Below are 55,141 nucleotides of genomic sequence, written 5' to 3' on the forward strand. Positions count from 1 at the left end.
AGACGGTGTTCCATTCTCCAAACAGCTCCGGCAGATCGCGCCAAGGCGAGCCGGTGCGCACGATCCACAGCACCGCCTCGATGAACATACGATTGTCCCGGCCCGAAGAGCCGCGCGTCCGCTCGTCGCCGATGATGTGCGGCGCTATCCGCGCCCACTGCTCATCCCCAAGCACCAGTCGATCAAGAACACCCATCGCTGCCTCATCAAAGGCAGCTTTGAATCACAGATCATTCAGCCCGGGAACCCCAAGAGTCCACACTACCTAGAGCAGCCCACCGATTGTCCTGCGGCACCTCCTGCGGCGAGGTCCATATCGCGCGCCGGCGACGCTTGGCCTTGCATTTTCGAGGCCGGTACGAATGCTGCGAGCGCTTGACCGGCGGGCATGTCATGCCCGTCCCGATTTCCCTGGAGGCTTCCTGATGCAGCGCGCTGTGGTGCGGATCGCGGTTCTGCTGGCCCTATTTCTCGCGCTCGTCGCCGGGCCGGCTGGCTACGCGGCGCCGGCCACCGACCCTGCGGTGCTGACCGCGCGCGAGAGAATGGAGGCCAACCGCTCGGCGCTGGACAGCCTTGACGGAGCCCTCGGGGTGGAGGGCCTCAGGGCACCGGACCTCGACGCTCTCAGGGTCCGGCTCGACCCGGTGCGCCGCGAGATCCAGACCCGCTCCGAACAGCTCGCCCCCCGCGCCTCGGAGCTGAAGGTGCGCCTGGATGAGCTTGGCGCCGCCCCCGCCGCCGGCGCCGCGCCCGAGGACGCCAACGTGACCGCCGACCGCGAGCGCCTGCAATTGCTCGCCACCGACGTGGAGGGGCTGGTCAAGCAGAACCGCGCGCTCGCGGTCCGGGCCGACCAGCTCTCGGACCGCATCAGCACCCGCCGGCGCGAACTGTTCACCGGCCAGCTGTTCGAGCGCTCCATCAGCATCGTCGACCCGAGCCTCTGGGCCACCGGCTTCGCCGCGCTGCAGACCGGCTTCCGCAGCATGACGCTGCTGGTCGGCGATTCCTTCGGCTATGCGCGCCAGCGCCAGGACGTGCTGACGCTGATCGCCCTCGCCTTCGGCGTCGTCGTCATCGCCAGCGCCATTGTCTTCCTCGGCCGCATGCTGCGGCGGCGCCTCTCCTGCGACCCGCCCGCCGATGGCGAGGCACTGCCACGGCTGCGAACCGTGCGCGAGGCCATCAAGATCGCAGTGTTCGACAGCCTCGTCGGCCCGCTGGCAGCGGTGGCGGCGGTCAATTTCATGACCGGCTTCGACATCGTGCCGCCGCGCGCGGAAGAAATCCTGCACGGCATGGTGGTGGCCATCTTCATCAATGCGGTCGGCCGTGCCATTGCCCGCGCCCTGCTGGCGCCGAACCAGCCCTGGCGGCGCATCCCGCCCTTCTCGGACGCCACCGCGGCGGTAATCTTCCGGTATTTTTCGTGGTCGGTGACGGTGCTGGCCGTCGGATCGTTCGTCAACGCGCTCAATCGCGCGCTGTTCACTCCGGTCGCGCTCACCGTGCTCGCGTCCGGCATCATGGTGCTGTTCATCTGCGTCTTCACCGGCCTGATGGTGGTGGGCATCGCCCGCATCGCCGAGGAAGACGAGGCGCGCGCCACCGCTCTGGCCGAAAGCGGCTCGGACGCCGGCGTCTCCTACATGGAAAGCACCGGCGTGCCCTGGCTGCGCACCGTGCTGTGGCTGCTCATCGCGGTGCTCGTCGGCGCGCTGATCGCCGGCTATGTCAGCTTCGCCGCCTTCCTCGGCGCACGCATGCTGGTGGCCGCCGCCGTACTGGGCGCGCTGTTCATCCTCTACAGCCTGATCGACGCCTTCTTCAACGAGGGCATGTCGGCCGAGACCCACCGCGCCCGCCTGCTCTCCAAGACGCTCGGGCTGCGGCCCAAGAGCCTGGAGGTGATCGCCACCCTGGTCTCCGGCCTGCTGAAGCTGTTCCTGTTCGTCATCGCCGTGCTGCTGATGGCGGGGAGTTGGGGCACTTCGTCGGCGGACATCATGGAGACGCTGGATCGCGTCACCTTCGGCGTCCATATCGGCAGCACCACCATCACCCTGTGGAACGTGCTCTATGCGGTGACGCTCCTGATCGTCGGCATCCTGCTGGCGCGCGGACTACAGAAATGGGTGGCCAGCAAGCTCCTGCCCGGCACCGGGCTGGAGGTGAGCCTGCAATCGTCCATCTCCACCATCGTCGGTTATGTCGGCATCATCATCGCCATCATGATCGCCATGGGGCAGATCGGCCTCAACCTCGAGAACATCGCCTTGGTGGCCGGTGCGCTCTCGGTCGGTATCGGTTTCGGCCTCCAGGCCATCATCTCCAACTTCGTCTCCGGCCTGATCCTGCTCACCGAGCGCCCCATCCGGGTCGGCGACACCATCAATGTGAAGGGCGAGGAAGGCTACGTGCGGCGCATCAGCGTGCGCTCCACGGAGATCGAGACCTTCGAGCGGGCGACGGTCATCGTCCCCAATTCCGACCTCATCACCGGCATGGTGAAGAACTGGACGCACTCCAACACCACGGGACGCGTCATCGTGGCGATCAACATCGCCTATGACGCCGATGTGGAGGAGGTGCGCGACATCCTGGTGGCCTGCGCCTGCGATCACCCGCAGGTGCTCCAGTCGCCGCCGCCGCGCGTGTTCATCACCAAGTTCGCCGACACCGGCATCGTATTCGAGCTGCGCTGCGTGGTGGCGAACGTGGACTATTCACTCACGGTGAAGAGCGACCTGCACTTCTCCATCCTGCGGCGGTTCCGCAAGGGTGGCATCGCCATGGCCAGCCAGCCGTGGGCGGCGCTCGGCCGCGCGCCGGCCGACCTCGTGCCGCCGCCGCCCGCCGTTCCGGACCCCGCCCCCCTCCCGCCGGAGGCGGAAGCGACCCCGCCGCGCAAGGGCGACGGCTCCATCAGCGCGTCCACCGGATGATCCAGACGGAATGCCAACGGTGTCCAAGCACCGCTTGCCGCTAACCCTTCCTCAACCATCCTGGGCGCAGAACAGCCGCATGAGCGATCTCGGTTCTTCCTTCTCCGCGAGCGGCAACGCTCTCGTCCCGGCGCGCGGGGGCCTCGCCCGCCGCGCTTTGCCCCTTGCAATGCTGGCGGCCCTGGCGCTCGCCGGCTGCGGCACCACCGAGATCGAAACACCCAAGCAGCCGCCCTTCTACGAAAACCTCGCCAAGAGCGGACAGCCGGTGAATGCGGAGGCAGCCGCCTCCATCATCTCCGACTATCGCATGACCAAGGGCCTCAACGCCGTCACCATCGATCCCGCGCTGAACAAGGTGGCGCAGGATCAGGCCGACGCTATGGCACGGGCGGACACGCTCTCGCACGAGGTGGGCGGACGCACCTTCGTCCAGCGCATGAACGCCTCCGGCTACGGCCCGAAGGTGGCGGTGGAGAATGTGGGCGCCGGCTACCACACGCTGGCGGAAGCCTTCTCCGGCTGGCGTGACAGCCCGCCGCACAACAAGAACATGCTGGCGAGCGGCGTGACCCGCATGGGCATCGCCACGGCCTTCAATCCCAAGTCCAAGTACAAGGTCTATTGGGCCCTGGTGTTGGCGACACCGGACGACAAGGGCCGCTGACCCGCACCGGGTTACGGAGCGGGTCGATACCGCACTGCGGCATTTTTTTCGCATCTGCACTGGCGCTCCCGATGCTCAAGGTTTAAGCAGAGGGGATGCTCGCAAACCTTGGCGAATTCGACCGGGCGCGCGCCGCGTTCCAGTGGCGCATTCCCGCCCGCTACAACATGGCGACCCACGCGTGCGACGTCTGGGCCGCGCGCGATCCGTCCCGCCCCGCCCTCTATGTGCCCGAGGGCTCCGGCTTTACGCCGGTGAGCTACGGCCATCTTTCGGACGCCTCGAACCGTTTCGCCCACGCCTTGGCGGCCCATGGCATCGGCCGTGGTGACCGGGTGGCGATCCTGCTGCCGCAGGGCGTCGAGGTCCTCGTCACTCATCTCGCGGTCTACAAGCTCGGCGCCATCGCCGTGCCGCTCGCCTCCGCCTTCGGCGTCGAGGCGCTGAGCTATCGCCTGGAGGATTCCGGCGCCAAGGCCCTGGTGGCGGACGCCGCCGGCATCGCCAAGCTCGCGACCCGGCCCGAAAGCCTCGGCCTGATCGTCTCCTGCGACGGCGCCGACACCGGCATCGCGGATTTTTCCGACATGGTGGCGCGCGGCAGTTCAGCCTCCGCGACGGTGGAGAGCGGCCCGGACGATCCGGCGCTGATGATCTACACCTCCGGCACCACCGGGCCCGCCAAGGGTGCGCTGCATGGCCACCGGGTGCTGCTCGGCCACGTGGCCGGGCTTGAATTCACCCATGACGCCATGCCCAGGCCCGGCGACCGCATGTGGACCCCGTCCGACTGGGCCTGGGCCGGCGGCCTTCTTAACACCCTTCTGTCCTCGCTGGCGCTCGGCGTGCCGGTGGTGGTGCAGCCGCCCGGCCGGTTCGACCCCGAGGCCGCCTTCCGCCTGCTGGCGACGGCGGGCGTGCGCAATGTCTTCATTCCCCCCACCGCGCTGAAGATGATGCGCGGCATCGCCGATCCGCGCGGCCGCTTCGGCTTCGATTTGCGCACCGTCGGCACGGCGGGCGAGGCGCTGGGGGCGGAGACGTTCGAATGGGGCCGGCAGGCGCTGGGCGTCGCGGTCAACGAATTCTACGGCCAGACGGAATGCAATTACGTCATCGGCTCCAATGCAGGCCTGGGCGTCGCCCGCGCCGGCGCCACCGGCAAGCCGCTGCCCGGCCATGAGGTCCGCATCATCCGCGAGGACGGCACGGCCTGCGGCATCGGCGAAATGGGCCAGATCGCCATCCGCGCGCCCGACCCGGTCATGTTTCTGCGCTACTGGAACCGCCCGGAGGACACCGCCCGCAAGTTCCTGGGCGACCTGATGCTCACCGGCGACCTCGCCCGGCTGGATGCGGACGGCTACGTGCATTTCCAGGGCCGCGACGACGACGTCATCACCTCGTCGGGCTATCGCATCGGCCCGAGCGAGATCGAGGACTGCCTGCTGCGCCATCCCGCCGTGCAGATCGCCGCCGTGGTGGGCAAGCCGGACCCGGTGCGCACGGAAATCGTCAAGGCGGTGCTGGTGCTGCGCAACGGCGTGAAGGCGGGGCCGGAACTGGTGGCGGACATCCAGGCCTTCGTGCGCACGCGCCTCGCGGCCTACGAATATCCCCGCGAGATCGTGTTCGTTGACGAGCTCCCGCTGACCACCACCGGCAAGGTGATCCGCCGGCTGCTGCGGGATTGAGCCTGAAGCTGCCCGGCGCGCCTCAGGCGCGCAGCGGCGCCGGCTGCCAGACCGGCATGCGGGCGATGATCACCTTGTAGGGGCCGAGGAAGACCAGGATCATCGCCAGCTTCACGCCGTAATCGCACAGCGCCCACGAGGTCCAGGGCAGGCCCGTGCCGGCGAAGGCGAGCGAGAAGAAGACCACCGTATCGAGCGCGCTGGAGATGAGGCCCGCCATGGCCGGCGGCATCCACCAGGCGCGGCGGCGCAGGCGGTTGAACACCGCGGCGTCGAGCAACTGGGCGGTCAGGAAGGCGGCGCCGGAGGCCAGGGCGATGCGCGGCGTGGCGAACAGCACCGAGAGCAGCACGGCGAGCGCGAAACCCACATAGATCACCCGCCGCGTCCGGACGAGGCCGAGGCGCCGGTTGGTCAGGTCGTTGACCAGGAAGGTCACCGGATAGGTGAAGGCGCCATAGGTGAGGTAATCCTCCAGGCCGAAGGGCGTGAAGGGGAACTGCACCAGGACATTGGCGGTGAGCACCGCCGCGCACATGGCAAAAACCGCGAGCGCGAACGCCCGCGGTTCAGAAGTCATCGCGCTTTGCAACAGACGCACAGCCTCAGGCGGCCGCAGCGGCCTCGGCCTTCGCCTTGGTGATCTGGCGCTTCAGCTCCAGCACGCGGGGCGCCAGCTCTTCGTCGCGGGCCTTCGCCAGGAAGGCGTCGAGGCCACCGCGATGATCCACCGACTTCAGCGCATGGGCGCTGACGCGCACGCGGATCGAGCGCTGGAGAATGTCGCTCTGAAGCGTGACATTGCAGAGGTTCGGCAGGAACCGGCGCTTGGTCTTGCGGTTCGAGTGGCTCACGAGGTTGCCGCTCAGAACCGCCTTGCCGGTCAGGTCGCACCGCCGGGACATGGCAGAAGTCCTTTTATTAGGTTCGTTGACGCGGCGTCGGCCCGGTCGCTAAGTGCGACCTGTCAGCTTCACCCCGCAGGATCAGGAAGGCGCTCGTATAAGCGCAGGCCGCAGCGCCGTCAAGGCACGCTAGCTCCCGCGCGCGGTTCCGAGAAAGCCCAGCACCACCTGCCGCCGGTGCGGCCGGTCGCGGTGCTCGACCAAATAGAGGCCCTGCCAGGTGCCCAGGCGCGCCCCGCCGTCGGCCACCGGGATCGCGAGGGCGGTGTCGCTGAGCAGCGTGCGGACGTGGGCCGGCATGTCGTCCGGCCCCTCGGTGTCGTGCACCCAGCCGCGATCGCGTGGTGCAAGGTCGTCCAGCGCGGTCAGCAGGTCGCGCTGCACGTCGGGGTCGGCATTCTCCTGGATGGTGAGCGAGGCGGACGTGTGCCGGCAGAACACCGTCAGCAGCCCCTGCTCCGCGCCGATCTCCGCGAGAAAGGCCGCCGCCTCGCGGGTGAGGTCGGTGAAGCCCTGGCCGCGGGTCTCCACCTCCAGCAGGCTCTGCGCCTGGATCTCCAGCGGGACGCGGACGGCGGGGCTGCGTTTCACTGGCTTCCTCCTTTTTGCGATGGGGCGGGCAGAGGTCTGCCGCTGCGGGAACTTGCATGCGGAGGCCGGGCGGCCCACCTTCCGGCGCGCCGACCCCTCGCCGCGCGCCGGCCTCAAGGGAGCCCGATGTCCGTCCTCTCCATCGACCCGCATCTGTTCACGGACGCCGCCGTGGCGCCGGACACGAAACTGGTGAACGCCGCCATCGTCAAGGCGTTGTCGAGGGCTCCCGACCTCGGCCTCGTGCCCTGGGCGGTGGTGCGCCAGGCGCGCCTCTCAGGCAAGGGCACCTTCCCGCTGCCGCCGGAAAGCCCGCGCGCGCGGGCCGAGAGCATCGAGGGGCCACGCGGCCCCGTCCCCGTGCGCATCTATCTGCCCGACACCGTGCCCACGGGGGTCTATCTGCATTTCCACGGCGGCGGCTGGACCATCGGCTCGGCGCGGGAGGAGGACGGGCTGAACGACGCCATCGCCCGCGCCGGCCTCGCGGTGGTCTCGGTGGACTATGCCCTCGCCCCGGAAACGCCTTATCCGGCCGCGCCGGACGATTGCGAGGCGGCGGCGCTCTGGCTGGTGCGCGAGGGGCCGTCGCTGTTCGGCACCGAGCGCTTCCTCATCGGCGGCGAATCCGCCGGCGCCCATCTCGCCGTCACCACGCTGCTGCGGCTGCGCGACAGGCATGGGCTGCGGCCGTTCGCGGCCGCCAGTCTCCACGCCGGCTGCTACGACCTACGCCTCACGCCCAGCGCGCGCAACTGGGGCGAGGAGCGGCTGGTGCTGAACACAGCGGACATCGAACGTTTCGTGCGCAACTATCTGCGGCTCGACGGCGAGCGCGAGCACCCCGACATCTCGCCGCTTCTGGCCGACCTGCGCGGCCTGCCGAAAGCGCAGTTCCTGGTGGGCACGCGCGATCCGCTGGTAGACGACACCCTGTTCATGGCCAATCGCTGGCTGGCGAGCGGCAACGCCGCCACCCTGGAGGCGTTCCCCGGCGGCTGCCATGTCTTCACCGGCTTCATCGGCACGCTGGCCGACGCCGGCCGGGCGCGGATCCTGGAGTTCCTGCGCGCCGCATGAGGCCGCAAGGTCAGGGCGCCGTGCCGTCCACGAAGGCGCGCAGGCGCTGGTAGAGGCGCGTGGCGTAGGAATAGGCCGCATCGAGATCGGACTGGGACGGCAGCGGGACGCTCAGCGTGTTGCCATAGGCCTTGGCCGGGCCGCGCCCGTCGAGCTGGGCCTGGAGACGGGCGATCTCCGCCTCATAGGCATCCCGGCTGTCCGGCACGGCGACGCAGGCAAAGCCGCCGGAGCCCTTGCTGCAGAAGGACACCATGCCGGTCTGGGTATCGAGCTTGAGCGCCCCACCGTCCACCGGCGCGAAGCTGAAGCGCCCGCGTGCCTCGGAGGACGGAGCCGCATCGACGGGAGGGGCGGCAGGCGCGGGCGCGGCCGGAGGTTGCTGCGCCGAAGCGAGCGCCGGGACCATCATCAGCCCGAGAACTAGACCTATCCGCCGCATCTGCGCTTCCTCGTCATCGCACGGGAGGCGCCCGGCGGGTGCCGCCGAGCATTCTGATCCCAGGCATCCTCATCCAACGTCAAGCTGGCAGGCGAAGGGGGCGGAACCGGGGCGCGGCCGCCCCCGCGCCGTCAGGGCCGGAACGGCGGGCGGCCGGAGGCGAGTGCGTCATCCAGCAGGTCCAGCCGATCCTGGCCCCAGAACACCTCACCGTCGAGCACATAGGACGGCGCGCCGAACACGTCGCTGCTGATGGCCAGTTCGCGATTGGCCTGGTAGGCGGCGCGGATTTCGTCCGTCTCGGCGCGCGCCAGCAGCGCGGCGCCCGGCAGGCCCGCGTCATCGGCCAGGACGGCAAGCACCGCCGGCTCGGCGAGATTCTCCTGGCGCTGCCACACGCCCGAGAACAGGCGCCGCACCAGAACATCGACATCGGCTCCGTCGGCCAAAGCGGCAAGCACGACACGGTCGGCGAGGCTGCCGTTGAACGGCCAGTGCTGCGGCTGGATGTGGAAATCAAGGCCGAGCTTCAACCGCCAGCGCTGGAGCTCGACGAGGCGCATCCGCTGGCGCTGCGGGGCGCGCTTGGCGAGCGGCAGCCCGCCGGTTTCCGCGAACACGGGGCCGAGCTCGACAGGATGGAAATCGACCTGCGCGCCATGACGCTGGGCCAGATCCATGAGACGGGCGTGGCCGAGAAAGCTCCAGGGACTGACGATGGAGAAGAAGTAGGCGATGCGGCGGCTCATCGGGTGGGTCCTCCCAGGGGCCTCCCCTTTAGCAGAGTCGCACGGGCCGGACAGCGGCTCAGGCACGGTTGCACGCACCGGAACTGTATAATATAATTTCCATTGACTTTATATTATTGAATGCGATTGTGTTCGACATGGATGACGGTTCGTTCGATTTGCCGAACGTACCCTCCTGTAGGTCCTCCCTGAAGGTCGACTTGGCGCGGGTCTGCATGACCCGCGCCTTTTTCTTTTCGTCCTTGCGCGCGAGCGCCGGCCTCGGCACGGTGCGCTCATGCTCCCGCTTGCGTTCCCTCAAGGCGCCGGGGCGCGCAGACATATGAAATGGCACGGTTTTATCCCGAGCTCTGCCGGAGGGCGCGATCCCCGAGGGAGCGACAGGAGAGACCCTAGGCTATTTGGAGGTCCGGTGACATGGCCGCACACACCCGCAAGGAACTCCAGGCCCTCCAGGCCGAATTGACCGCCACGGCGGCGCCGGCCGATGCGGACGGCAAGCCCCGTGCCCCTCGCCGGCGAACGGCCAAGGCCACGGCGCCCCATGAGGCCGCCGCGGAAGCCGTCCCTCCACCGCCGGATGCCGAGCCTGGTCCCGAAGCGGCGGATCCGGAGCCCAGCCTGTCGCAATTGCAGGCGCTCGTGCGGGATCTGCAGGAGGCGGTGCATCAGGCCACCGAGAGTGCCGAGGACGCCGTCACCGCCCATCCCGCCGCCGCCCTCGCCTCGGCCTTCATGCTGGGGGTCCTGGTGGGCCGGGCCTGGCGCTGATCGCACCAACCATCATCCGGGGACACCGCCATGACGTTCGACTCCATCGCCCGGAACCTGCGGGTCCTGTGGCGCGCCAATTCCATCATCGCCGACATCCGCCTGCGGGCGCTCACCGCCCGCGCCGGCCTCTACGGGCTCGCTGCGCTGGTCGCCGGCTTCGGCCTGCTCATGCTGGACGCCGCGCTCTATCTGGCGCTGGCGGACGTCTGGGGCCCGGTGCGTGCCGCCGCCGCCACCGGCGGGCTGAACATCCTGCTGGCGCTCATCCTGCTGTTCATCGGCTCGCGGGTGAAGCCGGGGCGGGACCTTGAGCTCGCGCAGGAAATCCACCAGTCGGCCATGGATGCGCTCGCCGTCGATCTGCGCAGCGCCGAGGCGGAAATCGCCGGCCTCGTCAACGCCGTGCGCCATCCCCTCGATTCGGCGCTCCCGGCCCTCGCCATCCCGCTGATCACCAGCCTCATCAAGGGCCTGCGCCGGAACGACAAGAGCTAGAGCGCGATCCGATCAGATTGAACCAATCTGATCGGCGAATCGCCCTCTGACGCTTTGATAGAGCACGTTCCGTTCAAATGGCGATGCCATTTGAACGGAACGTGCTCTGGCGAGCGTGAGGGCTGCCTACGCCTTGCGCACCCAGCGGCCGTTCTCGTCCTGCTGCCAGTAGGTCAGATCATGGCCCGCCGCCTTGGCCTCGCGCCAACGCTCGCGGGCGGCAGCCACCATCGCGTCGTCACGCCCGTCGAACATGTGCACCACCCGCACATAAGGGCTGGCGTCGGGAACGCTGGTCCCGTCCACCTGGAAGCGGACGCTGGCGCCGTTGGGATTATCGTCGGAGACGGTGAGCAGCACCGGCTGGCGCTCCGGGCGCGGCTGGGCGTCGGTGCCGTGCGGCAGGAAGGCGGCGTCGTTATAGGTCCACAAATGGGCGTCGAGGGCATCGCGCCGCTCGGGCGAGCCCACCTGCACCACGCACCGCCAGCCCCGCTCCAGCGACTTCTCCAGCAGCAGGGGCAGCGCGTCCTCCAGCGGACGACGCTCCAGATGGTAGAAGAGCACTTCGGTCATGCCGCCCTCTTCTGGCCCGGAAATGCCGGGCGGGGAGGCCCCTCCCCGCCCGCGCGGATCTCACTTCTCGTAATTATCGCGCACCAGTTGGTCGAGCAGGCGCACGCCCCAGCCGGCGCCCCAGCTCTTGTTGATGTCGCTGGCGGGCGAGGCCATGGCCGTGCCGGCGATGTCCAGATGCGCCCACGGGGTCTTGTCCACGTAGCGCTGGAGGAATTGCGCCGCGGTGATGGAGCCGCCATTGCGCCCTCCGGTGTTCTTCATGTCGGCGAACTTGCTGTCGATCAGCTTGTCGTATTCCGCGCCGAGCGGCATGCGCCACACCTTCTCGCCCGTCGCCTGGCCGGCGGCGGAGAGCTGGGTGCTCAGCGTGTCGTCATTGGAGAACAGGCCGGCATATTCGGTGCCGAGCGCCACGATGATGGCGCCGGTCAGGGTGGCGAGGTCCACCATGAACTTCGGCTTGAAGCGGTCCTTGGCGTACCAGAGCACGTCCGCCAGCACGAGGCGGCCTTCCGCGTCGGTATTGATGATCTCGATGGTCTGGCCGGACAGCGAGGTGACGATGTCGCCGGGCCGCTGGGCGGCGCCATCGGGCATGTTCTCGACGATGCCGATGAGGCCCACCGCATTCACCTTCGCCTTGCGGGCTGCGAGCGCATGCATGAGGCCGGTGACACAGGCGGCCCCGCCCATGTCGCCCTTCATGTCCTCCATGCCGGCGGCGGGCTTGATGGAGATGCCGCCGCTATCGAACGTCACGCCCTTGCCGATGAAGGCGACCGGCGCATCGCCCGGCTTGCCGCCGTTCCAGCGCATCACCACCACGCGGCTCTCCTTGATGGAGCCCTGGGCGACGCCCAGCAGCGCGCGCATGCCGATGCGGGAAAGCGCCGCATCGTCCAGCACCTCCACGTCCACGCCGACGGCCGTGAGCGCCTCGGCGCGGCGGGCGAATTCCGGCGGGTCGAGCACGTTGGACGGCTCATTGACGAGGTCGCGCGCCAGCAGCACGCCCTCGCCCACCGGCGCCCGTTCCGCCCAGGCCCGCTTGGCGGCGGGCTCGTCCGCCACGGCGAGCGTGAGGGTGAGCGCCACCGGGTCGGTGTCGCCTTCCTTCTTGCGGGTCTTGTAGCGGTCGAACGAATAGGAGCGCAGGCGCGCGCCCAGCGCGATCTCCGCCGCCGCCTCGGCGGCGACCTTCGCGCCCGGCAAGTCGGCGACCAGCACCGCCGCCGGGGTCCCGGCCGGGAGCTTGCCGGCGGCGATGCCGCCGAGCCGCAGGAAATCGCTCGGCTTCAGCTCCGCCGCCTTGCCCACGCCCAGGACGACCAGGCGCGTGACGCCCAGCCCTTCCGGCGCGACCAGGTCCAGCGCACCGCCGAGCTTGCCCTTGAAGCGGTCCGCCTCGATGGCGCGGGACAGGCGCGCGAGCACCGGCTTCAGCAGCTTCTGGGCCTCGCGGCCGAACGTCAGCGTCTCGTCGGTCAGCACAAGAAGGACGCCGCTCGGCGCCGCACCGTGTTTGGCAAACGCAATCGTCACGGGCTCGGACATGGGGCACTCCAGAACAGGAAGGAACGAGGCGGCCGGATGGCCGATCCTTCAGAAACCGATAACCCTGTCTAAAACGCCGTCCCGCCCGATGGAAGCAAGAGCGCGGTCACATGTGCCGAATTTGCCCGCCGGGGCAGCCAAGCCTCAGGCCGGGGCCCGGAAGTCCTGCACCGAGGCGGTCGGGAAGTCGTAGAACTTGCCCGTCTCCATGAAGTCCGTGCGGCACAGCGCGACAAGGGCGGCGGCGGCCTCCTCCGGCGAGGGCAGGGTCATGGGATCCTCGCCAGGGAAAGCCTTGGCCCGCATCAGCGTGCGGATGGGGCCGGGATTGAACAGATTGACCTTCATCGCCGTGGTGACGGTCTCCGCCGCCCAGGTCCGGCCCATGGCGTCGAGACCCGCCTTGGTGATGGCATAGGGCCCCCAATAGGCCCGCCCCTTGTGGGCCGCGCCCGAGGACACCAGCACCGCGCGACCGGCGGTCGCCATGCGCAGCAGCGGGTCGAGGAAGCGGATGAAGCGGAAGTTGGCGGTGAGGTTGATGTTCACCGCCTTGTCCCAGTCCTTCAGCTCCACATCCCGCAGCGGGGTCAGGGGACCGAGAAAGCCGGCATTGCCCACGAACACGTCGAGCCGCCCGTAGCGCTCGTACAGCGCCCCGCCGAGCCGGTCGATGGCGTCATAATCGGTGACGTCCATGGGCACGAGGGTCGCGCTGCCGCCGGCCGCCTGGATCTTGTCGTCCAGCTCCTCCAGCGCGCCCTCGGTGCGGCCGAGGGCGACCACATGGGCACCGCCCGCCGCCAGGGCCACGGCCACCGCCGCGCCGATGCCTCGGGTAGCGCCGGTGACGACGGCGATCTTATCGGCGAACGGCCGTTCACTCATGGGATGGGTCTCGCGGCTGAAGGATCACGCAAAAGGGCGCGAACGGGCTCTTACCCCGTCCGCGCCCTGGTGTCAGCCGGTCAGCTTGCCTCGGGTTCAGCTCGCCTCGGCGAGCAGGGACAGCTGCTGGGAGGCCACGGCGCCCGCCCGGTCGGTGAGCGCGGTGGGGTAGTCGCCGGTGAAATAATGGTCGGAGAACTGCGGCCGCACCGGATCACGCTCGCAGCCGAGCGCCCGGTAGACGCCTTCCACCGACAGGAAAGCCAGCGAATCCGCGCCGATATAGCGCCGCATGCTCTCCAGATCGTGGGTGGCGGCGAGCAGCTTGTCGCGGTCCGGGGTATCGATACCGTAGAAATCGGGATGGGTGATGGGCGGCGCGGCGATGCGGAAATGCACCTCGCGGGCGCCGGCATCGCGCATCATCTGCACGATCTTCACCGAGGTGGTGCCGCGCACGAGGCTGTCGTCCACCAGCACGATGCGCTTGCCTTCCACCACCGAACGGTTGGCGGAGTGCTTCATGCGCACGCCCTGGTCGCGCACCGTCTGCGTGGGCTGGATGAAGGTCCGGCCCACATAATGATTGCGGATGATGCCGAGCTCGTAGGGGATGCCGGAGGTCTGCGAGAAGCCGATCGCCGCCGGCACGCCGGAATCCGGCACCGGCACCACCACGTCGGCATCGGCCGGGCCCTCCGCGGCCAGCACCTGGCCGAAGCTCTTGCGCACCTGATAGACGGAACGGCCGCCCACCACGGAATCCGGCCGGGCGAAATAGATGTATTCGAACAGGCAGGGGCGCGGCGCCATCTCCGGGAAGGGCTTGAAGGACTGCACGCCCTCCTCGTCGATCACGATGACCTCGCCATTCTCCACGTCGCGCACATAGCGCGCGCCGATGATGTCGAGGGCGCAGGTCTCGGAGGCGAGGATCGGGCAGCCGTCCAGCGAGCCCAGCACCAGCGGGCGGATGCCCAGCGGGTCGCGGGCGCCGATCAGCTTCTTGTTGGTCACCGCCACCAGGGCATATGCGCCTTCGAGCGCGCGCAGCGCATCGATGAAGCGGTCAATGAAACGGTTCTTCTTCGAGCGCGCCACGAGGTGGAGGATCACCTCGGTGTCGGTGGTGGACTGGGTGATGGCGCCGTCGCGCACCAATTGCTTGCGCAACGTCAGGCCATTGGTGAGGTTGCCGTTGTGGCCGACCGCGAAACCGCCGGCATCCAGTTCGGCGAACAGCGGCTGCACGTTGCGCAGCAGGGTCTCGCCGGTGGTGGAATAGCGCACGTGGCCGACCGCGATATGGCCCGGCAGGCGGGCGATGACGCGGGCATCGGAGAAAGCGTCGCCCACGAGGCCGAGGCGCCGCTCGGAATGGAAGCGGCGGCCGTCGAAGGTCACGATGCCGGCAGCTTCCTGGCCGCGATGCTGGAGCGCATGCAGGCCGATGGCCGTGATCGCCGCGGCATCGGGGTGGTTGAAGATGCCGAACACGCCGCATTCCTCGCGCAGCGTATCGCCGTCGAGGTCGAGGTTCAGGTCCGTCCGCCCCTCGCCGCCGCCGGCGGGCTCATACGTGGCGTGATGCGCCGCCACATGGTGGGGGTCTTCCAAATGCGGGCCGTCCAAGTGCGAGGCATCCATGTGCGAGCCCTGGCCCCCCAGGGCTGCGGCGTGAAAACCGGCTGCGGTGTCCAAATCCATCGGTGCCTCCGCTCGGCGGCTCACTGGCCGCTGGCGCGCGTGCTTTCGAGCAGCTGTTCGAACCCTTGCCGCGAGTCGCGGCGGTATCCGGCTTGACTGACTTCGATGCTGGCGCTCGCCCCAGCAGCGAACGTGGTCCCCCCACGCTCCGTACGCGGACCGCTCGTCGAATCCGGGGGCGTGGCCCCATCATCGCTGGCAGGCGGTTTCTTTAGCCGCTTCAAGATGGTGTTTTCGGGATCGTCCGGCAACAAGGAGACGATCCAATTTCCCGCATTTTGCATGACCGGGCGGGATTTGGCGTTCATCACCCACGGCGGCTGCGACTTGTCGGGCACCAGCCAGTTGAAGAACAGGAAGGCGATCACCACCACCAGGAAGCCGCGCGCCAGGCCGAACAGGAAGCCAAGGGTCCGGTCGAGGGCACCGATGCGGCTGTCCAGCACGGCATCGGACAGGCGGGCGCTGATGATGGTGACGATGAGCAGCGTGCCCAGGAACAGCAGGCCGACCGTGACGGCGGTGGCCACCATGTCCTGCGCCACATACTGCTTCGTCACCGGCAGAAGCTGCGGGTAGAAATAGAGCGTCACGCCGGCTGCCGCCACCCAGGACACGATGCTGAACACTTCCCGCAGCAGGCCGCGGACCATGGCCAGCAGGCCCGAAATCAGCATCACGCCGATCAGGATCAGATCAAGCAGCGTCACAGGCATCGGTGCATGAATCCGTCGAAGCGGCTGCCGACGGGCAACCGGCGGGCCGATGGGGAAATGGCGGAGCGCCGTGAGCGGCGACGTATAGCTGGCAAGGAGGGCGCCGTCATCATCCCTCTTGCTCCGACATCTCGGGCTTCGGCATCGCTGCCCTGCGCGGAGCGCGGGCGGCGATGCCCGCCACCAGGCCCGCGAGCGAGGACACCGTGTCCACCGCGAGCCCGCTCGCGGTGCCGTCGGCGAGCGCCGGCATCACCACCTTGTTGAAGCCGAGCTTGGCCGCCTCCTTCAGGCGCGCGGCCGCCTGGGAGACCTGCCGCACGGCGCCGGTCAGGCTTACCTCGCCGAAGAACACCGCATCCGGCGGCAGCGGCGCGCCGGTGAGCGAGGACACCAGCGCCGCCGCCACCGCGATGTCGGCCGCCGGCTCGGAGATGCGCAGGCCGCCCGCCACGTTGAGATAGACGTCGTGCCCGCCGAGCCGGACGCCGCAGCGGGCGTCGAGCACCGCCAGCACCATGGCGAGGCGGCTCGTGTCCCAGCCGACCACCGCGCGGCGCGGGGTGCCGAGGCTGGAGGGCGCGACCAGCGCCTGGATCTCCATCAGCAGCGGCCGCGTGCCCTCCATGCCGGCGAACACCGCCGTGCCCGGCGCCCCGGCATCGCGATGCGACAGGAACAGCTCGGACGGGTTCGGCACCTGGGAGAGACCGGCGCCGGTCATCTCGAACACGCCGATCTCGTCGGTGGGCCCGAAGCGGTTCTTCTGGGCGCGCAGGATGCGGAACTGGTTGGCGCCGTCGCCCTCGAAGGAGAAAACCGCGTCCACCATGTGCTCTACCACGCGGGGACCGGCGATCTGCCCATCCTTGGTCACATGGCCGACCAGGATCACCGCCGCGCCGCTCTGCTTGGCATAGCGCACCAGCAATTGTGCGGAGGTGCGCACCTGGGTGACCGTGCCCGGCGCCGATTCCACCGAATCGCTCCACATGGTCTGGATCGAATCGATCACCACGAATTGAACGGCCGGCCCGGCGGCGAAGGTGGCGAGGATATTCTCCGCATTGGTCTCGGCCGCCAGCGCCACCGGCGCGGCGGCGAGCCCCAGCCGATTGGCGCGCATGCGCACCTGGTCCACCGCCTCTTCGCCCGACACATAGATGACCCGGTGCCCCGCGCCCGCCAGGGCCGCGGACGCCTGCACCAGCAGCGTCGACTTGCCGATGCCGGGATCTCCGCCCAGCAGCACGATGGAGCCCGGCACGAAGCCGCCGCCCGCCACCCGGTCCAGTTCGCCGATGCCGGAAATGAGGCGCGGCGCGGGCTTGGCCTCGCCCTGGAGGCTCTCCAGCGCCACCGCCCGCCCGCGGCGGCCGGCCCGCTGGGCCGCCGGCACCATGGCCGCGACATTGGTCTCCTCGGCAACGGTGTTCCATCCGCCGCACGCGTCGCACTTGCCCTGCCAGCGGGTATAGACCGCGCCGCAGGACTGGCAGACGTAGGACAGGTCGCGCTTCGCCATCAAACCTCTCAACCGCCCGAACTCTCAAGCGCGGGAGAATGCTGCACCGCGCCAAAGCGGCATAGCATTCTCGGTGCCTGCGGTGTAAACGCCGCATGGCGGCCATGAGCGACACGCATTCCAGTTGGAACGCCTGCGCTATAGCTTGCAATCTTTCTCCCCCAGCCAATCAAGGACTGCGCCATGGCGCCGGCTTCCGTAGACCTCCTCGTTCTCATTCCCTTCCCGCCGCATGAGCTGGCGCGGCTCGAGGCCGTCTACACGGTGACCTACGCGCCCACCCCGGACCTGCGTGCCGCCGCCATCGCCGCGGACGGCCCGAAGTTCCGCGCGGTGCTCACCCACGGCACTGCGGGCATGACCGCCGCCGAGATGGACGCCATGCCGAAGCTGGAGATGATCTCCTGCTACGGCGTCGGCTACGACCGCATCGACATCCAGGCCGCCATCGCCCACCACATCATCGTGACCCACGGGCCGGGCACCAACACCATCTCGGTCGCCGACCACACCATGGCGCTCATGCTCGCCACCATCCGGCGCATCGCCCAGTCGGACGCCGACGTACGCAAGGGCCAGTGGCACGAAGCCCGCCATTCGACGCCTGAACTCACCGGCATGCGCCTCGGCCTCATCGGCTTCGGCTCCATCGCCCGCGAAGTCGCGCGCCGCTGCGAGGCCGGCTTCTCCATGACGGTGGGCTACCACAGCCGCCGCCGCGCCGCCGATACGGCCTATGCCTATCACGACAGCGTCGTCGGCCTGGCCGAGGCATCCGACGTGCTGGTGGTCGCCGCGCCCGCCAACGCGCAGACCCGCCACATGGTCAACACCACGGTGCTGAACGCGCTCGGCCCCCAGGGCTACCTCATCAACATCGCGCGCGGCTCGCTGGTGGACACCGACGCGCTGATCGCGGCGCTGAACGAGCACCGCATCGCCGGCGCCGGCCTCGACGTGGTCGATGGCGAGCCGGTCGTGCCGCCGGCGCTGCTGGCGGCGCCGAACCTCGTCATCACCCCGCACAGCGCCGGCCGGTCCCCCAATGCGGAGGACAACATGACAACGCTGGCGATGCGGAACCTCGGCGCCCACTTCGCCGGCAAGGCGGTGGAAACCCCGGTGCCGGAATGCGCGAAAGCGGCGGCCTGACCGGCCGCCTCATCCAAAGCCGACATCGTCCCGTCCGCGCCGCCGGACGGGAGCGTGCTAGCCGGCCCTGCGATATTGCTTGGGCGCGCGCGTGCTGAGCAGCAGTTCGATCTCGCTCAGCACCGCGTCGGCATCCACCACCAGCGGAATAATCACCGGTGGCAGGTCGTCCGGCTCAAGGGCCGGCACCGGCGGATGCGCCGCATCGCGGGCGAGCACGTCATGCAGCAGGCTGAGCTGGACAGCCTCGCGGTCGTCGCGCTCCCGTTCACGCGCGGCGAGCAGGGTGAGCGCCTCGCGCCAGACTTCGGTCGCGTCGGCATAGCGGCCGGACGCGACGAGATCCTCCACGAACGCATCTTCGGGAAACGAAATGGGGCTGGAGTCCACCATGGCAGCCGGTCCTGCCGCGAATCGGCTCGCGGATGACGAATCATCGCTGCCGTTACGGCCACCTGTCGAGCGCCGGGGCGAACTTCCCACACCCTGATTCGTTCTGTCGCACCTTCAGGCGGGAAAATCGCCCAGATACACCCTGCGATACCGCTCGCCGAGCGAGGTCAGCACCTCATAACCGATGGTCCGGCCATGGGCGGCCAATTCGTCGATGCCGATGCCATCGCCCAGCAACACGGCCGTGTCGCCGCGCTCCACATCCGGCACGTCCGTCACGTCGACGGCCGTGAGGTCCATGGAGACCCGGCCGATCAGCGGGCAGCGGCGCCCGCGCACCACCGCTTCCGCGCCGGGGGAGCCGTCCGAGGCGCCGAAGGCACGCAGGAACCCGTCCGCATAGCCGATGGACAGGATGGCGATGCGGCTCGCCCGCCCGAGGCGCTGCGCGGCGCCGTAGCCGACGCTCTCGCCCGAAATGCCGTCGCGCACCTGGATGATCGGCACTTCCAGCCGCACCACCGGCTTCAGCGGCGCGGTCCCGGCGATGGCGCTGCCGCCGTAGAGCGCGATGCCGGGCCGCACCAGGTCGAAATGGAACGAGGGATCCATCAGCGTGCCGGCGGAATTGGCCAGCGAGGCGGGCACCCCCGGGAAGGCCCGCGCCACCCGCGAGAAACGCTCATGCTGGAGCGCGGTGAGCGGATGGCCGGGCGCGTCGGCGCAGGCCAGATGGGTCATCACCAGGGCCGGCGTGAAGCCGATGCGCGCGCGATCCGCGCCCAGCGCCAGGGTGTCCTCGACCGTCAGGCCGAGGCGGTTCATGCCGGTGTCCACATGGATCGCCGCCGGCAGGTCCGCACCGCTCCGGCGGCAGAAGGCGGACCATTCCGCGAGCTCCGGCGCGCTGCCCAGCACCGGGCGCACGCCGAGGCCGGCGAAGCTGGCGGACAGGCCGGGCAGCAGGCCGCCCAGCACGTAGATGTCGGCCGCCGGCAACAAGGCGCGCAGCGTCCGCGCCTCTTCCAGTTGCGCCACGAAAAACACCCGGGCGCCGGCCGCCCACAAGGCCGGCGCGGCACGAGCGATGCCGAGGCCATAGGCATTCGCCTTCACCACCGCCGCGCAGGTGGCCGGTGCCGCCCGCTCCGCCAGCGTCCGCCAGTTGGCGGCGAGCGCGGCGAGGTCGATGGTCAGGAGGGCCGCGCCCTCGGGAGCGGGCGTCAATGCCGGTCCGGCATGCGGTCTTCCCGCGCCAGATTCTGGAAGCGCGTGTACTGCGCCTCGAAGTGCACCTTCACCGTCCCCGTCGGACCATGGCGCTGCTTGCCGACGATGATCTCGGCTGTCGCCTCCACCGCCTTCAGGTCGCTTTCCCACTTGAACCACTCCTCGGTGCCCGGCTTCGGCTCACGGCCCTTGAGGTAATATTCCTCGCGGAACACGAACATCACGACGTCCGCGTCCTGCTCGATGGACCCCGATTCGCGCAAGTCCGACAGCTGCGGCCGCTTGTCCTCGCGCTGCTCCACCTGACGGGAGAGCTGGGACAGCGCCATGATCGGCACCTGCAATTCCTTGGCCAGCGCCTTCAGGCCGGTGGTGATCTCGGTGATCTCCTGCACGCGGTTCTCCGAGCCCTTCTTGCCCGAGCCGGAGAGCAGTTGGAGATAGTCCACCACCATGAAGTTCAGGCCACGCTGCCGCTTCAAGCGGCGGGCGCGGGCCACCAATTGGGCAATGGAGATGCCGCCGGTGTCGTCGATATAGAGCGGCACCACCTGCATGGACTGCGCGGCGGCGGCGAGCTTCGAGAATTCGCTTTCCGAGATGTCGCCGCGGCGGATTTTGTAGGAGGCGATCTCCGCCTGCTCGGCGAGAATACGGGTGGCCAATTGCTCGGCGGACATTTCCAGCGAGAAGAAGCCGACGATGCCGCCCGACAGCGTCTCGATCGAGCCGTCCGGCTTCTGCTCGCCGCGGTAGGCCGCGGCGATATTGTAGGCGATGTTGGTGGCGAGCGAGGTCTTGCCCATGGCCGGACGGCCGGCCAGGATGATGAGATCCGAGGCCTGGAGACCACCCATCTGCTGGTCTAGGTCGTCAAGCCCGGTGGCGATGCCCGACAGGTGCCCTTCGCGCTGGAAGGCACGGCTCGCCATGTCCACCGATTCGCGCAGCGCCTCGCCGAAGCGCACGAAGCCGCCATCGTACCGGCCGGTCTCGGCGATGGTGTAGAGGCGCTTCTCCGCCTCCTCGATCTGGTCCTGGGGCGAGGCCTCGATCGGCGCGTCGAACGCCTCGTTGACGATCTCCTCGCCGATGCGGATGAGTTCGCGCCGCACCGAGAGGTCGTAGATCGCCCGGCCGTAGTCCTCGGCATTGATGACGGTGGTCGCCTCCGCCGCCAGACGGGCGAGATATTGCGGGCCGTTCAGCCCGCCGATGTCCAGCTCGGGCGGCAGGAAGGTCTTCAGCGTGACCGGCGTGGCGATCTTGCCGGCGCGGACGAGCGAACTGGTCAGGTCGTAGATCTTGCCGTGCAGCGGCTCGTAGAAATGCTCGGGCTTGAGGAAGTCCGACACCCGATAGAAGGCTTCGTTGTTCACGAGGATGGCGCCCAGCAGAGCCTGCTCGGCCTCCACATTGTGCGGAGCCTGACGGTAGGCGGGCAGGTCCTCCTTCGACGCGGCAAGATCAAGCATCGGTCACGTTCTGGTTAGGTGCGAACGGCATTTGTACCAGATCGCGGCGGCATGCGACCGCCGGTCAGCATCTCCGGGATAAATGAAAAATTTGCGGGGACATTCCGAGGCGGCGGCTTGCCTGTAGCGCCGCCGCCCCAATCGCTCACTCCCCGGCCAGGCGCAGGGGCGCGGCAGCGGTATTGAACTCCGCCGCCCGCAGCCGCTCCTCCGCCGCAACGAGATAATCCCGGGTCAGCGGCACCGCCTCCTGCCGCCGGGCCAGCTGGATCTGGAACACCATCATGCCCTGGTGGCGGAACGCCATCTCCGAGCCCGCGAGGTAGAACTCCCACAGCCGGCAGAAGCGCTCGTCGGTCAGCCGCCTAGCCTCCTCGCGATGGGCCATGAAGCGCTCGCGCCAGGCCTTCAGCGTCTCGGCATAGTGCAGGCGCAGGATCTCGATGTCGGTCACCACGAGGCCGGCGCTTTCGATCTGCGGCAGCACTTCCGAGAGGGCGGGGATATAGCCGCCGGGGAAGATATATTTGGCGATCCAGGGGTTGGTGACGCCCGGCGGATCCTGTCGGCCGATGGAATGCAGCACCATCACCCCGTCGTCGGCGAGCAGGTCGCGCGTCTTGCGAAAGAAGGTGCCGTAGTGGTCGATCCCCACATGCTCGAACATGCCCACCGAGACGATGCGGTCGAAGCGCTCGGGAATGTCGCGATAGTCCTGAAGGCGGAAATCCACCCGTCGCTCAAGGCCACGCTCGCGCACCCGCGACTGGGCGACGCCCAATTGCTCCCTGGACAGCGTCACGCCGGTCACCTCGGCCCCGCCCGCCTCGGCCATGTAAAGGCCGAGGCCACCCCAACCGCAGCCGATGTCCAGGAGCTTCAGTCCCGGCCTGTCGAGAACGAGCTTGGCGGCCAGATGACGCTTCTTGGCCAGTTGGGCGTCGTCGAGCGACTGGCCCGGATGCTCGAAATAGGCACATGAATACTGCCGGTCGGAATCGAGAAACAGCGAATACAGCCGTCCATCGAGATCGTAATGGTGTGCCACGTTGCGCTGGGACCGGCCGCGCGGATTGAACTGGGCGATCCGGCGAACCGCCAGCCGCGCCCAGAACAGCAGCCGCGACGTGAAGGTGGGCGCCACGCTGTTCGGCTGCGCCATCAGGACGTCGAGCAGGTCCGCGATAGTGCCTTGCTCGACGATCAGCGTGCCGTCCGTGACCGCCTCACCGAGGTAAAGCTCGGGATCGAACAGAATGCGGCGTTCGGCGGCGGTGGTGGTGAAACGGATCCGAACCTTCGGGTCACCCACCCCGGCCACATAGCTGCGGCCCGACGCCGTGGTGATCCCAAGGCTCCCGCGCGTCATCACGCGGCGCAATACGATTTCAAGCAACCCCTCCATTGTACAGCCTCCGTCTGGAACTCCCTCGTCCGTCCCTCCTGTGCCGGATCTCCGTCCGGACCATGGTCCAGAATCCAGTGGCGGAAGGCGTCGAGCGGGGCCCGGCAGGCGCCAGTGGAGCTTGGTTGGAACCGCGATGGCCGAAAAGGGCGGCGTGCGCCGCCGGGCCATCCGGAGTCTCGAAGCAAATGACAGCATCTCAGAGGCGATGCCGCAATATGCCTTTAGGTAAGATGCATAAAAGAAAAACGCCCGGCTTGCGGCCGGGCGTTTCCAAAAGAACAGGCAAAAGAGGGGATATCAGCCCTCGGCGCCGTCTTCCTCGGTTGCTTCCACTTCGGCGACCTCGACGGCCTCCGCCTCGTCCTCATCTTCGTCACCGGGGCGGCGGGCCTCTTCGCCGCGGGCGAGACGCTCGGCCTCGTCGGCGTTGCGCGCCACGTTCACGGTGACCGTCACTTCCACTTCCGGATGCAGGGTCACCGGCAGCGCGTGCAGGCCGATGGTCTTGATGGGATGGTTCAGCACGATCTGCTGGCGGTCCACGGTGAAGCCGGCCGCCTCGAAGGCGGAGGCGATGTCGCGGGTGGAGACGGAACCGTAGAGCTGGCCGGTCTCGCCGGCCTGGCGCAGGATCACCACGCTCTGGCCGTTCAGCTTGCCCGCCACGGCGGTCGCCTCGGTCTTGCGCTCGAGGTTGCGGGCCTCCAGCTGCGACTTCATCTGCTCGAAACGGGCGCGGTTGTCCTTGGTGGCGCGCAGCGCCTTGCCGTTGGGCAGCAGGAAGTTGCGGCCGTAGCCGTCACGCACGCGCACCACGTCGCCGATCTGGCCGAGCTTGGCCACGCGCTCCAGAAGAATGACTTCCATGTTGGTCTCCTAAGTCTGTGTTTTTCGGGTTTCGATGAAAGGGGTCAGCGGTCATTGGCGGCCGGCGGGCCGCCGCCGGTGCCGATACGCCGGCGCAGATCGAACATGGCATCGGCCACGCCGAGCAGCGCCACCACCAGCGCCGGCCAGCCGATGGCCAGCGTCAGCACCCACGCGCCGGTGAGGATGAACGGGCGTGCCGCCCGTCCACGGGTGAGAAAATGCAGCACGGCAAAGCCCACCGCCGTGTAGCAGACGATCAACGCCGCGCCGGCGGCGGCGGCGGACAAGCCGACGAGGCCGGGCATCATGGCGATGGCGATGAGCACCGCGAGCGCCAGGGAGGTGGCGGACGGCAGCCGCGTGGCCGCCAGATCCGGCCAGGGCCGGGCCAGACGGCCGGACAACCGCGCCGCGCGCGCGGCGAGGTAGAGGCAGCCCAGTTGCGTGGCCAGCATCAGCGCGGCGGCGGTGGGCGGCAGGATGATCGCCACGGTCTCGCCCATGGCGGCGGGATCGGCGCCCGCCGATCCGCCCATGGGCGACGCCCCCTGGATCTTCACGAAAGCCTGGAACGCCTGGACCACCGCGTCGCGGTAGGCCTCATAGCTGCCGGCCAGGGAGAACAGCGCGACGACGACGCTGAGCGTCGCCAGCCCCGCCCCCACCACCATCAGCCCACCGACCGGGAACCAGGTGATGCCGTCGCGGGCGTTGGCGTCCTGGCGCGCCAGCAGCGCGCAATAAGCCAGCACCCAGGCCGGAATGCCGATGCCCATCAGATACGCGATGAGAAAGGTGGTGCCGTACATGAAGCCGAGCCCGAGGCTGGCGGCGACGACGCCCACGGCGGCGGAGATGTGGGAAAAGGCGAGCCCGCCGATCATCAGCGGCAGCGGCGCCAGGTAGAACAGCGGGACAGCCAGCACCGATCCCGCCGCGACGCCCGCGACGAGGAGCGCGGACGCGGCGCCCGCAGCGATGCCTATGAGAAGAAACGGTCCCATGTGACGAGCTGTCCCGCAGGTGCGGTTAGAGGCCAGTCGCGATGCCGGCCCCAGCAGACGCCACAGGGCTCATCCCGGCGGCGCGTCTTCTTGCAAGAAAGCCCGCCCCTGAGCGGGGCGGGCCAAACCTGACGGATCAGGCGGTCAGCGGATCACGAACGGCAGCAGGCCGAGGAAGCGGGCGCGCTTGATCGCGGCCGACAGCTCGCGCTGCTTCTTGGCGGAGACCGCAGTGATGCGGCTCGGCACGATCTTGCCGCGCTCGGAAATGTAGCGCTGCAGGAGCCGCACGTCCTTGTAGTCGATCTTCGGCGCATTCGGGCCGGAGAACGGGCAGATCTTGCGACGACGGAAGAACGGACGGCGCTGGCCGCCGGCCCCACCAGCTTGAGCGAAAGCCATCAGACCGTCTCCTCGCTGGCCGGGGTTTCTTCACGATCGCGCGGGCGGCGCGGACGGTCGTCACGGTCACGGCCGCCGAAGCCGCCGCGATCGCCGCCGAAGCCACGGTCGCCGCCGAAGCCGCGCTCGCCACGCTCGCCGCGCTCGTCGCGGTCACGCTTCTGGAGCATGGCCGAGGGGGCCTCCTCCAGTTCGTCCACGCGGATGGTGAGGAAGCGCAGAACGTCCTCGTCGATGCCCATCTGGCGCTCCATCTCCTGCACCGCAGCCGCAGGGGCGTCGATGTTGAGGAGCGTGAAGTGCGCCTTGCGGTTCTTGTTGATGCGATAGGTCAGGGTCTTCACACCCCAGGCCTCGACCTTGGGGACGGAGCCGCCATTCGCTTCGATCACGCCCTTGAACCGGGCGGTCAGTTCCTCGACCTGTTGCGCCGTAACGTCTTGGCGCACGAGGAACACGTGCTCATAGAGAGCCATGTGTCTCTTGCCTTTCCTGTTCATCCGCCCCCCCGGCGCCAAGCCCTTTCGAACCTTTGGAAAGGCTCGTTTGCTCGGAAGGCGGGGACACGGGACGACGGGCCTCTCGGCCCTATCGCCTGCCGCGCCGCACATGCGCGGAGCCACAGGAGACCGTCCGTTCAGCCCCCGGCCGGGGCAACGGAAGCGGCGCGTATAGCAGCTTTTGGCGCAAAGGCAAGCCGCGCAAGCATCAGCGGCGGTTCTGCGGCGGCTCCGGCCTCACCATAGCCATGAACGGTAGGGAAGAAGAGGGGACCACCTGCCGGGCGGGATGCCTCCCTTCGGTTGCCGGGCACAACCGGATCCGTCGCGGCAGGCCCTTGCGGCAGGACACGGCACGCCGTAACCCGGTGGGGACGCGCGCAAGCGCACGGACGTCGCGGAATTCAACAGGTCGCACATAGGAACAGATAGCGGCTGGCCATGAACCTACCAGAGGAAAGACAGTCGGCAGCCCCGGTCAACCTGGTCCGCTGTTCCGCGGGGCATTACCACCTCCCTGGCCCGTGCCCGATCTGCGATGCCGCACCCGCGCCGCCCTTCGTGGCCGAGCGCCCGACCATCGCCGGCCCGGTGCTCAAGCCGCGCTCCTGGCTGTTCCGGTTCAACGTGATCGCGGCCTCGCTGGCGCTCCTGGCGGTGGCGGCGACCTGGGTGATGATCTTCCGTGAGCCGGCCCGGCCGCCGGCGGCGCCGCCCGCCGCTTCGGCCCCTGTCGCCGCGCCTCCGGTCCAGACCGTCCAGGCCCCGCCGGCGCCCGCCGCGCCGACGCCGATTCCGGACGCCACGCCCGAAGCGGCTCAGCCGCAGCCGGACCAGGCCGCCGCGCTCCAGGCCGCCCCGCTACCTCTGCCGCGGCCGGCGCTGCCGGCCACCGACGGGTCCGCTGTCCAGGCCGCCGACGGGTCGGCCGTTCCCCTGCAAGTGGCGCCGCAGCCGCAAGGCGGCGCGGCCCCGCCGGCGCCCCAGGCCGGCACGCCCTATCCCTGGCCGGCCAAGCCCCCGGCCGCGCCCCAGGCGCCGCAGGCCCCGCGCTCCACCCTGCCCCTGGCGCAGCGCATGGGCGTGCCGCCCAGCACGATCCAGCAGGTGCCCTGGCTGGACGGACGCACCATCCAGATCCTCGTCCGCGCCCTCGACCGGCAGCCGAACGAGACCGCCGTCATAGAAGAACGCCCCAGCGGCGACATCGTCCGTGGCCGCCTGCGCGAGGGGCCGCCGCCATGCCGCTACATGGAGATCTATCCGGCCCAGCGCAGCAATGCCTTCGTGTTCCTGCGCTTCTGCCCTGACGCGCTCGGCCGGTGGATGGGCGAGGAAACGGGCGGCTGACGCGCGCGCCGTCAGCGCCGCCAGTCGAGCGCCGCGATGCGCGGGTCGACTGCAAAGGTCGAAGGCGGAAAATCGAGCCTGCGGTCGGGAAAATCGCACACCGCCTGCACACCCGAAGGACTGAGGCGCACCCGCCAGGTCTGCCGCTCGCCCACCCATGCCTCGGAAAAGGCCCCGCAGGTCAGGACGGCCACGTTCCGCCCGCCACCCGGATCGCGCACCGAGGCATAGCGCAGGATTTCGGCTCCCCCGGTGCGAGCCGCCTCGGCGAGATCCTGACAGGGGCCGTAGTCGATCGGATGGGTCCACTGCCCGCCGTCCCGGTCCAGCGGCGGGACCGTCAGATCGAGCGCGCGGGACGAAGCGACGGAGGCCGCGAAGGCGGTGTAGTCGGCGAGGTCGCGCGGCCAGGGCGTGCCGGGCGATTCAGCGAAGAACAGCAGGCGGTAGAAAGCCATCTCCGCCACCGCCGTTTCCGCCGTCTCGGCAGCGTAATAGACCCCCGGCGTCCGCCCCGCGCGGCGAAAGCGGGAGCCGTGCGGATACGGCGGCTCGTAGCGGAAGGGCGAGGCCAGGAGATAGGGCAGGTGGGCGCATTCCGCCGGCACCTTCGGCTTGGTGTCCTCGATGAGGTCTTCCAGCAGTGCCTGCTCGGCCAGCGTGTCCACCAGCTTCAGGGTCGAGACGCGATGCTGCGCCTCCACCAGCCGCCAGACGCGCCCGGCATAGGGCCGCGCCTCAGACGCGAGCGCGGCGGGCGTCCAGATAGGCGATGACATCGACAAGACCGGAAATTGTGCGGATGCGCTGGGCGGGGATGCCGCCGAGCGCCGTGTTCTCGGCCTGCATCCAGGCCCGCGCCGCCGCGGCGTCGCCGCCGACGATGGCATCGAGCGCGCGGAACAGCCGGACAAACAGGACGGCGAGTTCGAACGGCTTGCTGCCGGCATCGAGCGTGTAGTCCGCCTTGCGCATGCGCGACACGCTGGCCTCCGACACGCCGATCACCTCGGCGAGCAGGCGGGCGGTGACGCCGAGCGCGTCCGCGGCGCGGATTACCGCCTTAGTGATGACGGCCCCCGCCTCCGGCCGGCCCGCCGGGGCAAGGGGAGAGGAGAGGAGGGACATTCGGCAGCGCCTGCTCAATCTGTTTCTACAGAAAATATCATAACTGATTTTTTCCAAGGAGACTACCTATGCTCACCTCGCATCTCCACCATGCCCATCGGGACGGGGGGTCCGGCCGGGGCCTGTCCTTGACTTCCCTTGCCGCGCGGTGTCTCTGCCCCGCCAAATTTGAGCGGCAGGGAGCGCGCCATGAGCACAGCCTTTATTTTCCCCGGCCAGGGCAGCCAGGCCGTCGGCATGGGCAAGGCGCTGGCGGAAACCTACGCCGCCGCCCGCGAGGTCTTCGCCGAGGTGGACGCCGCGCTCGGCGAGCATCTCACCCGCATCATGTGGGAAGGCCCGGCGGAGGAACTGACCCTCACCGCCAATGCCCAGCCCGCCTTGATGGCCACCTCGCTCGCCGCCTTGCGCGTGCTGGAAGCCGAGGCCGGCCTTGTCCTTTCCCGCGATGCCGCCTTCGTCGCCGGCCATTCGCTGGGGGAGTATTCCGCCCTCGCCGCCGCCGGCACGCTGTCCATTTCGGATGCCGCCCGACTGCTGCGCATCCGCGGCCGGGCCATGCAGGATGCGGTGCCGGCCGGCGCCGGCGCCATGGCTGCCTTGCTGGGGCTCGATTATGAGCAGGCCGTCGCCGTGGCCGCCGAGGCGGCGGAGGACGATGTCTGCGAAGCGGCCAACGACAATGCGGGCGGCCAGGTCGTGGTCTCCGGCCACCTGAAGGCAGTGGAGCGCGCCATCGAGATCGCCAAGGCGAAGGGTGCCTCCCGCGCCATCCTGCTGCCCGTGTCCGCCCCCTTCCATTGCCGGCTGATGGAGCCGGCGGCGGAGGCCATGGCGGCGGCGCTGGCCGAAGTGACGGTCAACGCCCCGTGCGTGCCGGTGGTCGCCAATGTCCGCGCGTCCCCCGTGACCGACCCGGTCGAGATCGTGCGCCTGCTGGTGGAGCAGGTGACCGGAACGGTGCGCTGGCGCGAATCGGTGGTGTATATGGCGGGCGCCGGCGTCCGGCGCACCGTCGAGGTGGGCGCGGGCAAGGTGCTCTCCGGCCTCGTGCGCCGTATCGCCAAGGATATTCAGGTGGCCGCCGTCGGCACGCCTGAGGATGTCGCCGCTTTCATCGCCGCCAAGGCCGCACCGGCGGCCTGACCGTCCCCTTCCGCGCCCGAGCGGCGCTCCCCTTTCGTTGTAAGGACACTCCATGTTCGATCTGAGCGGCAAGACCGCGCTCGTCACCGGCGCCACCGGCGGCCTCGGCGGGGCCATCGCCAAGTCGCTGCACGCCCAGGGCGCCACGGTGGCCATCTCCGGCACCCGGCGGGAGGCGCTGGAGGCGCTGGCCGCCGAGCTGAAGGACCGCGTCCACGTGCTGCCCTGCAACCTCGGCGTCGCCGAGGAGGTGGAGAAGCTGGTGCCGGACGCGGAAGCGGCCATGGGCGTGCTGGACATTCTCGTCAACAATGCCGGCATCACCCGCGACAACATCTTCATGCGCCTGAAGGACGAGGACTGGGAGCAGGTTCTGAACGTGAACCTCACCTCGGCCTTCCGCCTCTCGCGGGCGGCGGTGCGCGCCATGATGCGGCGCCGCACCGGGCGCATCATCTCGATCACCTCCATCGTCGGCGTCACGGGCAATGCCGGCCAGGGCAATTATGCCGCCGCCAAGGCGGGCATGATCGGCATGTCCAAGTCGCTGGCCCAGGAAGTGGCAAGCCGCGGCGTGACCGTGAACTGCATCGCGCCGGGCTTCATCGCGACGCCCATGACCGACGCACTGAACGACAAGCAGCGGGAGGGCATCCTGAAGTCCGTGCCCGCCGCGCGCCTCGGCACGCCGGAGGACATTGCGGCGGCCTGCGTCTATCTGGCTTCGGATGAAGCCGCCTACGTGACGGGGCAGACCTTGCACGTGAACGGCGGCATGGCGATGATCTGATCCGGCCTCCCGGCGTTTGCAAGGGTTTGCCCCTGCGGCGGGCCTGCTGGCAAAGGCCCGGGAAGTATGTTAACGAGCCGCTCGAACTGGTCCGAGCGGTGGATTTGGATCTACGTGAGAACGGACCACCTGCGGCGTTTCGAGACGTGGCGCGCGCAGGGGGCTGGGCACAGCGGCTGAAAGGCATTATGCCGTCCTCCAGCCGCCGGACGGCAACTTATTTCAGACAACGAGGGTGCATCGATGAGTGACATCGCCGAGCGGGTGAAGAAGATTGTCGCGGAGCATCTTGGGGTTGAGCCCGAGAAGGTGACTGAGAACGCCAGCTTCATCGACGATCTCGGCGCCGACAGCCTCGACACCGTGGAACTCGTGATGGCCTTCGAAGAGGCCTTCAACACCGAGATCCCGGACGACGCGGCCGAGACCATCCTGACGGTGGGCGACGCCATCAAGTTCCTGGAAAAGAACGCCGCCTGACGGCCGACCGAAGCTGACTGACGGCCGCGGGGCCCAAAGCCGCCGCGGCCGTCGTCATGATGGTTCCGGAGTTCTCCTCATGAGACGTGTTGTCGTCACCGGCCTCGGCATGGTGACGCCGCTCGCCTGCGGCGTCGAGCCGACCTGGCGGCGGCTGCTGGCCGGCGAGAGCGGTGCCAGCCGTGTCGCGCATTTCGATGTGTCCGACCTGCCCTGCAAGATCGCGGCGAGCGTGCCGCGCGGCGATGGCAGCGACGGCAGCTTCAATGCCGACGACTGGATGGAGCCCAAAGAGCAGCGCAAGGTGGACGAGTTCATCGTCTTCGCCATGGCCGCTGCCAAGCAGGCTCTGGACGACGCCGGCTGGCATCCCTCGTCCTACGAGGACCAGATCAATACCGGCGTCCTCATCGGCTCCGGCATCGGCGGCATCGAGGGCATCGCGGAAACCTCGCTGGTGATGAAGGAAAAGGGCCCGCGCCGCGTGTCGCCCTTCTTCATCCCCGGCCGGCTGATCAATCTCGCCGGCGGCTACGTGTCCATCGCCCACGGCCTCAAGGGCCCCAATCACGCCGTGGTCACGGCCTGCTCGACCGGGGCGCATGCCATCGGCGACGCCGGCCGGCTGATCGCGCTCGGCGATGCCGACGTGATGGTGGCCGGCGGCACCGAATCGCCCGTCAACCGCCTCGCGCTCGCGGGATTCGCCGCCTGCAAGGCGCTGGTCACCGCCTTCAATGACGATCCGACCCACGCCTCCCGGCCCTATGACAAGGACCGCGACGGCTTCCTGATGGGCGAAGGCGCCGGCGTCGTCGTCCTTGAGGAGTTGGAGCACGCCAAGGCGCGCGGCGCCAAGATCTACGCCGAGCTGACCGGCTACGGCCTCTCCGGCGATGCCTTCCACATCACCGCGCCGTCCCCGGACGGCGACGGCGCGTTCCGCTGCATGAGCGCCGCCCTGAAGCGGGCCGGCGTCAGCGCGGGCGACGTGGACTACATCAACGCCCATGGTACCTCCACCATGGCGGACGAGATCGAACTGCGCGCGGTGGAGCGCCTGCTGGGCAACACCGCCGCGCAGACCTCCATGTCCTCCACCAAGTCCTCCATCGGCCATCTGCTGGGCGCGGCGGGCGCGGTGGAAGCGATCTTCTCGGTACTGGCCATCCGCGACCAGGTGGCCCCGGCGACGCTCAACCTGGACAACCCGTCCGTCGAGACGCCGATCGACCTGGTGCCGCTGAAGCCCAAGGCGCGTAAGATCGACGTGGTGCTGTCCAACTCGTTCGGGTTCGGCGGCACCAATGCATCGCTGGTTTTCCGGCGCCTCGACGCCTGAGCTTGCGTGGCGCCCGCGCCTTCGAAGGCGCGGGACGCCGTGTCGCCATATTTCGCGTTAGCCTCTGGCGCGCCGCTGGTGGCGGCTTCGCCCCGTTCTGGCGCGGGGCGGCGCACCGGCGGCGCCGCATGTCCAGCGGAGCCGATCCCCGCGCAACTTCCGAGGAACATCCGCGATGGTGCAGCCTGAGCCGAAGCCCAAGCGGCGCAAGCGGGGGCAGAACCACCCCGCCGTCGTCATCGGAAGCGCCATCTTCACCCTGCTGCTGTTCGTCGGCGTGGGCGGCGGGCTCGCCGCCTGGTACGGCCGGCAAGCGTTCGAGGGGCCGGGGCCGCTGGCCGCGGAGAAGAACGTCGTGGTGCCGCGCGGCCAGGGTCTGCGCGATATCGCCGACCTGCTGGAGCGCCAGGGCGTCATCAGCAACTGGATGGTGTTCGTGGTCGGCCACCAGATGACCCACCGGGGCGAACCGCTCCAGGCCGGCGAATATGTCTTCAAGCCCCAGGTCACCATGGGCAGCGTGCTGGACGCCATGACCGCCGGCAAGGTGGTGCAGCACCAGATCACCCTGCCCGAGGGCCTCACCAGCCAGCAGATGGTGGACCGCCTGAACGAGAGCGACCTGCTCACGGGTTCCATCCGCGTCCCGCTGGAGGGCACGCTGCTGCCCGAGACCTACGCGGTGGTGCGTGGCCAGCCGCGCCAGGACATCCTGAAGCGCATGGCGGCGGACCAGCAGAAGCTGGTGGCCGACCTGTGGGCGAAGCGCGCCCCCGACCTGCCGCTCAAGTCCCCCGAGGAAATGATCATCCTGGCCTCCATCGTGGAGAAGGAGACCTCCAAGCCGGACGAGCGCCCGCACGTGGCCGCCGTGTTCCTCAACCGGCTGTCCAAGAAGATGAAGCTCCAGTCGGACCCGACGATCATCTACGGCATCGTGGGCGGCAAGGGCTCGCTGGGACGGCCGATCTCGCGCACCGACATCGTCACGCCGACGCCCTACAACACCTATGCCATCGACGGCCTGCCGCCCGGCCCCATCGGCAATCCCGGCAAGGCGTCGCTGGCCGCCGTCGCCAATCCGATCAAGTCCAAGGACCTCTATTTCGTCGCCGACGGCACCGGCGGCCACGTCTTCGCCGAGACCCTGGACCAGCACAACCGCAATGTCGCCCGCTGGCGGGAGATCGAGGCGGAGGCCAAGGCCAAGGCCGCCGCCCAGCCGGCCGCCGCCCCCTCGGGCGCGCCGCCGGCCCCCGCTTCCACCCCGCCCGCCCCCTCGGGCGGCACGGGGGCGGCCCCGGCCGCGCAGGACCCCGCCGCAGGCGCCTCCTCGCCCGCCACGCCGCGCGCCGGCACCGTGCCTGCCCCCGCCAAGCCCGCCAACTGATCCGGCGAGACCGGCCCGCACCGAAAGATCCGCTATGTCCCTCGCCAGCATGACCGGCTTCGCCCGCGCCCACGGCCTCACCGGCGCCTGGCGCTGGACCTGGGAGGTGCGCTCAGTCAACGCCAAGGGTCTGGACCTGCGCCTGCGCCTGCCCAGCGGCTTCGATGCCCTTGACGCCGCCGCCCGCGCCGCCGCCACCAAGGCGCTCTCGCGCGGCTCGGTCTCCGGCACCTTCACGGTGACCCGCGAAGGCGATTCCCTCTCCGTCGGCCTCAACAAGGAGGCGCTGCGCGCCCTCTATGCCGCCACCCGCGAGGCCGCCGCCGATCTCGGCAGCGCCCCGCCGGCGCTCGACGCGCTGTTGAACGTGAAGGGCATCGTCGAGGTGATCGAGGCCGAGCAGACCGAGGCCGACCGCGACGCCATCTCCCGTGACGCGGCCGCCGGCTTCGGGCGGGCGCTGCACGACCTCTCGCTCATGCGGCGCGGAGAAGGCGCCGCCCTGCGTGCGGTGCTGGGCGAGCGGCTCGATGCCATCGCCCGGCTGATCACCGCCGCCGAGGCCCTGCCGGAGCGCAAGCTGGAGGCCATCAAGGCCCGCCTCGCCGAGCAGGTGCGCGCTCTGGCCGACATCCACGCCGCCCTCGATCCCGACCGCCTGCACCAGGAAGCGGTGCTGCTCGCCACCAAGGCCGACGTGCGCGAGGAACTCGACCGCCTCACCGCCCATGTGGCCGCCGCCCGCGACCTGCTCGCCCAGGGCGGGCCGGTAGGCCGCAAGCTCGACTTCCTCGCCCAGGAGTTCAACCGCGAGGCAAACACCCTGTGCTCGAAGTCGAATGCGGTTGCGCTGACACAGATCGGGCTTGACCTGAAGCTTCTGGTGGATCAGTTCCGCGAGCAGATCGCGAACATCGAGTAGAGACCCGCCCGCCCATGGCCGCACCGACCTCCTCCCATTTCGCCCTGCCGGGCTGGAAGCCGGGCTCACGCTCCGGCCTCGCGCGGCGCGGCCTCATGCTGGTGCTCTCCTCGCCCTCGGGCGCGGGCAAGACCACGCTGTCCCGCCGGCTGCTGGCCGCGGACGACCGCATCACCATGTCGGTGTCCGTCACCACCCGGCCGCCCCGGCCCGGCGAGCAGGACGGCAAGGACTATTTCTTCGTCAGCCCCGAGCGCTTTGCCGCCCTGCGCGACAATGGCGAACTGCTGGAGCACGCCACCGTGTTCGGCAATCTCTACGGCACCCCCCGCCAGGCGGTGGAGGATGCGCTGAGCGCCGGGCGGGACGTGCTGTTCGACATCGACTGGCAGGGCACCCAACAGCTCGACCAGAGCGCGGAGCAGGACCTCGTGAAGGTCTTCCTGCTGCCGCCCTCCGCCGCCGACCTGGAACAGCGCCTGCGCACCCGCGCCCAGGACAGCGAGGACGTGGTCCAGCAGCGCATGTCGAAGGCCTCCGACGAGATCAGCCATTTCACCGAATATGACTACATCCTGATCAACCAGGACGTGGACGACAGCCTCGGCAAGCTCACCGCCATCCTCCAGGCAGAGCGGCTGAAGCGCCGCCGCCTGACCGGCCTCGCCAGCTTCGTGAAGGATCTGCGCGACGCGCTCTAAGCCGCCCGCGCTGCCGGCCCCGAAGGAGCTTCAGCCCGCGCAGGCAGCCGGAATGCCGTCCAGCACGCGCCGGCGCAGCGTCTCCAGCGGGCACATGCCGCTGTCGCCGCAGCCCGGCAGGGGCACCTTCACGCCATGGACCTTGGCCGGGTCCAGCGTCCGCAGCCCCTCCAGTTCGCCATACCAGACGGTGAGTCCCACGGAGAGCGCGCCGCTCGCGCTGTCGCGCCAGCGCTCCAGCGCGAAGGCGGTGGCCGGCGCGGTGGCGTCCGGCTGGCCGGGCAACGTCCAGTCGACGCCGAAGACGCCCGCCATGTTGGAGAGATTGGTGTCGTGCCCGGCGAGGGCCAGGAGCTTCACCCCCTGCCCCACCGCCGGCGCCGCCGGACGGGTCTCGCCGGCGAGCGTCGCCAGCATCAGCCGCGCCATGGCGCTGCCCCGGCGCACCGCCAGATAGGACAAGCGCCGCGTCATGTCGGTCGTCCGCGTGCGGGCGGCCAGCAGTACGCCCAGCGTCGCCGGGTCGGCGGCCGCGCCCCAGGCCACGTCCGACACTGGCATGCCCTGCGCATATTGCAGCAGGAAGACCTCGGCGGCGTCCGCCGTCACGGCGAGCGGTCCGGCGATATTGATGCCCGTCTTCTTCACAGCCACGGCGGAGGGGACCGGCGCGGGCGGCGCGCCCGGCCGCAGGATGTCGCCTGCCCGGCGGATGGCCTCCGCCGAAGCCGGATCGACAAGCGCGCCGGAGGGCGCAAGCGCTACGGCCACGGCGGCGGCGCCCGCCTTCCGGTCGAGGCGGCAGGCCCCGGCGAGCGAATTGAAGATGAGGTCCCGGGCGGGCGCGAAGCCGGCCTTCACCCCGCAGCCGGGTGCCAGCCGGTCGGCCATCATCTGCCCGCTTTCCCGCGTGCGCTGGTCCTTGCTGTCCGCCCAGACCACGAGGCCGTCGCCGGGGCAGCCCTGCGCCAGCAGCAGGCCCGTCGCCACATAGCGGGCACGGATGCCGTCCGCCACCAGCCCGACCACCTCCCGGCCGTGCGGGGTGAGGATGCCCCGCGCGACGGGCCATGCCGGCCACAAGCGCGGGCTCCAGGCCGCAAGCGTCTCCGGTGACTGGATGGGCGCCCGCACCCCGTGGCGCTCCACCAGAACCACGCGCTCCAGCACCATCTCGGCGGCGGCCGGGCCCGCGCCGAGGAGCAGCGCCGCCAGGGCGGCGAGCAGAAGGCGCGCGCGGGAACCGGGGATGGGCGGGAAGACGCGAGCCGACAGGGCCATGGGGGAAGTCCGGCAGGAGGGGCGCCCACTAAAGCGGCTCCCCACCGTCACTTCAAGGGTGCCATGGTGCGGCAGGACAGTTCCGCTCAAGCCGGCGCGGACGCGCCCCGCCTGAGCGCGGCATAGGTATTGGCCAGGGCCACGAAGCCCGCCACGTCGATCTCTTCCGCCCGAGCGGTCTCTTCCACGCCGGTCTGGGCCAGCAGCGCCGCCGTATCGACACCGAGCGACTTCAGCGACTGCCGCAGCATCTTGCGCCTCTGCCCGAACGCCGCCTCCGTCACCCGCTCCAGATCCCTCAGCGCGCAGGGCGCGGGGTCGGCGCGCGGCACCACATGGACCACCGAGGACGTCACCTTCGGCGGCGGCACGAAAGCCGAGGGCGCCACGTCAAACAGGATGCGCGCCTGCGCCCGCCAGCCGGTAAGGACGGCGAGCCTGCCATAGGCCTTCGAGCCCGGCACGGCGACGATGCGCTCGGCGACCTCGCGCTGGAACATCAGCGTCAGGGACGCGAACCAGGGCGGCCAGGGATCAGTGGAAAGCCAGCCCACCAGGAGCTGCGTGCCCACATTATAGGGCAGGTTCGCCACCACCCGCGCCTCGGCGCCCGAGAGCAGCGGGCGTACGTCCACCTTGAGCGCATCGCCCTCGATCACCTCCAGCCGCCCCGGATAGGCGGCGGCGATCTCACCCAGGGCGGCGATGCAGCGGTGATCGCGCTCAATGGCGATGACCCGGCCCGCGCCAAGCGCCAGCAGCGCCCGCGTGAGCCCGCCCGGCCCCGGCCCGACCTCCACGACGGTCGCCCCCTCCAGCGGCCCCGAGCCACGGGCGATGCGGGCGGTCAGGTTGAGGTCGAGCAGGAAGTTCTGGCCCAGCGACTTCTGCGCGGAGAGGCCGTGCGTGCGGATTACATCGCGCAGCGGCGGCAGGTCGTCGATGGCGCTCACGCGGTGGAAACTCCTCATGGGGCCGAATGCGGCGGCCTGGGCCCGGAATGTGCTCTATCGCGCTCTAGGCCGGCGCATCCGCCAGCCGCCGGGCGAGGCGCAGCGCCGCCATCAGGCTGGACGGATCGGCCCGCCCGGTGCCGGCGATGGCGAAGGCCGTGCCGTGGTCCGGCGAGGTGCGCACCAGGGGCAGGCCCAGGGTGACGTTGACCCCGTCGTGGAAGGCCAGGGTCTTGGCCGGAATCAGCACCTGATCGTGATACATGCCGATCACCACGTCATAGCCCGCCCGCGCCTCGGGATGGAACAGCGTATCGGCGGGAAACGGCCCGGTCGCATCGATGCCGGCGGCCCGTAGCGCCGCCACCGCCGGCCGCACCACGTCCTCGTCCTCGCGCCCCAGCGTGCCGTCCTCGCCCGCATGGGGATTGAGCCCGGCGAAGGCGAGGCGCGGCCGGGCGAGCCCGAAGCGGCCGGCCATGTCACGCGCCACGATATGGCCGGTCTCCACCAGGAGGTCGCGGGTGACCGCGGACGGCACCTGCGCCAAGGGAATATGGATGGTGGCCGGGACCACGGCGAGCAGCTCGGACCAGATCATCATCACCGGCCGGGGCGCGGGGCCGCCGAGCGGGGCGCAGCGGGCGGCGAGATATTCGGTATGGCCGGGAAAGGGAAAGCCGGCGCCGTAGACCACCGCCTTCGACAAGGGCGCCGTCACCAGCGCCGCCGCGGCCCCGGCCTGCACCAAGTCCACCGCGCGGTCGAGGCTTTCGATCACCGCCGGGGCGCTGCTGGCATCGGGATGGCCGGGCGCGGCAGTGGCCCGCGTGCCCGCGGGCACGACCGGAAGGGCGGTGGCGAACGCCTCGGCCGCTTCGGCGGGGGAGACCATTGCAAGCGGGACGTTCAGGCCGAGCAGCCGCGCCCGCGCCGCGAGACATGCGGGGTCGCCGACCACGAAGAAGGCGGGAAGCCGCTCCCCTTCGCGCCGCAGCCAGGCGAACAGGACGACGTCGGGTCCGATGCCGGCCGGCTCGCCCAGGCTCAGCGCCAGGGGAAGGGCGCCGCGCGCGGAGGGCTCGCCCCCCCGGGCGCCCATCAGCGATACTGGATGAGGGTGGTCTTGCGCAGCTCCGCGAGCATCCGCTTGGACTGCTCCTGGAACTGGGCGTTGCCCAGCTCATCCTTGATGTCGCGCTTCTTCTCGCTCTCGCCCTTCACTTCGCGCTTGCTGCACACGGCGAAGAGCTCCACACCCGACTGCGCCACTTCCGGCGGCGTCAGGCGGCCGACCTCGGTCTTCTCCAGGATGCTGCGCATCTTCTCGGGGATCTCCGAGGACAGGCGGCTGACCGGCGAGCGGATCACCGTCTCCTTCATGCCCTTGATCATGTCGACGCCCTGGTCGCAGCCGTTGAACCGCGCGCGCAGGGCGGCCGCCTCCTGCATGCGGGCGCCATAGGCATTGCTGCCGCCGCCCACCACGAGGACGATCGGGCGCAGGATATATTCCGTTGCCACCATCTGGGTCTGGCCCTTCTGGTTCAGGGCCGCGACCACGTCGGAATCGCGCACGTTCACCACCGGCGCGCGGGCGCGCACATATTGGCCCCACACATAGTCGGCGCGCAGCTTGTCCTTAAAGGTCTGCGCCTTCAGCCCCGACTGGGCAAAGCCCGCGGTGAGCTGCTCGGCGGTGCGGCCGGAGCGTTCCGCCACGCTGGCGAACATCCGGTCCACTTCCTTGTCGTCCGCCTCGATCGAGAAGCGCGCGGCCTGGGTGATCTTGATCTTCTCGTCGATCAGCTCTTCCAGCACCTGCTTCTGCGGCGGGGAGCTGCGCTCGATCAACTGGTGCAGCTTTATGCGCTGGCTGACGTCATTGGCGGTGATGGGCTGCCCAGACACCATCACCAGCACCTGCGCGAATGCCGCGCCGGGCGCGACGAGCGCGAGGGACAAAGCGAACAGGAGGCAGAAGCGTCGGCAAGCAGTCATCGTTCATCCCGGAAAGGCGCCCGACCACCGCAAAGGTCGTCAGGATGAGCGCGTTATGTTCCCCGTTCCTGTGGCGGTATTGGGGCCGATACCGCCGCGGGAGCCGGATGCGTCTCGACGGAGCGCGCAAGCGATCAACCGTCGAATGGGAAACGCTGTGTTCCATCCAACGGATCGTTGCCGAGGGCAAGCCATAAAGCACGGGCGCGGTGGATGAGAGCCATCTGCCGCGCCCGAAATACCGCCTTGCGTTCAAGAAACCGCGACCCACCGTGCGGGGATACCCCCGGCAACCGGCCGACGCCGATCACCACGACGGGCGATCAGTTCCCGCCGCCGATGGAGCTCTTGATGCCGGTCTCGCCCAGGGTCCTCAGGCCGATGCGCAGCAGGATGCTGTTGCTGGGCGAGGTGTCGACGCCGGTGAGGGTGTAGCTGGAGATGTAACTCAGCGCGAGCGTGAAGCAGTCGTCCATGTAGGTGATGCCGAACTGGGTATAGTCGAAGCCCGACTGGACGATGTTGTAGCGGACCGCGCCGTTGAGGCTCCAGTTCTCGTTGAGCTTGTAGCCCGCCGTGGCGAACACGCCCTCGCGGCTGTCGTAATAGCCGAGCAGCGGCTGGGGCGCGTAGCGACCATAGATGGCCGACAGGTTCCACCGGTCGATCTGCGTGCGCCCTTCCATCTCGAAGCGCTGCAAGGAGCCATTGTCCTCGGCGAAGCGGGCGCGGCTGATCAGTTCCAGCTTGTCGGTCGGCGCGTAGCTGACGCGGGCCACGTAGTCCGAGACATTGGTGTCGAGGCCGGATTCGAGGCCGGTGTTCGCCATGTCGCCTTCGGCGAAGGAGTTCAGGCCGAACAGATGGTAGGACTGGCCGACCAGGGCGCTGATGACGCCGGCATTCTGGATCGCCGCGGTATAGCTGACGCCCACGTTGAGGCGGCCGCCGCCTTCCACCCGGTCGTAGCCGGAATATTTGTCGATGGCGAACAGGGTGGTGTCGTCGAACACCAGGCTCTGCGCGTCCTCGTTGGGGAACTTGCCGATGCTGGTCTCGTTCGGCCGCAGCACCAGCTGGGCGCGCGGCTCGATGGTCTGGGTCCCCCAGTTTTCCACCGAGATGAACGGATACTTGTAGTCGAGGCCGACCGCCGGCATGGCGCGGATCAGGCTCTCGTTGCCGGACTGTAGCACGTTCTGGCCGGCCACCGTGGGGCCGTCCGTATAGCTCGACGGCAGCGCGGAGATGTTGGCCTGGGCCACGTCCACCCGCACCTGGGCGAACGGCGTCCACATCTGGCCGGCGCTGTCGACGATGGTGCGCTTCCAATAAGCCTCGGCCGACAGGCGCGTATAGTCGCCGGGCGCGCCGCGCAGCAGGCACTGGGTCGCGTTGGGATTGCTGAGAGCGCAGGAACCGGCCGGAATGCCGATGCCGCCGGCGTTGGCATTGGCGGACGTGGTGCTGATGAAGTCCGCCTGGTCCCGGGTCAGCGTGGTGAAGTTGACGTTCACCCCCGCTTCGCCGCCCCATACCGGCTTACCAAACACGTAGCTATAGTCCATCGTCCCGACGACCGGCAGGCGATCCTGCTGGTCGGTCAGCGACATGCCGAGGAAATACATGCCCCGCACGTCGAAATAGCTGCGGTCGCCCTGCCCGGTCAGATAGGCCTGGGAGATGCGCTCCGTCACGTCAGCGGTCACGAAGCCGTAGTCGCGCAGGAAGGTGCGATCGGACACCATGGTGCCGTCCCAACCGAACACCCAATTCTGGTTGATGGCGAACTCGCCGTGCGACTCGACCATGCCGCGATTGTCGCGGTAGCCCGGCAGGACACCGCCGCTGATGAAGGCGTCCTTGTTGAGCTGATTGATGCCGGCCGCGCGGATGCTGTAGGAGCCGTTGTCCAGCCGCTGGCGCCACTCGCCGCGCATCAGCACACCCTGTTCGGAGAAGAACATGGGATCGAAGGTGATGTCCCGGTCCGGCGCGATGTTCCAGAAGAACGGCACGCTGGCGCCGTAGCCCACATTGCTCGACGTGAAGAATTCCGGAAACAAGAAGCCGGTCTTGCGCTTCACGGTCGGATCGGGCGACGAGAAGTACGGGAAGTACGCGATCGGCATTCCGAAGAATTCCATCGTCGCGTTCTGATAATAGATCATCTTCTCGTCTTCGTTATGGATGATCCGGGTCGCCTTGATCTGCCACAGGGGCGGCTTTTCCGGCTTGTCCTTGCACGGCTCGCAAGCCGTGTAGACACCATTCTGGAAGACGGTGACGTTGCCTTCCGCGCGATCGGCGCGGGTGGCGGCGAAATGGGTCTTGTCGGGCGTGTCGAGGCGCAGGCTGTTGATGAAGCCCTCGCTCAGGTCCCGCGACAACTCCAGGTTGTCGGCGGTGATGATCTTGCCGTCCTTCTGCTTCAGGCGGACGTCGCCCTCGGCCATCACCTTGTTGGTCTTCTGGTTGAAGGTGACCTTCTTCGCCTCGACCGACGAGCCGTCATAATACATCTGCACGTTGCCGACGGCGGCAATGGTGTCGTTCTTGTAGTCGTAGACCAGCTGGTCGGCGGTCACGAGCATCTTGGCATTGGGGTCCGTCTTGGGGTTCGCCATGGCGAACCCGCTGGCCGGCGACGGCGCCTGCGCCGAAGCGGCGTCGGGCACGGCGGCGAGGCCAAGCACCAGGACGGCGGTGGCCATGACGGTCCCTATCCCGCGCAGCACGCTGCGCAGGCCGGTCCCGGCCAGGGCCACGGAGGGGTGAAACCCGACCGTCATCCGTCCTCCCGATGCAACAGGATCAATACCCCCATGAAAATGCCGGCGAGCGCTGGAAACCATGCAGCAGCAATGGGATGCACCACGCCAGCGTCACCAAGATCCTCGGCAAGCTTGGTTCCCAGATAAAGCAGAAACCCCGCGAGCACGCCACCGAGAATCGTCTGTCCCACACCGCCGAAGCGAAACACCCTTAAGCCAACCACTGCGGCAATGAGTACCATGGCCACGAGCAGGAACGGCCGGGCCAAAAGACTCTGCAGCTGCAGACGGTATTTCGCCGCGCCGAAGCCCGATTGCTCGGCGCTGCTGATGGCGTCGGGCAGTTGCCAAAAGGACACGGTCTCGGGGGAGACGAGGGTCTCCTGGATCTGCTTGGGGTCGAGCTTGGTGGCGATGAGATAGCTGGAAAACGCCTGCTGCTCGCCGCCGGGCACGACCACCCGCGCATCGCTCAGCGTCCACACTCCCTCACCCAGCGTCGCGGTGCGCGCCTCCACCCGCTCCATGAGCAGGCCGGCGCGATCGAACTCGAACACCGTCACGCCCGACAGCACCCGCCCGCCCTGCTGGGAGGCGGCGGCCTGGATGATCGCCTGTCCGTCCACGCTCTGCTGGCGGATCCAGAAGCCGGCGGAGCCCTGCGCGAAGAGGCCGGACGAGGTGTTGAAGATCTCGGCCTCCATGCGGTTCGCCCGCTCCTTGAAGTCGGCGGAGACGGGATTGAAGACGCAGGTGGCGAACACCCCGATGAGGAACGCCACCGCGATGGGCGGGAAGGAGAACTGCCAGACCGACAGGCCGACCGCCCTTGCCACTACCAGTTCCAGCTTGCGCGAGAGCGTCACGAAGGTCGCCATGGCGCCGAACAGCACCGCGAACGGCAGCAACTGCTCGGTGAAGGCCGGGGTGCGGTAGATGGTCAGCAGCGCCACCATGGGCACGCCGACCGCATCGCGATCGGCCACGCGGCGGCTCATCTCCAGGAAGTCGACCAGCATGATGAGGGCGACGCAGGACAGGAAGATCATCGCCACGGCCGACAGGAAGCGGCGTGCAAAATAGAACCCGAGCGTGCGGCCGATCATCTGCGCTCACGGAGCCGAGAGACGGGAGACGCGGCGGGACATGCTGTCCAGCACCCGGGACAGCGCGGCGGGCAGGGTCAGCGTCAGCCGTCCTTCCAGAACGAGGGCCGCCAGGATCATGGTCAGGACGGGCAGGATGTAGACCATGGGCACCGCCCAGTCGGCGGTGCGCAACTGGCCGGTCACGGCGAAATTGGCGATCTGCAGCGCGGTCATGATCGGCACGATGGCAGCCAGCGCGAGGCCACGGCTTTCACGCGTGGTGCGCGGCCGCGCCAATGCCGCCGCCGCGACGGCGAAGAAGGCCAGCGGATAGAGGCCGGAGGAGAGACGCTTGTGGAACTCCTCCCGGAAACGTCCGGGTTGCGTGATCAAATAGGCGTCATCCTTGGGCGGGGCCGTGACATAGACGAACGAGCGCTCGTTGGGGCGGATGTCGGCGCCGCTCTGCGCGCCCGGCGTCAGGGCCGAGAGGTCGAAGGCATAGCGCTGGAATTCCACCACCGAGCCATTGCTGGCGGCGCCGGGGACGCGACGGTGGATGGAGCCCTGTTCCAACACGAGGAAGATGCCGTTCTCTGTCTCTACGATCTGGCCACGATCGGCGACATAGGTGGATATTTCCTTTTCGCGCGCGTCATTGATGAAGACGCCGCTCATGATGCCGTTCTTCGCCCGGTCGCGGACGTGGAAAACCAGCCCCGGCGCGAGATTCACGAAGCGGCCGGGTTGGGCGACGAAGGATACAACGTCCGCGCGCACACGCGACACCTGATCGCGAAAGCTGCGCAAACTGGCCGGCACGAGGTCGATGGCGAGCGCGGCGCAGAACAGCGACACCAGCACCGCCAGCAGCATGAGCGAGCGCAGCACCCGCCAGTGGCTCATGCCGGCGGCGGCCATGACCACGATCTCGCTGTCGCCGTTCAGCTTCAGCAGCGTGTAGGCGGTGGCGATGAACAAGGCGGCCGGCGCGATCACCAGCACCAGGGTGGGCATGGTGAGCGAGGTGATGGCGACGAAGGCGAGAATCGTCTGCCCCTGGCTGGTCACCAGGTCGAGCTGGCGCAGAGCCTGCGTCGCCCAGATCATGCCGGCGAGCACCACTGTCACACCGACAAAGGCCACCGCAGCAGTCGAGAAAATGTAACGATCGAGACGGCCCATCAAGACCCGCGCCTTGTGCGCGCTCGCCGCCCCGACGCGCGCCTTTTGAATTGTTCCACTGGATAGCCGCAAGCTGGGCTTCGTGCAAATGCGCAGTTGCAGCGCGCCGCCGCCGCCGCCCTCACCGGGCCTCCAGAACCGCGCCGCAGGCAGCCGGCAAATCCGCCAGCATCAAGGGTGGGCGGGGTTTTTCCGGCTTCGGCGACGGCTTGGGATGGAGCACCTCGTCGGTGAACCACCAGGCGAGGTCCGCCCCGCAGCCATCGTCGGCCGCCGGCGGCTCCTGCGGCCGGCAGTCCGGGCTGTCCTTGGGGCAGAACAGGCGCACATGCATATGGTAGTCGTGCCCCCAGTAGGGGCGGACCTTGGACAGCCACGCGCGGTCGCCGTCCGCCTGCCGGCAGAGCGCCTTCTTGATGGCGGCATTGACGAAGATGCGCTCCACCTGGGGATCGCGCGCGGCGGCGCGGATCACCGAGAGATGATCCGGCGTCCACACCTTCTGGTCCACGTCCAGCCGGTCCGGCCGCACGATCATGGTGGCCGACAGCGATTCCCGCTCGCTCTTCGACAGCGTGCGACCGGGGCTGGGCGTCAGCCAGATGTCGGCGTCGAGGCCCACCTGGTGCGAGGCATGGCCGGTGCGCATGGGCCCGCCGCGAGGCTGCGACATGTCGCCGACGAGGAGGCCCGGCCAGCGCGACACCTTCGGCACATCGGCTGCGAAACGCTCCAGGAAGGCGATGAGGTCGGGATGGCCCCAGGCGCGATCGCGCGACGGGCGCATGGCCTGCCACAACGGCCCCTGGCCGGACGGGCTGGCCGCGGCGGCGGGTCCGTCCGCCGGCAGCGGGACGCCGCCCGCGAGGCAGCCCTTGGAATAGAAGCCGATGGACCGCGCGGCGAACGGAGCCGGGCCCGCGGCGGCGCCGAACAATTCCTTGGCCGGCGTCTGCGCCGGCTGTGCGGCGGCGATCTGCGGCAGCGCCAGGAGGATGGCGCCGGCGATGGCGAGGCCCCGCCGCGCCGCCAGGGCCGGCCGCGTCAGGGGCTTGCGAGCCCTCATCACACCGTCCCGTGCGGGTTCATGATGACGAAGTCGGGCCCCGATCGCGTGCCCGGATCGGCCGGCAGGTCGGTCACCAGCAAGGTGGCGCCCGGCACGAGCAGGGCCGCCAGTTGCCGGTTGATGGCCGGCTCGACCACGATGCGCGAGAGCGCCTCCTGGGCGACGCCCGCCTTGTTGCCGCCGCCCTCGAAGCTCACCGCCATCCAGCGGGGCGGCTGGCCGGGCGCCGGGGCATTGAGCAGATAGACCACATTGCCCAGCGGCTTGCCCGGATCCTGGACGGACAGCGCGCCGCTCAGCACCTCGACGCCGCTGCGCAGCACGATGATGCGCCGGTCCGATCCGCTGGCGACGACGGAGATCGGGCCGCCCGTGCCGTTCGGCGCCTTCGCCCCCGCTTCCTCGGCCCCGCTTTCCAGCGCGGCGACAATATCCTGCGGCAGCACGAGGCCGGGATCGAGCACATCCTCCGGCCCGTTATGGCCGTCGGAGATGATGACCGGCGTGCCGACCTCGGTCACGCCATAGAGCAGCTTGGCGAAGGCCAGCGGCAGGTGCACGCAGCCGTGCGAGGACGGGTAGCCCGGCAACCCGCCCGCGTGCAGCGCCACACCCGACCAGGTGAGGCGCTCGGAATAGGGCATGGAGGCTTCGTTATAGAGCGAGGAATGGTGGTCCACGTCCTTGGCCAGGATGGTGAACACGCCGGTGGGCGTCAGGTGGCCCTCGCGGCCTGAGGAGATGGCCGTGACGCCGATGCGCACGCCGTTGCGATAGACGAAGCAGCGCTGGTCCGGCAGCGCCACGACGATGGCCACCATCCCTTTCGGCGATCGCTCGGGATACCAGACGAACTGGCCGGGCTTGAGGGCGCGGATCGCCACCTCGTCGGCATCCTCCGCCGCCCGCACCGGGCCGAGCGCCGCAAAGGCGGCCCCGCCGCCGAGCGCCGCCGCCAGCCGCAGCACGCCGCGCCGATCCATGGTCTGTCCCGCATGCATTGCCGATTCCCCCGGTCCGCCGCCCCGACAACCATACCGCCGCATGGTAAACGCGAGGTTAGGACGGGAAACGGCGCCGGACCGCAACGCCCAGCCGACCGATGCGCCGGCGGTCAGGTGGCGTAGGGATTGTCCTTCTCGCGCAGCGTCAGCCGGATCGGCACGCCGGGCAGCTTGAAGGTCTCGCGCAGTCCGTTGGTGAGGTAGCGCAGATAGCTCTCCGGAATCGCTTCCGGGCGCGAGCAGAACAGCACGAAGCTCGGTGGCCGCGCCTTGGGCTGCGTCATATAGCGGATCTTCACCCGGCGCCCGGACACCGCCGGCGGCGGGTGGGAATCGGTGGCGTCCTGCAGGAAGCGGTTCAGCGGGTTGGTGGCGATGCGGGTGTTCCACACCGCATAGGTCTCGGCGATGGCTTCCACCAATTTGTCGAGACCGCGCCCGGTCAGGCCCGACAAAGGCACGATCGGCACGCCCCTGACCTGCGGCAGCCAGTGGTCCGCCTCCTCGCGCAGCCGCGAGAAGGCGGCCGGGCCCACGAGATCGGACTTGTTGTAGCCCAGCACCAGCGCACGGCCCTCGCGCGCCACCAGGTCGGCGATGCGCAGGTCCTGCTCCTCGAACGGGCGGGTCGCGTCCATCAGCACCACCACCACCTCGGCGAACTTCATGGCTCGCAGGGCGTCGGAGGCGGACAGCTTCTCCAGCTTGTCCTCGATGCGCGCCCGCTTGCGCAGGCCGGCGGTGTCGTAAAGCTCCAGCGGGCGGCCGTTCCAGGTCACCCGGACCGAGATGGAATCGCGGGTGATGCCGGCCTCCGGGCCGGTGAGCAGGCGATCCTCGCCCAAGAGGCGGTTGATGAGGGTGGACTTGCCGGCATTGGGACGGCCGATCACCGCCACCTTGATGGGGCGGTTCGGATCGGGCTCGCCGTCGGCGTCCTCGTCCGCTTCGATCTGCGGCTGGGTCTGCGCCGGCAGGGCGTCACAGATGGCGTCATAGAGGTCGGACAGGCCCTCGCCGTGCTCGGCCGAGAGCGGAATGGGGGTGCCGAGGCCGAGATCATAGGCCTCCAGCGCGCCGGCCTCACCGCCGCGACCTTCGCTCTTGTTGGCCACCAGGATCGTGGGCTTGCCCGACCGGCGCACCAGGGAGGCGAAGGCCCGGTCGGTGGGCGTCAGGCCGGAGCGCGCGTCGATCATGAACAGCAGCGCGTCGGCGTCGCCGATGGCGGTCTCGGTCTGCGCCCGCATGCGGCCTTCCAGGCTGCCGGGATCGGCCTCCTCCAGGCCCGCCGTATCCACGATGCGGAAGGAGAGGTCGCCGAGCCGCGCGTCGCCCTCGCGCCGGTCGCGGGTCACGCCGGGGCGGTCATCCACCAGCGCGAGCTTCTTGCCCACCAAGCGGTTGAACAGGGTGGACTTGCCCACATTGGGACGGCCGACGATGGCCAGGGTGAAGGACATGGCTTTGACTCTCATGGCGGACGCGGCCCGTGCGAGGCCGCGCTCGTCGCCACGATGTACGATTAGAATACGTTCCCCTCCGCGACCATCCCGGCGATGCGGGAAAAGCCGGCGGAAGCGAGGTGACGGATTATTCCGGCTTCAGGCTCGGGGCAGCGCCGAGCGGCACGTTGGCATTGCTCGGCTGCAACAGCGGCGCCTTGTCCTCGACCCCGGGGACGCCGCCGGGGAACACCTGCGTGCGCGAGCCGGGCAGCGGCTTCTTGGTGTCGCCGAAGGGATTGAGCTTCTCAAGGCTCTCGCACCCGGTCACGCCGAGGGCAAGAACCAGGGCAAGGGCGATACGAACGCGTCCGCGCAGCATCCAGGCGCTCCTCATTGGGTGGCAGACGGGCCGGCGGCGGGCGCCGCGGGCGAAGCGGGGGCCGCCGCCGGGGCAGGCGCGGCCGCGGGAGCGGGGGCCGGCGCCGTCAGGGTGCGCAGCAGTTCCGCGCGCGAGCGCACCCCATAGGGGGCTTCCTGATCGCCGACGATGGTCGTGGCCGTGGCGTTCGCCGCGGCGAGGTCCCCGGCCTTGTATTGCGCCAGCGCCACCAGTTCACGGGCGGCATGGCGCAGCGGGCTCTGCCCGTCGGCCAGCGCCTGCACGCGCTGCTTCACCGCGTCCACCGTGCCGGTGTCCACCAGCAGCAGGCCGGCGCGGATGCGCGCCAGGTCGCGTTCGGTGGCGGCGAGGCCGGCATCCGCCGCCAAAGCGTCGAAGGCGGCGACGGCGCCCGCCACATCATGCGTGGCAAGCTCGCTGGCGGCGCGGAAGCGGGCCAGGGTCCTGTAGCCGGCCGGCGCATCCTTGGCGATGGCGGCGAAGGCAGCCTCCGCCTCCTGGTGCTTGCCGGCATCCGCGAGCTTGACCGCGGCCTCGAACTGCACGCTCGCCGCCTGGGCCTGCTTCTGGCTCCACCAGCGGTAGCCGCTATAGGCCGCCGTCCCGGCGATCACCGCCACCACGAAGAGGATGAGGTAGATGCCGAATCGGTCCCACAGCCGGCGAAACCGTTCGCGGCGCAGGTCTTCGTCAATCTCGTGAAAAATATCGGTCATTCAACGTCCAAACGCGCGGCCGCCCGGATCCGCCGGCGGAGCGGCGGCTGGGAAAGGGGCCGGTAAGGTATCCATGCGGCCGCATCGTGGCAAACCGGCCCGATTTCGCCATTTTTCCGGCATGGAGCCGATCACCGTTCGGTGCGGCTCCGTGCCGGCATCGGCCCGTGGTCAATCCGCCTTCTTCGCCTTCGGGGCATAGACATGCTCCGCGCCGGGGAAGGTGCGGGCCCGCACCTCCTGCGCATAAGTGGACACCGCCGCCTCGATGGCCGGGCCGAGCTCGGCGTATTTCTTCACGAACTTCGGCACCCGGGGCGCGAGGCCCAGCATGTCCTCCAGCACCAGGATCTGGCCGTCGCAGGCGGCGCTGCCGCCGATGCCGATGGTGGGCGGCGCCACTTCCTCGGTGATGCGGCGCGCCAGCGGCTCGGCGATGGCCTCCAGCACGATGGCGAAGGCCCCCGCCCGCGAGACGGCGAGCGCATCCTCCAGGATCTGCTCGGCCTCCACGTCGTCGCGGCCGCGCGCCTTGAACGAGCCCAGCGTATTGATGGCCTGCGGGGTCAGGCCCACATGGCCCATCACCGGCACGCCGCGATCCACCAGGAAGCGCACGGTCTCGGCCATGCGCACGCCGCCCTCCAGCTTCACCGCGCCCGCGCCGGTCTCCTTCAGCACCCGGGCGGCGGTGTGGAACGCCTCCACCGGGCTGGCCTCGTAGCTGCCGAACGGCAGGTCCACCACGATCAAGGCCCGCTTCGTGCCGCGCACCACTGCGCGGCCGTGCACGATCATCATCTCCACCGTCACCGGCACGGTGGTGTCCAGCCCGTGCATCACCATGCCGAGGCTGTCGCCCACCAGGATCACGTCCACATGCGCGTCCAGCAGCTGCGCGGTGTGCGCATGGTAGGAGGTGAGGCTGACGATGGGCTCGCCGCCCTTGCGGGCGCGGATCTCGGGCGCGGTGACGCGGCGCGCCTCGGCTTGGATGGACATGGCGGTTTCCTCTTGTCTTGTCGTTCCGTCTTCCGTTGGGGACGTGCTCTAGCCCATGACCGGCACGCCCACCACCAGCGGGTGGAAGACGAAGGCCAGCACCAGATACAGGACGATCCCGCCGACCACGGCGCCCACATCGCCGGTCCAGCCCTGCGGCACCACCGGCAGGGGCAACTGCCGGCGCTTCACCGAGATGCGGTCATAGACCGCCCAGGCCAGCACCGCCCCGAACAGCACGACGGAGGCGACGTCCCCATTGGAGAGCAGGTGCGCCAGCGCCCAGATCTTCACCCCCACCAGCATGGGGTGCTTGAGTTTGGCCTTGATGTGGCTCGGCACATAGGCGGCCACCAGCGCGATGGCCGCCAGCAGCATGAGCCCCATGGTGACGTGGCGCATGGCCAGGGGCGGGGTCCACAGCACCGCCGGCCCGGCGGCGCGCCAGAGGCCGTAGCCATAGGCGGTGAGCAGCACGCCGCTGGCGGCCAGCAGCGAATAGAAACCCTTGTAGGGCCCCTCCCCCACCTGGGCGATCAGCCCGGCGCGCAGGCCAGGCAGGCTCGACACCACATGGACGCCGAGGAAGAGCACAAGGCCGAGAAGCATCATCGCCATGGGAACAGGTGTCCGTGCAATCGCTCCCGCAATGCGGCGGGCGCCGGACCCTAGAATGCGACGGCGGGAGATGGAAGCGGTCTAAATCGCCGCCTGCCGTAGCGGCGCGCCCCGCTCAGCACGGCACGCCGTTGCGCGGCACGCATGGCAAAATCGGTGCCAAGGTCTTCTATTCGTCGTGCGCCCATGGTATCGGCCACTGCCAACTCGAAGCGCGCACGGCATCCGCCCCGGCGTCTCGAACCCGTCCCGGCGGACCACACCTCGTGATGGCCCGCGACCAGGAGTTGGCGATGTCCACACCCATTCATTCCCTTAACGGCTCGCCGTTCCGCGAAGCGCTCACGTTCGACGACGTGCTGCTCGTCCCCGGCGCCTCCGAGGTGATGCCCGGCGGGGTGAGCCTCGTCAGCCGCCTCACCAACACCATCACCCTCAACCTGCCGATCCTGTCCTCCGCCATGGACACGGTGACCGAGGCCCGCATGGCCATCGCCATGGCCCAGGCCGGCGGCATCGGCGTCATCCACCGCAACCTCACGCCGGAAATCCAGGCCGAGCACGTGCGGCAGGTGAAGAAGTTCGAAAGCGGCATGGTGGTGAACCCCGTCACCATTCATCCTGACGACACGCTGTCCGACGCGCTGGCCCTGATGAAGCGCTATTCCATCTCCGGCATCCCGGTGGTGGAGCGCGGCAACGGGCGGGTCGGCAAGCTGGTGGGCATCCTCACCAACCGCGACGTGCGCTTCGCCACCGACCCCACCCAGCGGGTGGCCGAGCTGATGACCAAGGACAAGCTGATCACGGTCACGGAGAACGTCAGCCAGGACGAAGCCAAGCGCCTGCTGCACCACCACCGCATCGAGAAGCTGCTGGTGGTGGACGGCAATTACCACTGCGTCGGCCTGATCACCGTGAAGGACATCGAGAAGGCGGTCGCCAACCCCAACGCAGCGAAGGACGAGCAGGGCCGCCTGCGCGTCGCCGCCGCGACCACGGTGGGCGACGACGGCTATGAGCGCACCGAGCGCCTCATCGACGCGGGCGTCGACCTCGTGGTGGTGGACACCGCGCACGGCCATTCCCGCAAGGTGCTGGACCAGGTGTCGCGCATCAAGCTGATGTCCAACACCACCCAGATCCTCGCCGGCAACGTCGCCACGGCGGACGCCACCAAGGCGCTGATCGACGCCGGCGCCGACGCGGTCAAGGTCGGCATCGGCCCCGGTTCCATCTGCACCACCCGCATCGTCGCCGGCGTGGGCGTGCCGCAGCTCACCGCCGTGCTGGACGCGGTGGAGGCGGCGCACGCCACCAACACCCCGGTGATCGCCGACGGCGGCATCAAGTTCTCCGGCGACCTCGCCAAGGCGCTGGCCGCCGGCGCGTCCTGCGCCATGGTCGGCTCGCTGCTGGCCGGCACCGAGGAGAGCCCCGGCGAGGTGTTCCTCTATCAGGGCCGCTCCTACAAGGCCTATCGCGGCATGGGCTCGGTGGGCGCCATGTCCCGCGGCTCGGCCGACCGCTACTTCCAGGCGGAAGTGCGCGACGCGCTGAAGCTGGTGCCGGAAGGCGTCGAGGGCCAAGTGGCCTACAAGGGCCCGGTGGGCACCGTGCTGCACCAGCTCGCCGGCGGCCTGCGCGCCGCCATGGGCTATGTGGGCGGCGCCAACCTCACCGAGTTCCGCGAGAAGGCGCGCTTCGTGCGCATCTCCTCCGCCGGCCTGCGCGAGAGCCACGTGCATGACGTGACCATCACCCGCGAGAGCCCGAACTATCCCACCAGCGTCTGAGGGTTCGGCGCGCGATCGGATTGAAAAACGGCCGGCGGCCTTCCGCCGGCCGTTTGCGTTTCCGCTCCCCCCGCGCGGCCCGAGTGCCGTAACGTGAACGTATAAACGCGTGAAAAATCAGGCTGTCCGACGGTTTCCCGCTTCCTTTCGGAACGGAAGCGAAGGATGCTTTCCCCAACGGTCGTCCGGGCACCTCATGCCCGGCGCGGACCATGAACAAGCGGGCGCCAAGTCCGTTACGGGAAGGAAGCAACGCCTATGCCGCGCCATCGTCACGCCTGCGCCGTCACCCGCCGTTCCGCCTTGCCGCTGCTCGCCGGCACGCTCAGCGCCCTGGCCCTGCTGGCCGGCCCGCTCGGCCTCGCCCCCGCCCGCGCGCAGATGAGCGACCTCAAGATCATGGCGCCGGCCTCGCCCGGCGGCGGCTGGGACCAGACCGCGCGCTCCATGCAGCAGGCCCTGGTCACCGCCGGCCTCGTGCGCAGCGTGCAGGTGACCAACGTCACCGGCGCCGGCGGCACCATCGGGCTGGCGCAGTTCATCAACGGCGCCAAGGGCGATCCCAGCCAGCTCATGGTGATGGGCTATGTGATGGTGGGCGCCATCCTGACCAACAAGGCGCCGGTGAGCCTCGACCAGGTGACGCCCATCGCCCGGCTGACCGAGGAGACCGAGGCCATCGTCGTGCCCGCCGCCTCGCCCATCAAGACCATCCAGGAGCTGGCGGCGGCCATCAAGGCCAATCCCGGCAAGGTCACCTGGTCCGGCGGCTCGGCCGGCGGCGTCGACCACATCGCCGCCGCGCTGTTCGCCCAGATGGCCGGGGCGGACCCCAGCAAGATCAACTACATTCCGTTCTCCGGCGGCGGCGAGGCGCTGGCCGCCGTGCTCGGCGGCAAGGTGACCGCCGGCATCTCCGGCTATGGCGAGTTCGAGAGCCAGGTGAAGGCCGGCAAGCTGCGCGTGCTCGCCGTGACGGCGGCCGAACGCCTGGACGGCGTGGACGCGCCCACCCTCACCGAGGCCGGCATCGCGCTGAAGATCACCAACTGGCGCGGCGTAATGGCCCCGGCCGGCCTCACGCCGGAACAGCGCAAGACGCTGGTGGATCTGGTGGAGAAGATGGCCAGGTCCCCCGCCTGGCAGGACATCCTGAAGCAGAAGGGCTGGGACGACGCGCTGCTGACCGGCGACGCCTTCGCCGACCTGCTGAAGCAGGAAACCGCCCGTACCGCCGAGGTGCTGAAGTCCGTCGGGCTGGTGAAGCCCTGAGCGGCCGGGCGCGGCTGCGGCGGCGGGCCCTCGCCGTCCGCCGCGCCGCCCCTTTCCATCGTCCGTTCTTCCTCGCCCGCCGCCGCGCCGCCTCAGGAGGCTTCATGGACCGCAAGCTGAACCGGCCCGACAGCGCCGGCATCGCCATCGCCGCCGGCCTCGCCGCCCTGGCGGGCGTGATCTGGTGGGACGCGACGACCCTGTCCTCCGGCTCGCCCTACGGCCTCGGTCCCGACGCGGCGCCGAAGGTGGTCGCGATCGGCCTCGCGATCCTGGCGCTGGCCAATCTTGTCTCCGCCTGGCGTGGCCAGATGCCCCACCGCGAGCGGGGCGACCTCAAGGCCATCGGCTGGATCCTCGGCGGCATGGTGGCGCTGATCGCCATCATCGCCTTCGGCGGCGGCTTCATCCCGGCCACCGCCATATTGTTCGCCGCCACCGCCCGCGCCTTCGGCCGGCGGGCGCTGCTGGCGGACCTCGGCATCGGCCTCGTGCTCGGCGTGGTGGCCTATCTGCTGTTCGCCAAGCTGCTGACCCTCTCCCTGCCCACGGGGCCGCTCGAACAGCTCATCTGAGGTCCCGCCCCATGGATACGCTCGGCGCCCTGCTCCAGGGCCTCTCGGTGGCCATCGCCCCGATGAACCTGCTGTTCGCGCTCATCGGCGTGCTGCTCGGCACGGCGGTGGGCGTGCTGCCCGGCATCGGCCCAGCGCTCACCGTCGCGCTGCTGCTGCCGGTCACCTACAAGCTCGACCCGGCCGGCTCGCTCATCATGTTCGCGGGCATCTATTACGGCGGCATGTATGGCGGCTCCACCACCGCCATCCTCATCAACACGCCCGGCGAGAGCGCCTCCATGGCCACCGCCTTGGAGGGCAACAAGATGGCCAAGGCCGGGCGCGGGGGGCCTGCGCTCGCCACCTCGGCCATCGGCTCGTTCGTGGCCGGCACCATCGCCACGCTGGGCCTCACCTTCCTGGCACCCTCCCTGGTGGAGATCGCCGTGCAGTTCGGGCCGGAGGACTATTTCGCGCTGATGTGCGTGGCCTTCGTCACCGTCTCCGCCACCTTCGGCGACAGCCCGGTGCGCGGACTGACCTCGCTGTTCATCGGCCTCGCCCTCGGGCTGGTGGGCATCGACAAGCTCACCGGCCAGTCCCGCCTCGCCTTCGGCACGCCGGAACTGCTGGACGGGGTGGAGATCACTACCCTGGCGGTCGGCCTGTTCGCCATCGGCGAAGCGCTGTTCGTGGCCTCGCGCAGGCATCTGGAGGAGGAGAAGCTGGAGCCGATCCGCGGCTCGCTCTGGATGACGCTGGACGACTGGCGGCGCTCCTGGAAGCCCTGGCTGCGCGGCACCGCGCTCGGCTTTCCCATCGGCGCCCTGCCGGCCGGCGGGGCGGAGATCCCCACCTTCCTGTCCTATGCCGTCGAGCGGCGACTGACCAAGCATCCGGAGGAATTCGGCAAGGGCGCCATCGAGGGCGTCGCCGGTCCCGAGGCGGCCAACAACGCCTCGGCGGCGGGCACGCTGGTG

Annotated in this window: 55 protein-coding genes (1 of these 55 cut by a window edge); 19 read left to right on the forward strand and 36 right to left on the reverse strand. The window is 69.3% G+C overall.

The genetic code is table 11. From position 1 onward, the window contains the following. The coding region (locus YU1_RS28245; RefSeq protein ID WP_035714271.1) for a transposase at nt 1-196 on the reverse strand (196 nt) is incomplete at its 3' end. 229 nt (nt 197-425) lie between these two features. Here YU1_RS28245 and YU1_RS28250 point away from each other — a divergent pair. From YU1_RS28250 to YU1_RS0106325, 3 genes are all read left to right on the forward strand, one after another. Further along, on the forward strand, nt 426-2,948 hold the full coding sequence (locus tag YU1_RS28250) for a DUF3772 domain-containing protein (protein ID WP_051356565.1): 2,523 nt from the start codon (nt 426-428) through the stop codon (nt 2,946-2,948). A 79-nt stretch (nt 2,949-3,027) separates the two neighbouring features. Continuing rightward, entirely contained in the window at nt 3,028-3,615 is a 588-nt protein-coding gene (locus YU1_RS0106320; protein ID WP_245263246.1) for a CAP domain-containing protein, read from the forward strand. Nucleotides 3,616-3,710: 95 nt separating this feature from the next. Continuing rightward, nucleotides 3,711-5,309: an AMP-binding protein gene (locus tag YU1_RS0106325; RefSeq protein ID WP_029003348.1), complete on the forward strand. Its 1,599-nt coding sequence runs from the start codon at nt 3,711-3,713 to the stop codon at nt 5,307-5,309. Between the two features lie 22 nt (nt 5,310-5,331). On the opposite strand, the gene YU1_RS0106330 is transcribed toward YU1_RS0106325, so the two are convergent. The 3 genes from YU1_RS0106330 to YU1_RS0106340 all read right to left on the reverse strand — a co-directional run bounded on the left by YU1_RS0106330 (nt 5,332) and on the right by YU1_RS0106340 (nt 6,805). Then, nucleotides 5,332-5,889, reverse strand: a complete 558-nt coding sequence (locus YU1_RS0106330; RefSeq protein WP_029003349.1) for a queuosine precursor transporter — start codon at nt 5,887-5,889, stop codon at nt 5,332-5,334. Between the two features lie 25 nt (nt 5,890-5,914). Then, complete coding sequence (gene rpmB / locus YU1_RS0106335; protein ID WP_029003350.1) at nt 5,915-6,214, reverse strand: 50S ribosomal protein L28; 300 nt, start codon at nt 6,212-6,214, stop codon at nt 5,915-5,917. Between the two features lie 129 nt (nt 6,215-6,343). Continuing rightward, entirely contained in the window at nt 6,344-6,805 is a 462-nt protein-coding gene (locus YU1_RS0106340; RefSeq protein WP_035714206.1) for a secondary thiamine-phosphate synthase enzyme YjbQ, read from the reverse strand. Between the two features lie 126 nt (nt 6,806-6,931). Here YU1_RS0106340 and YU1_RS0106345 point away from each other — a divergent pair, with 126 nt between their 5' ends. Continuing rightward, entirely contained in the window at nt 6,932-7,885 is a 954-nt protein-coding gene (locus tag YU1_RS0106345; protein WP_029003352.1) for an alpha/beta hydrolase fold domain-containing protein, read from the forward strand. A 10-nt stretch (nt 7,886-7,895) separates the two neighbouring features. On the opposite strand, the gene YU1_RS31800 is transcribed toward YU1_RS0106345, so the two are convergent. Further along, nucleotides 7,896-8,327: a hypothetical protein gene (locus tag YU1_RS31800; RefSeq protein ID WP_156921985.1), complete on the reverse strand. Its 432-nt coding sequence runs from the start codon at nt 8,325-8,327 to the stop codon at nt 7,896-7,898. 131 nt (nt 8,328-8,458) lie between these two features. Continuing rightward, nucleotides 8,459-9,076, reverse strand: a complete 618-nt coding sequence (locus YU1_RS0106355; RefSeq protein WP_029003354.1) for a 2-hydroxychromene-2-carboxylate isomerase — start codon at nt 9,074-9,076, stop codon at nt 8,459-8,461. Between the two features lie 417 nt (nt 9,077-9,493). Between YU1_RS0106355 and YU1_RS0106365 the strand changes: the two genes are divergently transcribed. Both YU1_RS0106365 and YU1_RS0106370 read left to right on the forward strand, forming a co-directional pair. Continuing rightward, complete coding sequence (locus YU1_RS0106365) at nt 9,494-9,847, forward strand: hypothetical protein (RefSeq protein WP_029003356.1); 354 nt, start codon at nt 9,494-9,496, stop codon at nt 9,845-9,847. Between the two features lie 30 nt (nt 9,848-9,877). Further along, nucleotides 9,878-10,345 carry a hypothetical protein gene (locus tag YU1_RS0106370; protein WP_029003357.1) on the forward strand — a complete coding sequence of 156 codons (468 nt, stop codon included), beginning with the start codon at nt 9,878-9,880 and terminating at the stop codon, nt 10,343-10,345. A gap of 126 nt (nt 10,346-10,471) precedes the next feature. On the opposite strand, the gene YU1_RS0106375 is transcribed toward YU1_RS0106370, so the two are convergent. From YU1_RS0106375 to radA, 6 genes are all read right to left on the reverse strand, one after another. Continuing rightward, nucleotides 10,472-10,921 (reverse strand): DNA polymerase III subunit chi, encoded by a 450-nt coding sequence (locus YU1_RS0106375; RefSeq protein ID WP_029003358.1) that lies wholly within the window; start codon nt 10,919-10,921, stop codon nt 10,472-10,474. Nucleotides 10,922-10,981: 60 nt separating this feature from the next. Then, entirely contained in the window at nt 10,982-12,478 is a 1,497-nt protein-coding gene (locus tag YU1_RS0106380; RefSeq protein WP_029003359.1) for a leucyl aminopeptidase, read from the reverse strand. Nucleotides 12,479-12,622: 144 nt separating this feature from the next. Next, entirely contained in the window at nt 12,623-13,366 is a 744-nt protein-coding gene (locus tag YU1_RS0106385; RefSeq protein WP_029003360.1) for an SDR family NAD(P)-dependent oxidoreductase, read from the reverse strand. Nucleotides 13,367-13,462: 96 nt separating this feature from the next. Next, a complete protein-coding gene (gene purF, locus YU1_RS28260) occupies nt 13,463-15,073 on the reverse strand; it encodes an amidophosphoribosyltransferase (RefSeq protein ID WP_245263247.1) in 1,611 nt (536 codons plus the stop codon). Between the two features lie 20 nt (nt 15,074-15,093). After that, nucleotides 15,094-15,789 (reverse strand): CvpA family protein, encoded by a 696-nt coding sequence (locus tag YU1_RS0106395; RefSeq protein WP_029003361.1) that lies wholly within the window; start codon nt 15,787-15,789, stop codon nt 15,094-15,096. 109 nt (nt 15,790-15,898) lie between these two features. Further along, entirely contained in the window at nt 15,899-17,314 is a 1,416-nt protein-coding gene (gene radA, locus YU1_RS0106400; RefSeq protein ID WP_029003362.1) for a DNA repair protein RadA, read from the reverse strand. Between the two features lie 183 nt (nt 17,315-17,497). On the opposite strand from radA, the gene YU1_RS0106405 reads away from it, so the two are divergent. Continuing rightward, nucleotides 17,498-18,466, forward strand: coding sequence for a 2-hydroxyacid dehydrogenase (locus YU1_RS0106405; protein ID WP_051356566.1), 969 nt, complete (start codon nt 17,498-17,500; stop codon nt 18,464-18,466). A 57-nt stretch (nt 18,467-18,523) separates the two neighbouring features. Here YU1_RS0106405 and YU1_RS28265 read toward each other — a convergent pair whose 3' ends face one another. The 8 genes from YU1_RS28265 to rpsF form a co-directional block, all read right to left on the reverse strand. Further along, nucleotides 18,524-18,859: a ribbon-helix-helix domain-containing protein gene (locus tag YU1_RS28265; RefSeq protein ID WP_035714212.1), complete on the reverse strand. Its 336-nt coding sequence runs from the start codon at nt 18,857-18,859 to the stop codon at nt 18,524-18,526. 114 nt (nt 18,860-18,973) lie between these two features. Next, entirely contained in the window at nt 18,974-20,086 is a 1,113-nt protein-coding gene (alr, locus tag YU1_RS0106415; RefSeq protein WP_029003364.1) for an alanine racemase, read from the reverse strand. Beyond that, nucleotides 20,083-21,564: a replicative DNA helicase gene (locus YU1_RS0106420; protein ID WP_029003365.1), complete on the reverse strand. Its 1,482-nt coding sequence runs from the start codon at nt 21,562-21,564 to the stop codon at nt 20,083-20,085. The genes alr and YU1_RS0106420 overlap by 4 nt, the downstream gene beginning before the upstream one ends. 145 nt (nt 21,565-21,709) lie before the next feature. Next, on the reverse strand, nt 21,710-22,969 hold the full coding sequence (locus YU1_RS0106425) for a cyclopropane fatty acid synthase (RefSeq protein ID WP_029003366.1): 1,260 nt from the start codon (nt 22,967-22,969) through the stop codon (nt 21,710-21,712). Between the two features lie 300 nt (nt 22,970-23,269). Continuing rightward, on the reverse strand, nt 23,270-23,839 hold the full coding sequence (gene rplI, locus YU1_RS0106430; protein ID WP_029003367.1) for a 50S ribosomal protein L9: 570 nt from the start codon (nt 23,837-23,839) through the stop codon (nt 23,270-23,272). A gap of 44 nt (nt 23,840-23,883) precedes the next feature. After that, a complete protein-coding gene (locus YU1_RS0106435; protein ID WP_029003368.1) occupies nt 23,884-24,846 on the reverse strand; it encodes a DUF2232 domain-containing protein in 963 nt (320 codons plus the stop codon). A gap of 144 nt (nt 24,847-24,990) precedes the next feature. Beyond that, on the reverse strand, nt 24,991-25,248 hold the full coding sequence (gene rpsR / locus YU1_RS0106440) for a 30S ribosomal protein S18 (protein ID WP_029003369.1): 258 nt from the start codon (nt 25,246-25,248) through the stop codon (nt 24,991-24,993). Further along, complete coding sequence (gene rpsF / locus YU1_RS0106445) at nt 25,248-25,724, reverse strand: 30S ribosomal protein S6 (protein ID WP_029003370.1); 477 nt, start codon at nt 25,722-25,724, stop codon at nt 25,248-25,250. Before rpsF ends, rpsR begins: the two co-directional genes overlap by 1 nt. Nucleotides 25,725-26,309: 585 nt before the next feature. Here rpsF and YU1_RS0106450 point away from each other — a divergent pair. Beyond that, nucleotides 26,310-27,098, forward strand: coding sequence for a hypothetical protein (locus tag YU1_RS0106450; protein ID WP_029003371.1), 789 nt, complete (start codon nt 26,310-26,312; stop codon nt 27,096-27,098). A gap of 11 nt (nt 27,099-27,109) precedes the next feature. Here YU1_RS0106450 and YU1_RS0106455 read toward each other — a convergent pair whose 3' ends face one another. Together YU1_RS0106455 and YU1_RS0106460 are read right to left on the reverse strand one after the other, a co-directional pair. After that, the gene (locus tag YU1_RS0106455; protein ID WP_029003372.1) at nt 27,110-27,877 is read right to left on the reverse strand and encodes an RES family NAD+ phosphorylase; all 768 of its coding nucleotides are present in this window, start codon (nt 27,875-27,877) and stop codon (nt 27,110-27,112) included. Then, nucleotides 27,837-28,226 carry an MbcA/ParS/Xre antitoxin family protein gene (locus YU1_RS0106460; RefSeq protein ID WP_029003373.1) on the reverse strand — a complete coding sequence of 130 codons (390 nt, stop codon included), beginning with the start codon at nt 28,224-28,226 and terminating at the stop codon, nt 27,837-27,839. Before YU1_RS0106460 ends, YU1_RS0106455 begins: the two co-directional genes overlap by 41 nt. A 189-nt stretch (nt 28,227-28,415) precedes the next feature. On the opposite strand from YU1_RS0106460, the gene fabD reads away from it, so the two are divergent. From fabD to gmk, 7 genes are all read left to right on the forward strand, one after another. Beyond that, on the forward strand, nt 28,416-29,372 hold the full coding sequence (fabD, locus tag YU1_RS0106465) for an ACP S-malonyltransferase (protein WP_029003374.1): 957 nt from the start codon (nt 28,416-28,418) through the stop codon (nt 29,370-29,372). Nucleotides 29,373-29,424: 52 nt separating this feature from the next. Next, nucleotides 29,425-30,162 (forward strand): 3-oxoacyl-[acyl-carrier-protein] reductase, encoded by a 738-nt coding sequence (gene fabG / locus YU1_RS0106470; protein WP_029003375.1) that lies wholly within the window; start codon nt 29,425-29,427, stop codon nt 30,160-30,162. A 243-nt stretch (nt 30,163-30,405) separates the two neighbouring features. Then, entirely contained in the window at nt 30,406-30,642 is a 237-nt protein-coding gene (locus YU1_RS0106475; RefSeq protein WP_029003376.1) for an acyl carrier protein, read from the forward strand. Between the two features lie 79 nt (nt 30,643-30,721). After that, nucleotides 30,722-31,984 (forward strand): beta-ketoacyl-ACP synthase II, encoded by a 1,263-nt coding sequence (fabF, locus tag YU1_RS0106480; RefSeq protein WP_029003377.1) that lies wholly within the window; start codon nt 30,722-30,724, stop codon nt 31,982-31,984. 175 nt (nt 31,985-32,159) lie between these two features. Beyond that, the gene (mltG, locus tag YU1_RS28270; RefSeq protein ID WP_051356567.1) at nt 32,160-33,374 is read left to right on the forward strand and encodes an endolytic transglycosylase MltG; all 1,215 of its coding nucleotides are present in this window, start codon (nt 32,160-32,162) and stop codon (nt 33,372-33,374) included. A gap of 34 nt (nt 33,375-33,408) precedes the next feature. Beyond that, nucleotides 33,409-34,296: a YicC/YloC family endoribonuclease gene (locus YU1_RS0106490; RefSeq protein WP_029003378.1), complete on the forward strand. Its 888-nt coding sequence runs from the start codon at nt 33,409-33,411 to the stop codon at nt 34,294-34,296. A 14-nt stretch (nt 34,297-34,310) separates the two neighbouring features. Further along, the gene (gmk, locus tag YU1_RS0106495; protein WP_084539702.1) at nt 34,311-34,997 is read left to right on the forward strand and encodes a guanylate kinase; all 687 of its coding nucleotides are present in this window, start codon (nt 34,311-34,313) and stop codon (nt 34,995-34,997) included. A gap of 30 nt (nt 34,998-35,027) precedes the next feature. On the opposite strand, the gene YU1_RS0106500 is transcribed toward gmk, so the two are convergent. The 14 genes from YU1_RS0106500 to YU1_RS0106565 form a co-directional block, all read right to left on the reverse strand. Then, complete coding sequence (locus YU1_RS0106500) at nt 35,028-36,278, reverse strand: histidine-type phosphatase (RefSeq protein WP_029003380.1); 1,251 nt, start codon at nt 36,276-36,278, stop codon at nt 35,028-35,030. A gap of 86 nt (nt 36,279-36,364) precedes the next feature. Then, nucleotides 36,365-37,231: a 16S rRNA (adenine(1518)-N(6)/adenine(1519)-N(6))-dimethyltransferase RsmA gene (rsmA, locus tag YU1_RS0106505; RefSeq protein ID WP_029003381.1), complete on the reverse strand. Its 867-nt coding sequence runs from the start codon at nt 37,229-37,231 to the stop codon at nt 36,365-36,367. 64 nt (nt 37,232-37,295) lie between these two features. After that, nucleotides 37,296-38,333 (reverse strand): 4-hydroxythreonine-4-phosphate dehydrogenase PdxA, encoded by a 1,038-nt coding sequence (pdxA, locus tag YU1_RS0106510; RefSeq protein WP_051356568.1) that lies wholly within the window; start codon nt 38,331-38,333, stop codon nt 37,296-37,298. Next, nucleotides 38,333-39,232, reverse strand: coding sequence for a SurA N-terminal domain-containing protein (locus tag YU1_RS0106515; protein WP_029003383.1), 900 nt, complete (start codon nt 39,230-39,232; stop codon nt 38,333-38,335). The genes pdxA and YU1_RS0106515 overlap by 1 nt, the downstream gene beginning before the upstream one ends. A 323-nt stretch (nt 39,233-39,555) precedes the next feature. After that, nucleotides 39,556-42,024, reverse strand: a complete 2,469-nt coding sequence (locus YU1_RS28275) for an LPS-assembly protein LptD (RefSeq protein WP_051356569.1) — start codon at nt 42,022-42,024, stop codon at nt 39,556-39,558. Then, nucleotides 42,021-43,112, reverse strand: coding sequence for an LPS export ABC transporter permease LptG (lptG, locus tag YU1_RS0106525; protein WP_029003384.1), 1,092 nt, complete (start codon nt 43,110-43,112; stop codon nt 42,021-42,023). Before lptG ends, YU1_RS28275 begins: the two co-directional genes overlap by 4 nt. 6 nt (nt 43,113-43,118) lie before the next feature. After that, nucleotides 43,119-44,279, reverse strand: a complete 1,161-nt coding sequence (lptF, locus tag YU1_RS0106530) for an LPS export ABC transporter permease LptF (protein ID WP_029003385.1) — start codon at nt 44,277-44,279, stop codon at nt 43,119-43,121. Between the two features lie 121 nt (nt 44,280-44,400). Continuing rightward, nucleotides 44,401-45,345: a penicillin-insensitive murein endopeptidase gene (mepA, locus tag YU1_RS0106535; protein WP_051356570.1), complete on the reverse strand. Its 945-nt coding sequence runs from the start codon at nt 45,343-45,345 to the stop codon at nt 44,401-44,403. Next, entirely contained in the window at nt 45,345-46,349 is a 1,005-nt protein-coding gene (locus YU1_RS0106540; protein ID WP_029003387.1) for a L,D-transpeptidase, read from the reverse strand. The genes mepA and YU1_RS0106540 overlap by 1 nt, the downstream gene beginning before the upstream one ends. A gap of 113 nt (nt 46,350-46,462) precedes the next feature. Further along, a complete protein-coding gene (gene der, locus YU1_RS0106545; RefSeq protein ID WP_029003388.1) occupies nt 46,463-47,815 on the reverse strand; it encodes a ribosome biogenesis GTPase Der in 1,353 nt (450 codons plus the stop codon). Nucleotides 47,816-47,945: 130 nt separating this feature from the next. Next, nucleotides 47,946-48,179 (reverse strand): hypothetical protein, encoded by a 234-nt coding sequence (locus YU1_RS28280; RefSeq protein ID WP_084539703.1) that lies wholly within the window; start codon nt 48,177-48,179, stop codon nt 47,946-47,948. An 11-nt stretch (nt 48,180-48,190) separates the two neighbouring features. Beyond that, nucleotides 48,191-48,916 (reverse strand): tetratricopeptide repeat protein, encoded by a 726-nt coding sequence (locus tag YU1_RS0106555; RefSeq protein ID WP_029003389.1) that lies wholly within the window; start codon nt 48,914-48,916, stop codon nt 48,191-48,193. 171 nt (nt 48,917-49,087) lie between these two features. Next, nucleotides 49,088-49,918: a 3-methyl-2-oxobutanoate hydroxymethyltransferase gene (panB, locus tag YU1_RS0106560; protein WP_029003390.1), complete on the reverse strand. Its 831-nt coding sequence runs from the start codon at nt 49,916-49,918 to the stop codon at nt 49,088-49,090. A 48-nt stretch (nt 49,919-49,966) separates the two neighbouring features. Next, on the reverse strand, nt 49,967-50,536 hold the full coding sequence (locus YU1_RS0106565) for an NnrU family protein (protein ID WP_029003391.1): 570 nt from the start codon (nt 50,534-50,536) through the stop codon (nt 49,967-49,969). A 293-nt stretch (nt 50,537-50,829) separates the two neighbouring features. Between YU1_RS0106565 and guaB the strand changes: the two genes are divergently transcribed. The 4 genes from guaB to YU1_RS0106585 all read left to right on the forward strand — a co-directional run. Beyond that, entirely contained in the window at nt 50,830-52,332 is a 1,503-nt protein-coding gene (gene guaB / locus YU1_RS0106570) for an IMP dehydrogenase (RefSeq protein WP_051356572.1), read from the forward strand. A 258-nt stretch (nt 52,333-52,590) separates the two neighbouring features. Continuing rightward, nucleotides 52,591-53,604, forward strand: coding sequence for a Bug family tripartite tricarboxylate transporter substrate binding protein (locus YU1_RS0106575; protein WP_084539704.1), 1,014 nt, complete (start codon nt 52,591-52,593; stop codon nt 53,602-53,604). Between the two features lie 104 nt (nt 53,605-53,708). Continuing rightward, nucleotides 53,709-54,179: a tripartite tricarboxylate transporter TctB family protein gene (locus YU1_RS0106580; RefSeq protein ID WP_029003394.1), complete on the forward strand. Its 471-nt coding sequence runs from the start codon at nt 53,709-53,711 to the stop codon at nt 54,177-54,179. Between the two features lie 11 nt (nt 54,180-54,190). Continuing rightward, nucleotides 54,191-55,141, forward strand: partial view of a tripartite tricarboxylate transporter permease gene (locus YU1_RS0106585; RefSeq protein WP_029003395.1) — the 5' portion only. It continues 549 nt past the right edge of the window; the window shows 951 of its 1,500 coding nt (coding positions 1-951); it begins with the start codon at nt 54,191-54,193; its stop codon lies beyond the right edge, outside the window.

Origin of the sequence: Azorhizobium doebereinerae UFLA1-100 (assembly GCF_000473085.1) — a bacterium.
Classification (GTDB): domain Bacteria; phylum Pseudomonadota; class Alphaproteobacteria; order Rhizobiales; family Xanthobacteraceae; genus Azorhizobium; species Azorhizobium doebereinerae.

What these genes read in the sequence shown, in the direction of transcription:
- YU1_RS0106475 (WP_029003376.1), top strand. Translation starts at nt 30,406, where the DNA reads ATGAGTGACATCGCCGAGCGGGTGAAGAAGATTGTCGCGGAGCATCTT.
- rpsF (WP_029003370.1), bottom strand. Translation starts at nt 25,724, where the DNA reads ATGGCTCTCTATGAGCACGTGTTCCTCGTGCGCCAAGACGTTACGGCG.
- YU1_RS0106580 (WP_029003394.1), top strand. Translation starts at nt 53,709, where the DNA reads ATGGACCGCAAGCTGAACCGGCCCGACAGCGCCGGCATCGCCATCGCC.
- mltG (WP_051356567.1), top strand. Translation starts at nt 32,160, where the DNA reads ATGGTGCAGCCTGAGCCGAAGCCCAAGCGGCGCAAGCGGGGGCAGAAC.
- YU1_RS0106425 (WP_029003366.1), bottom strand. Translation starts at nt 22,969, where the DNA reads ATGGAGGGGTTGCTTGAAATCGTATTGCGCCGCGTGATGACGCGCGGG.
- der (WP_029003388.1), bottom strand. Translation starts at nt 47,815, where the DNA reads ATGTCCTTCACCCTGGCCATCGTCGGCCGTCCCAATGTGGGCAAGTCC.
- YU1_RS0106385 (WP_029003360.1), bottom strand. Translation starts at nt 13,366, where the DNA reads ATGAGTGAACGGCCGTTCGCCGATAAGATCGCCGTCGTCACCGGCGCT.
- YU1_RS0106540 (WP_029003387.1), bottom strand. Translation starts at nt 46,349, where the DNA reads ATGCATGCGGGACAGACCATGGATCGGCGCGGCGTGCTGCGGCTGGCG.
- fabF (WP_029003377.1), top strand. Translation starts at nt 30,722, where the DNA reads ATGAGACGTGTTGTCGTCACCGGCCTCGGCATGGTGACGCCGCTCGCC.
- YU1_RS0106345 (WP_029003352.1), top strand. Translation starts at nt 6,932, where the DNA reads ATGTCCGTCCTCTCCATCGACCCGCATCTGTTCACGGACGCCGCCGTG.
- YU1_RS0106515 (WP_029003383.1), bottom strand. Translation starts at nt 39,232, where the DNA reads ATGACTGCTTGCCGACGCTTCTGCCTCCTGTTCGCTTTGTCCCTCGCG.
- YU1_RS0106460 (WP_029003373.1), bottom strand. Translation starts at nt 28,226, where the DNA reads ATGTCCCTCCTCTCCTCTCCCCTTGCCCCGGCGGGCCGGCCGGAGGCG.
- YU1_RS0106320 (WP_245263246.1), top strand. Translation starts at nt 3,028, where the DNA reads ATGAGCGATCTCGGTTCTTCCTTCTCCGCGAGCGGCAACGCTCTCGTC.
- YU1_RS0106355 (WP_029003354.1), bottom strand. Translation starts at nt 9,076, where the DNA reads ATGAGCCGCCGCATCGCCTACTTCTTCTCCATCGTCAGTCCCTGGAGC.
- gmk (WP_084539702.1), top strand. Translation starts at nt 34,311, where the DNA reads ATGGCCGCACCGACCTCCTCCCATTTCGCCCTGCCGGGCTGGAAGCCG.
- YU1_RS28275 (WP_051356569.1), bottom strand. Translation starts at nt 42,024, where the DNA reads ATGACGGTCGGGTTTCACCCCTCCGTGGCCCTGGCCGGGACCGGCCTG.
- lptG (WP_029003384.1), bottom strand. Translation starts at nt 43,112, where the DNA reads ATGATCGGCCGCACGCTCGGGTTCTATTTTGCACGCCGCTTCCTGTCG.
- YU1_RS0106380 (WP_029003359.1), bottom strand. Translation starts at nt 12,478, where the DNA reads ATGTCCGAGCCCGTGACGATTGCGTTTGCCAAACACGGTGCGGCGCCG.
- fabG (WP_029003375.1), top strand. Translation starts at nt 29,425, where the DNA reads ATGTTCGATCTGAGCGGCAAGACCGCGCTCGTCACCGGCGCCACCGGC.
- YU1_RS0106555 (WP_029003389.1), bottom strand. Translation starts at nt 48,916, where the DNA reads ATGACCGATATTTTTCACGAGATTGACGAAGACCTGCGCCGCGAACGG.
- YU1_RS0106490 (WP_029003378.1), top strand. Translation starts at nt 33,409, where the DNA reads ATGTCCCTCGCCAGCATGACCGGCTTCGCCCGCGCCCACGGCCTCACC.
- rplI (WP_029003367.1), bottom strand. Translation starts at nt 23,839, where the DNA reads ATGGAAGTCATTCTTCTGGAGCGCGTGGCCAAGCTCGGCCAGATCGGC.
- YU1_RS0106325 (WP_029003348.1), top strand. Translation starts at nt 3,711, where the DNA reads ATGCTCGCAAACCTTGGCGAATTCGACCGGGCGCGCGCCGCGTTCCAG.
- lptF (WP_029003385.1), bottom strand. Translation starts at nt 44,279, where the DNA reads ATGGGCCGTCTCGATCGTTACATTTTCTCGACTGCTGCGGTGGCCTTT.
- YU1_RS0106500 (WP_029003380.1), bottom strand. Translation starts at nt 36,278, where the DNA reads ATGGCCCTGTCGGCTCGCGTCTTCCCGCCCATCCCCGGTTCCCGCGCG.
- YU1_RS28265 (WP_035714212.1), bottom strand. Translation starts at nt 18,859, where the DNA reads ATGGTGGACTCCAGCCCCATTTCGTTTCCCGAAGATGCGTTCGTGGAG.
- YU1_RS0106330 (WP_029003349.1), bottom strand. Translation starts at nt 5,889, where the DNA reads ATGACTTCTGAACCGCGGGCGTTCGCGCTCGCGGTTTTTGCCATGTGC.
- YU1_RS0106395 (WP_029003361.1), bottom strand. Translation starts at nt 15,789, where the DNA reads ATGCCTGTGACGCTGCTTGATCTGATCCTGATCGGCGTGATGCTGATT.
- YU1_RS28250 (WP_051356565.1), top strand. Translation starts at nt 426, where the DNA reads ATGCAGCGCGCTGTGGTGCGGATCGCGGTTCTGCTGGCCCTATTTCTC.
- YU1_RS0106370 (WP_029003357.1), top strand. Translation starts at nt 9,878, where the DNA reads ATGACGTTCGACTCCATCGCCCGGAACCTGCGGGTCCTGTGGCGCGCC.
- YU1_RS0106435 (WP_029003368.1), bottom strand. Translation starts at nt 24,846, where the DNA reads ATGGGACCGTTTCTTCTCATAGGCATCGCTGCGGGCGCCGCGTCCGCG.
- YU1_RS0106375 (WP_029003358.1), bottom strand. Translation starts at nt 10,921, where the DNA reads ATGACCGAAGTGCTCTTCTACCATCTGGAGCGTCGTCCGCTGGAGGAC.
- YU1_RS0106405 (WP_051356566.1), top strand. Translation starts at nt 17,498, where the DNA reads ATGGCGCCGGCTTCCGTAGACCTCCTCGTTCTCATTCCCTTCCCGCCG.
- YU1_RS0106420 (WP_029003365.1), bottom strand. Translation starts at nt 21,564, where the DNA reads ATGCTTGATCTTGCCGCGTCGAAGGAGGACCTGCCCGCCTACCGTCAG.
- YU1_RS0106455 (WP_029003372.1), bottom strand. Translation starts at nt 27,877, where the DNA reads ATGTCATCGCCTATCTGGACGCCCGCCGCGCTCGCGTCTGAGGCGCGG.
- pdxA (WP_051356568.1), bottom strand. Translation starts at nt 38,333, where the DNA reads ATGGGCGCCCGGGGGGGCGAGCCCTCCGCGCGCGGCGCCCTTCCCCTG.
- panB (WP_029003390.1), bottom strand. Translation starts at nt 49,918, where the DNA reads ATGTCCATCCAAGCCGAGGCGCGCCGCGTCACCGCGCCCGAGATCCGC.
- purF (WP_245263247.1), bottom strand. Translation starts at nt 15,073, where the DNA reads ATGGATTTGGACACCGCAGCCGGTTTTCACGCCGCAGCCCTGGGGGGC.
- YU1_RS0106365 (WP_029003356.1), top strand. Translation starts at nt 9,494, where the DNA reads ATGGCCGCACACACCCGCAAGGAACTCCAGGCCCTCCAGGCCGAATTG.
- YU1_RS28280 (WP_084539703.1), bottom strand. Translation starts at nt 48,179, where the DNA reads ATGCTGCGCGGACGCGTTCGTATCGCCCTTGCCCTGGTTCTTGCCCTC.
- rpmB (WP_029003350.1), bottom strand. Translation starts at nt 6,214, where the DNA reads ATGTCCCGGCGGTGCGACCTGACCGGCAAGGCGGTTCTGAGCGGCAAC.
- YU1_RS31800 (WP_156921985.1), bottom strand. Translation starts at nt 8,327, where the DNA reads ATGCGGCGGATAGGTCTAGTTCTCGGGCTGATGATGGTCCCGGCGCTC.
- guaB (WP_051356572.1), top strand. Translation starts at nt 50,830, where the DNA reads ATGTCCACACCCATTCATTCCCTTAACGGCTCGCCGTTCCGCGAAGCG.
- YU1_RS0106565 (WP_029003391.1), bottom strand. Translation starts at nt 50,536, where the DNA reads ATGGCGATGATGCTTCTCGGCCTTGTGCTCTTCCTCGGCGTCCATGTG.
- YU1_RS0106575 (WP_084539704.1), top strand. Translation starts at nt 52,591, where the DNA reads ATGCCGCGCCATCGTCACGCCTGCGCCGTCACCCGCCGTTCCGCCTTG.
- mepA (WP_051356570.1), bottom strand. Translation starts at nt 45,345, where the DNA reads ATGAGGGCTCGCAAGCCCCTGACGCGGCCGGCCCTGGCGGCGCGGCGG.
- rpsR (WP_029003369.1), bottom strand. Translation starts at nt 25,248, where the DNA reads ATGGCTTTCGCTCAAGCTGGTGGGGCCGGCGGCCAGCGCCGTCCGTTC.
- radA (WP_029003362.1), bottom strand. Translation starts at nt 17,314, where the DNA reads ATGGCGAAGCGCGACCTGTCCTACGTCTGCCAGTCCTGCGGCGCGGTC.
- fabD (WP_029003374.1), top strand. Translation starts at nt 28,416, where the DNA reads ATGAGCACAGCCTTTATTTTCCCCGGCCAGGGCAGCCAGGCCGTCGGC.